Source organism: Pantoea sp. X-Soil-TKNS-1211, assembly GCF_059730495.1.
The window spans coordinates 57,672-115,342 of record NZ_AP035954.1 but is presented as its reverse complement, the minus strand read 5'-3'; the positions used below and the strand labels follow the sequence as shown (position 1 = coordinate 115,342).

The following is a 57,671-nucleotide window of genomic DNA, read 5'->3' as shown; positions in this document are numbered from 1 at the left end:
CGCCAGATGGCGTAGCCATCCATGACATGCGCTTTGACATTGCGCGGTGGACGGCGCATGGCATTGGCTTCTGCCGGTTCAAACGCCAGCCCAAATGACAGGGTGGCGGAGGTTGCCATGTTCATCCACAGAATCTGCACCGGGGTGAGCGGCAGCAGGTTACCCATCAGGATGGCAATGATGATCAACAAGCCCTGCGCCAGGTTAGTCGGCATAATAAACAGGATGGTTTTCTTCAGGTTATCGTAAACCCGCCGCCCCTCTTTCACCGCCGCCGCAATGGTGGCGAAGTTGTCATCGGCCAGAATCATATCCGCCGACTCCTTCGTCACTTCAGTCCCTTTGATACCCATGGCAATGCCGACGTTGGCCTGTTTCAGTGCCGGGGCATCATTCACTCCATCACCGGTCATCCCGACGATTTCACCGCTGGATTCCAGCGCTTTTACCAGCCGTAATTTATGTTCGGGGCTGGTACGCGCAAAGATGTCATAGGTTTTTGCCGCCTGTGCCAACTCGGCGTCATTCATATGCTCCAGTTCATAGCCGGTCACCGCTGAATTGCTGTTGCCAATACCCAGCATCTGCCCAATCGCCATGGCGGTTTCCTGATGGTCGCCGGTGATCATCTTGACGCGAATTCCAGCCTGCTGACATTCGTGGATCGCCGAGATGGCTTCAGGGCGCGGTGGGTCCATCATGCAGCCCAATCCCAACAGCACCATGCCATTTTTCAGTTCATCGTGGTCGAGGGTAGTCACAGGCGCAGGCATGGGCTTCCACGCCGCAGCCACAGTGCGTAATCCTTCGCTGGCATAGGTGGTGATTGCCGCTTCCCAGTACGCCAGGTCGAGGGGTTCGACTCCCTGCGGCGTTTGCTGCTGCTGGCAAAGTTTCAACAACACGTCAGGTGCACCGGTCAGCAAAATAAACGACTGACCATCAGCCACGCAGCTGACCGACATGTATTTATACAAAGAATCAAAAGGTAATTTGCTGACCACCTCGACCGATTGCTTCTGCGTAATACCTTTCGCCGCCAGCACTTTCATCGCACCTTCGGTCGGGCCACCCACTATCACCCAATGACCATTGGCATCCTGCTGGAGCTGGCTTTCGTTACAGGTATCCACCGCGCGTAAAAATTGCTGAAACAACGGATCGGTCGCCGAATTTAATCCATTGGCATCGCCTTCCGCCACAATTTCGCCTTTCGGTTCATAGCTGTTGCCGCTGACGCGCCATCTGCTTTTCGCCAGCACCACCGCTTTGACCGTCATTTCATTCATGGTCAGGGTGCCGGTTTTATCCGAGCAAATTACGGACATCGCTCCGAGGGTTTCAACGGTAGGCAATTTACGAATGATGGCCTGGACGCGTGCCATGGACTGCACGCCGAGCGAGAGAATAATGGAGATAATCGCCGGTAAACCTTCCGGCACCGCGGCCACCGCCAAACTGATCACTGACAACGCCAGTTCCGGGAACGGGATGTCACGCAGCAGCCAGGCAAAAATAAACAGCGCCACCATCATCAATACGATAATGAAGAAAATGGCTTTGCCAAGTTTGTCGATCTGCACCAGCAGCGGCGTTTTTACTTCTTTCACCGAGCTGATCATCTCATTGATGTGTCCCAGCTCAGTGTCACCTCCGCTGGCAACCACCACACCCGATGCCGTACCTGAGCTAACCGTCGTACCTGAAAAAGCGAGGTTGAGACGGTCGCCGAGGGATTTTTCCCCCTCCAGCGTCGCGACGTTCTTGGACACCACCGTCGATTCACCGGTAAGAATCGCCTCTTCCACCCGTAGGTTATGCACATCAAATAAGCGTAAATCCGCCGGAATTTTATCGCCGGGACGCAGCATCACCACATCCCCTGGCACGATATCCTGGGTGGCGACGGTGGTCTGTTTACCATCCCGCACCAGAATCGCTTCACTGGCTAACATATTTTGAATACTTTTCAGGGATTTCTCGGCATTACTCTCCTGAACAAAACCGATTAATGCATTAATCACCGCAACGCCAATGATGACAAACGTATCCACCCAATGCGCCATCACAGCGGTAATAAGCGCAGCGGCAAAGAGGATATAAATTAACACGTCTTTAAAATGTGCAATAAATTTCAGTAACGCTGACTTCTCAGCTTTTTGCGGCAATGCATTGGGACCGTGTTTCTTCAAACGTTCGCTGGCGTCGCTGGATGACAAACCAGACGGGGAGCTTGCTAAGTGCTGGAAAGTTTCCTCTGTGGAGTACTGATACCAGGGCTGTACACCCTTATCCTGAGCTTGACCATTTTCCATATTGACCCCTAGCTACTAAGCTATTGTTAAAATGAGTTTTTCAAAAAAACACACATAATTTGAGGTAATTAGATTTGTCTGACACCTGCCGGCATCATTATCCGAAAAAGCGATCTGACTAATGATTTGAATGAGATAAATTAAATCTAATCTATATTATCAGAATGGCAATGTTACTTTGCTCGCTCGGTCAGCCTCAGGCTGCATGCGTCTCTTGCCGATCTCAGTACATAAAAAAATAAAGGTAAACAGTAATGGAAATACAAACAGTTAAGTTAGTTTGTGGCTTCGTTATCATGGCCGTTGTTGCCACAACGCTGGTAGGGTTACTGACTTATGTGGTGGTGTCGCATATTTCATAGTTCAGCCACCGGATTAACACTTTGTTGAATCTTAGCTGATTATATTATGGCGGGTTATTTTCAGGATGAGGGAAAAATAATGATAAAATACAAGGCCATACTTTTACTTTCCTGTGCGCTGTTAATTGTGGGGTGCGATGAAAAAAAAGAATTGCCCCCACCCCAACCGCGCGTCGTTAAAGCGTTTACCATCACCTCCGGCAGTGCCAGCAATGTGCGTGTCTTTCCGGCACGTATTCAGGCAGGGGATAATACCGAACTGGCCTTTAAACGTGCCGGCCGCATCGAACAGCTCGATTTACGCGATGGCATGGTGGTGAAAGCGAATCAAACCCTGGCCCGCCTCAACGACACCGATGCACGTTTACGGGTGAAAGATCGGCAAAATAGTTTCCAACTGGCCGATCGGCAATATCAGCGTTTCCGCACGCTATCCAATCGCAGTGCGGTGTCGCAAGCGGATATGGATGTACAAAAGTCTAATCGTGATGCGGCAGCTACCGCGCTGAAGGTCGCCCAGGAAGAGTTGCAGTTTCTCACCCTCAGTGCCCCATTTGATGGCGTGATTGCGCGCGTCGATGTGCGTAATCATCAGGTGGTCGCTGCCGGGCAGCCTGTTGCCTTGTTGACACGCGCTGATGTGCTGGATGTGATTTTCACCGTACCAGAAAGTTTATTTACCAGCCTTGATATCCAGAACGTCAGTTATCAGCCGGAAGTCCAATTCAACGCCCTGCCCAACCGCACCTTCACCGCCAGCTATAAAGAACACACGACCCAAACCGATGCTGCGACGCTCACCTGGCAGGTGGTGCTGACCATGCCACGTCCCACCGATTTGCCCAATGTGGCCGGACTGAGTGGCTCGGTGCGTATTCAACTGCACAACCTGCCGAATGCGCCGCAACAATCGCAGGTGGTGATACCCGGAGCGGCGGTATTCAATCCGGACCGCAGCCCTACCAATCAACCGCATGTCTGGCTGATTGTCGGTGAAGGCGACAATTTACATGTCAAGGATCAGCAAGTTACCGTCGGCAACGTCAGTGCCGAAGGCATTGAAATCACCAGCGGATTAAAATCCGGTGACCGTGTGGTGTCAGCCGGTACTGGCGAGTTGCGTGACGGTGAAGCGATCCGCATCTGGACCCGTGAGCGGGGGTTATGATGCGGATTTTTGATAACTTTATTAATAAACCGGTCCGCATCTGGATGGTCATCCTGCTGCTGGGCGTTGGCGGGATTTATGCCCTGCTTAACATTGGCCGACTCGAAGATCCGTTATTCACCATCAAGGCGGCGGTCATCGTTACGCAATATCCCGGCGCATCGGCACAGCAGGTGGAGGAAGAGGTGACGTTGCCGCTGGAAAATGCGTTGCAGCGCTTACCTTCACTCGACAACGTCAGCTCGATTTCCAGCAATGGCCTGTCACAGATCACCGTCTCAATTCATACCAGTTATCTCGCCAATCAGCTGCCGCAAATCTGGGATGAGTTGCGGCGACGCGTCGGCGATGCCGCACTCCAGTTCCCACCCGGCGTCAATGCTCCCTTCGTTAACGACGACTTTGGCGATGTGTATGGCTATTTCTTTGTTATTTATGGCAAGGATTTCAGCAACGATGAACTGCGTAATTATGCCGACCAGCTGAGGCGCGATCTGGTGTTGGTGCCAGGTGTCGCGAAGGTGGCCGTGGCCGGGGTGCAGCAGGAAGAGATTCGGATCGCCCTCTCCAGCACCAAAATGAGCAGCTACGGTATCACCCCGGCGCGGGTAGCCGACCTGCTCAGCCGCAGCAATGTGGTGTCCAATGCCGGGAGTATCCGCCTCGAAGGTGAGTCGATCCGTTTCAACCCGACCGGCGAGTTTCAGTCGTTGGATGACTTAGCCAATCTGCCAATATCGCGCCCCGGCACCACGCAAACCATCCATCTGCATGACATCGCGACCCTGTCACACGGCGTCACCGACACCCCGAACAATCTCTACCATGCCGATGGGCATGACGCACTGGCAATTGGTGTCTCCTTCGCACCCGGCGTTAACGTGATTAACGTCGGTGATGCGTTGAGCCAAAAACTACAGGATTATCAGCAAGACAAACCTGCCGGGATTTCACTGAAAGTCTTTTATAACCAAGCCCATGAGGTGAAGCAGTCGGTGGACGGCTTTATCCTTAACTTCCTGATGGCGTTAGCGATTGTTGTCGGTACGTTGCTGATATTTATGGGGATACGCAGCGGTATCGTTATCGCCGCTTCACTCGCTTTTAACGTGCTCGGAACGTTACTGGTAATGTACCTGTTTGGGCTGGAACTCCAGCGCATCTCACTGGGGGCGTTGATCATCTCCCTGAGTATGCTGGTGGATAACGCCATTGTGGTGGTCGAAGGTATCAAGATCGACCAACAACGCGGCAAACCGTTACAACAGGCCACCACGCAGATGATCAAGCGCACGGCGCTGCCGTTGCTGGGTGCCACCGTGATTGCCATCATTGCGTTTGCGCCAATTGGCCTGTCGCAAGATTCCACCGGGGAATATTGTAAATCGCTATTCCAGGTGCTGTTGATTTCTCTGCTGCTCAGTTGGATCACTGCACTGACGCTGACGCCAGTGTTTATTAAATGGAGTGAAGCGCGCCGCAAAGAACTCCATCTACCCCCTCAGGACGATCAATCCCCTTACCAGGGCGTGGTATTCCGCGTCTATCGCAGCACGTTGGCCGGATTGATTCGTATGCGCTGGCTGACCATCACCGTGATGGTGGCCTGTCTCGCGGCCTCGCTGTACGGATTCACCTTTGTAAAACAGAATTTTTTCCCCTCCTCCAACACGCCGATTTTCTTTACCGATCTCTGGTTACCCTATGGTACGGATATCAATTTTACCGCCGCGACGGCGGCAGAAATCGAGCGATTTATTAATCAGGAGCCGGGCGTTGACGCCACGGTCACCACCATTGGTCAGGGTGCGATGCGCTTTACCCTGACCTACGACGCGACGCGCCAATACACCAATTACGCGCAAATCATGGTGCGGGTGAAAGATGGCCGCCAGTTGGAACGCATTGCGCTGGCCACCGAACATTATATTCAGCAGCAATATCCGCAAGTGAATGAGCGAATTAAACGTATCCAGTTTGGCAGCGCCAGTGACAGCGCCATCGCACTGCGCGTCATCGGTCCCGACCCGGATGTGCTTCGCCATATCGCCAGCCAGATTGACGGCATTTTCCAGGCAGACGGCACCACTTTCCCGGTGCGCAATGACTGGCAGGAACGCAGCAAAGTCATCCGGCCACAATACTCGGCATTGCGCGGCCAGGAACTGGGTGTCGATAAACGCGACATTGACCAGGCGCTACGCATGAACTTCAGTGGTGATGCGGTGGGTATTTTCCGTGACGGCTCGCGGCTGATCCCGATCATGCTGTTCCCGGCACGCGAGGAACGACAAAATATTGATCATATCGCCAACATCCAGCTGTGGAGCGCCTCGCTGCAACATTTTGTTCCGCTGAGTAATGTGATTTCTGATTTCCGCCTCGAGTGGGAAAATCCGCTAATTATGCGACGCGATCGGATGCGCGTGTTGACGGTACAAACCGATCCTGACCCGGCGCAAGGGTTAACCGCAGCCCAGGTGGTGGCGCGCGTTCAGCCGCAAATTGAACAATTGCAACTGCCCGCGGGTTATCGTCTGGAATGGGGTGGCGAGCTGGAAAGCTCACGTGAAGCACAAAGCGGCCTGTTAAGTTCGTTGCCCATGGGTTTCCTGGTGATGTTTGTGATCACCATACTGATGTTCAATTCCCTGCGCGATGCTGTTGCGATTTGGATCACCGTTCCACTGGCCTTAATTGGCGTGACCTGCGGCTTTTTGCTTACCGGGATTCCGTTCGGCTTTATGGCGTTGATTGGCTTGTTGAGCCTGTCCGGCATGCTGATCCGTAACGGGATCGTATTACTGGAAGAGACCCGTCAGCTCCGGCAACAAAAACCGTTTCAGGAAGCGATTCTGGATGCTGCGACATCACGTTTGCGGCCCATTTTACTGACCGCTTTCACTACAGTGCTGGGCCTGCTGCCGCTGCTTCGCGATGTGTTTTTCCAGAGCATGGCGGTGGTGATCATTTTCGGGCTGGGTTTTGCCACCGTACTGACGCTTCTGGTGCTACCGGTGTTGTATCGTTGCTTCCATGCCAGGGACGCTGCCGATGAATAATATCGGGCTGAATCTGCTGAAAACCCTGGCATGTATGACGGCGGTCTCCTTTTTCACCCTGTATCAGAGCTACGACCGCTACAACTACAATTACAGCCTCGCGCTGAATATCCTGAGTTTTATCTCCACCATCGCCACGCCGCTCTACTTTTTGTTGAGCGGCTATCTGGATGCCGGGCAGAAGCACAGTCCAAACTGGCAACTGGACAAGATCCGCCGCATTATGCTGATCTTCCTCTTCTGGTTTAGCTTTTTCTGGTTCGCGGGAGTGCAAAATAAAGGTTATCTGATTCAGCCGTGGTTTGTGATTTCACTGATTTTGATTTATGTCTCACAACCGCTGATTGACCGCCTGCTCCTTTTCCCTGGCAAAATGGCGGCGATTATTTTTGTGCTGCTGCTGGCGGCTTTCCTCTATGACATTCTGGCGGTGCTGTACCCGAACAATCGCGCTTTCTCACTACTGCCGCAATATCGTATCTGGACCTGGGTGCTGTACTACCTTTCAGGTCGTCTGATGGCATTGCCCAGCGTGATTCAAATGCTGCAATCGGTACGGGTAGTGAAACTCAGTCTGCTGTTGCTGCCAGCGGTGTATTTGTTTACCTGGCTTTATGAACGCTATTACTTTATCGCGCGCTTTATCACCACCGGCAATGACTTCGTACTGACCGGATCGCAGGTTTATTTTCTGGTGATCCTGATGGCGATTAGTGTCAACGCAATAAGAGTACCCGCACACTGGAAAAAGCTGCCCGCCCTGTTCGCCACCCTCGGTAAGACCATGACGGGCGTCTACATCCTGCATTACCTGGTGTTTAACATCCTCGCCTGGTCGATTACCATCCGTTCACTGGTCGATAAGATCATGGTGATTGGCTTGACCGTGATGTTATCGATGATGATTTCACTGCTGCTGTTGCAGATCCCAGGGGTGAAGAAGCTGATTAGCCTGTGATGAGATGGCTGGCGGCACGCCGCACAGCCAGCGAGGGCAAGTCACTCATCAAGAATGGGCGAAAAACCTCCGTAAATCATTCGCTTGCCATCAAACGGCATGTTTTCGCCCATCTCTTTCATTCGCGGGTCGGCCATCAGTTTTTGATTGGCCGCGTCGCGCACTTCTTTGGAAGGGTACTCAATCCAGCTAAACACCACCGTTTCATCCTCTTCCGCTTTGACTGCCATGCGGAAGTCGGTGAGTTTGCCGTCTGGCACGTCATCCGCCCAGCACTCGACAATCCGCGTCGCACCAAACTCCTTAAATAACGGCGCGGCCTGAGTCGCCATTGCCAGATACGCGTCTTTTTTGTCCAGTGGGACCGCCACAACAAATCCATCAACATAGGACATGGGAATTCCTCCGTCGTTAACCAGGAGTCATCAGTGTACGAGAGATATGCAGGCAGGATTTGCGTGACAGGCGGCAAAATGACAGTCCAACAGCAATCCAGGCTTGCGGCACTGATTTACGGTAGACTTACCTTTATCATCATTAGTCCAAACGGAATTTTATGCGCATTACCATTGATCAGACTGACCAGCCCTTTATCCACAGCTTCTTTGGCGAAAAAATTGATAGCATCGAAGCGGACTCCCCCCAGGCGAACCAACTGCACCAGGCACTTCAGGTGGCTCGCCAGCAGGTAAATATTGAGTCAGAACTGGACTGGAAACGTAGCGCGTTATTCCTCGCGCTGTTTGTGTTTCTTTACGCCGGATTGGGGGCGTCTCTCACATTAGACCTCACCGCCAAAAGCTCCAGCCATAAAAGCATTACTTACGCGCTGGAAGCGGTGCCGGTATTGATCGCCTTCTCCGGCTTTTTCCTTTCCTTACTATTTCTATTTTTTACCCGTAGCAGCGCACGCCGGACACGCAACTGGGAGCGCAGCATTCTGTTGCTGGAAAAATACACCGCCAGCAATCTGAGCCATCAAATCAATATAATGGGCGCGCGCACCACGCACTATTCGCAGCCCACCATCACCATTTCTCTGGCGTTATTTATCAGCGTGACATGGGTGGTGATGTATAACTTTTTCACCTTCACCACCAGTGGTGTGATTGGCAGCGTTATCTCATTATTTATCAGCACCATGACCTATGTGATCCTCGACCTCCAGTTATTGAAGTCCGGTCAACAGAGTGACATTGATGAGCCGTTGATCCCTGCTGAAGACGAAAAAGAGAAACAATAAATCCCCCGCACATATCGTAGCGGCGCTATTTATCGCGCTATTTCAAGCATTTTCATCGCGGCTTAGGTCCGCGCGATAAATCGCGCCGCTACGATTCAGGGCAGTTTTTATACAGGCTGAGTTATCACTTCCACCAGAATCAACGGACATTTCCTCACCCGACACGCCTGTGAGTAAGCCAGCGAGCACACCGCGCAAAGATCGCGTTCGTCTGACTGATATTCATATTCATTGAAATAACGAAACTGGCCACGTTCAGGCTCGGTACGCCAGAAACGTTGTGGTTCGAGAATTTCATCAAGTTGTCTGAAGGTCAGGGCAGAAGGGTTATGAAACCCCACTCTTACGCGATAAATAGTCATGCTTCGATTATTCACACCTGGCCTCACGTCTGCCAGACGTTATTGGTTTTCAATGCGATAGACCTCGCTTATCACACCGGTTAAAGTACCTCTTTTGTCTGATTTCACGAGGGAAAATGAAACGCTTATTTGTCTACGGCACACTGTGCCCCGGCCGCTCTAATGCGCATATCCTGGAAGAGATTGGCGGAGAATGGCTGGCCGGGCATGTAACAGGCACCTTTTATGAACGCGGCTGGGGAGCAGCAGCAGATTTCCCCGGCATCGTGCTGGACAAAAGCGCGCCTCGCGTCGACGGCTACCTGTTTTTATCCGACAACCTGGAAGCCCACTGGCCGATGCTGGATGAGTTTGAAGAAGGTTATGATCGAGTCAAGGTGGATGTGACAACTGTTGAGGGCCAGTTGGTTACGGCATGGGTATACCAGTTGCAACCGCAGAATCTGTGATTAAATCTGCACCGTAACAAAATCGGGTTGACGGCAACCTTGCCCTTATTGATAATAAAAAACGGCGGCACGGTGGGTAGTGACCGTGACCGCCGGAAAAACTACTTACGATGTGGTTTATCTTGAGGGGATCGACGTTGGCGCGTCGCTCCCCTTAGTTTTTTCCACAACCGCCGAACTAAAATCCCAACCAGAATAACCACCGCAATAACGGCATATTTTCCTGCCTGAGTCGCCGCCCCTGACCAGCATTGTTGCGTCAGCTGATGAGCATCCCCATCAAAACCAGCCAGCATCAGCAGTTTTAATACTAAATTGCACATCATTGTGCCCTCTTAAAGCCGGGAAATCCCCGACAACGTGAGGCTGTACAATTTCAGCGCCAGTATCATATGTTGAATGGTAACGTCACACAACTATCGACAACGTCATGATGTGTAAGTTATTTGTTGCGTGATAAATCGCGCCGCTACAGATTGTAGCCTTCACTGCGAGATGGCACGCCGCATGATGCAATTGAAAGGTGTATGATTACCATCGCATTCATTTTTAATGACTTTATTCATGAAACTTAATTTCGACAATGATTTGACGGTGCGCAAACTTTTCATTTTCTGCACCTATATGGAAAGCGAGAATCTGGCGCGCACGGCGGAAACCCTCAACATCAGCACCGTCAGCGTGCACCGCGCGCTGCATACGCTGGAGGAGAGTCTGCGTTGCCCGTTATTTACCCACAAGGGACGCAATCTGGTGGCGCTGCCCGCCGCGTGGACACTGCTGGAATATAGTCGCGAAGCGTTGCAGACCCTCAGCCAGGGGCTGGAAGAGACACGCCGCACAGCGGGTATCGGGTTGGGGCATCTGCGCATCGGCACATTGTATTCGTTGTCGCTGGAAACCGTGCCGCGTCTGATCATGAATATGAAACTGCGTCGTCCGGAACTGGAGCTGAACCTGACGATGGGATCCAATCAGGTACTGACGGGGATGCTGCAAAATAATCAGTTAGACGCAATCATCATTTCGGTGACGGAAACGGAAATTGACCAGAAGGTGTTTGAGCAGGTGGGTCTGTTTCAGGATGATATTTATCTGGCGGTGCCCACCGCCGAACCCCGCGATGCAGCGGAAGATATCGATCTGCGCGACTACAGCGACAAACCCTTTGTCTCGCTCGATGAAGGGTTCGCCACCTTTACAGGTTTTCAGGAAGCGTGTCACGTGGCAGGTTTTGAACCCAATATCGTTACGCGCGTCAATGATATCTTTTCGATGCTCAGCCTGGTGCAGGCGGGGATGGGATATTCGCTGGTGCCGGGACGCATGCGCAAACAATACGAACACGATTTACAGTTTCGCAAGCTGGCCGAGCCGTATCAGATGCGCCAGCAGATCGCCATCGTCTTCGCCCGCAACCGCGAGCATGACCCTAATCTGTTGGCGCTGGTGGCGGAGGGCCGGATGTATGCCCTGAGCTTACAGGATAAGGCTCAGCCACGGGCGTAGAGATGTTGCACCAGTTCCGTGCTGCTGCGTTCCAGCGCCAGGCACTCCCCTTGCGGCTGGGTGCTGCGCGTCAGGCCGGTCAGTACTCCGCCCGGTGGCATTTCAATCACCAGCCGCACCTCACGTTCTTCAGCCGCCACCATCGCCTCATGCCAGCGTACCTGACGCGCCATATTCATTGCCAGATCGTCAGCAATACGTTCCGGCTGCCACAGCACCCTGGCGCTGTTGCCGCTGAGGTACGCACAGCGTGGTGGGTTTAGCCGCACCTGCTGCATATGTTCCGCCAGCTTGCTCGCCGGTTTATTCAGCAACGCGCAGTGGGATGGCACGCTGATCGCCAGACGGCGTACGCAGTTTGCGCCTTGCGCCCGCGCCGCATCTCCGACGGCTTTCATCGCCGTCTCGCTACCCGCGATCACAATCTGCGATTCTGAGTTAATGTTGGCGATAAAACTGTGCCGATTATCCACCAGCGGCTCCACCTGTCGCAGCGGCAGGCCGTTGATGGCGGTGAGACCATAACCCTGTGGATACGCCCCTTCCATCAGATCGCCGCGCAGCGCCACCAGCCGCAGCGCATCTGCATAGTCCAGCGCACCGGCTATCACCGCCGCCGGATACGCACCAATCGACAAGCCGCACACCATATCCGGTTGCACACCCTGCGCCATCAACCTGCGGGCGGCGGATACCCCGGCAATCAGCAGCGCCAACTGCACCGCACGAGTATGCTGTAATGCGTCATGGCTATCGAGGCTGATCAGTTCATCACCCAATACGGCTTGCGCCTGCTGCCAACTGTCATCGCGTGGCAGGTCGTTGAGCATACCAGGCCGTTGTGCGCCCTGACCGGGAAAGGTAAACAAGGTTTTCATGGCATCTCCTCTGCCCAGGGGTTGTCCGTCAAACGCGGTCCGCGTGCGGTTTTCAGCAACACACGTCCGTTGCGTAACCACTCATTCAAGGCAAAGCCACCTTGCGGCGTCTCCATTTGCGTGTCGGCGCGGCAAGGCAGCGTCGACAAGGCCCGTTGCCAACGGGCAAAGTCAGTAGGCGGCAATGGCGTTGGCACACGGATCAGCAGATCCAAATCGCTATCGTGATGCAGCACCGGTAAGCCGGTTGCCAGCGCAAAACCGGTGCTGCCGGTGACGCCCCACTCCCACGGCCAGTGATGCTGACGCAGCATCACCAGCGCCTGCACTGTCGGGTGGTGATTTAACTGGGCAGGCACCACCAGCATTTCCGGCGAGATCACCCGCACGACGTCAGCAGGTGCTACCCAACCCGCCGCCCGTTGCTGGCGTGCCTGGCCGCGCACGCCAACTGGAATCAGCCCCTGTTGCATCACATCACGTCGCACCACCACCGGTTGCTGGCAATGCCACAGTTCAGCCACCCAGGATTCGGCGATCCCGAGCAGTGCCGTGTCATGGCGTAGCCAGAGCAGGTCATGGGGACGTGCGGTGATGTTCATCATCAGATTCCTGCGGTTAATGAAATAAACAGTGGCAGCGAGAGGATCGACAGCAGCGAACTCAACAGCAGCACCGCTTCCGCATCCGGCGACTGCACGCCAAAACGGTTACCAAATACCACACCAAAGAAACCGGCGGACAGCGCAATCATCAGAATCGCGGTGATCGCGACGGTGCCGTGTAACCCAAACACCAGTACGATACCCCAGGCCAGCGCCGGTTGAATCAACAACTTGGTGACGGTGGAACTGATCACCATGCTATTGATTTTCAGTTTGCGTGCCGAGAGGATCACCCCGGTCAGGAACAGCGCTGCCGCAGTGGCCGCCAGTCCGAGCGGTTTAATCGAGGCCAGCAGCAGATCCGGCATCTTCACGCCAAACGCCGACAGCACTACCCCGAGCAACGGTCCCCAGACGATGGGTTTTTTCACCGAACGCCACATCAGTACCGGCAACATTGCCAGGGTGGAACGTTGAGTCTCACCAGCGGCTCGCGCTTTTTCCCGTTCGAGGATCAGCAGGCAAAACGGCGTCATCAGCACCGAACCACAGGCGATGGACACCGCCACCGACAGTGACGTCGCGGAACCTTCACCCACCACACTGCCCAGAATCGGCAGCCCCAGCGCGGCATAGTTCGGCAGTGCCACCGTCAGCGTCAGCACTGCTGCATCCTGTGGCGACTTTTTGAAAATTCCGGTGGCGATAAAGTACAGCGCCGCATAGGCAATCCACATCGCCAGCGTCAGTACCGCGATCAGTGGCATCTGCGCCACGATACCGCTCCACGGGGTCTGTACCGTGGCACTGAACAGCGCCGCCGGTAAGGCAAAATCCATTACAAAAATATTCAGCAGCGAGACGTTCTTGTTATCGACCATCCCGGCCTTGCCCGCCCAGAAACCCAGCAGCATGATGACAAAAATGGGCGCGAGGGCATGAAGAATCACGTAAGTCATAAATCACCTGTTATTAGAAGAGTGAATACTGACGCGATGGTGTTTATTTAACAGATGCTCCAGTCAGCCGGGCGTCTTAACACACCCGGCCCTGTCGCTATCCGGCAGGTTTATATTTTTTTGTTTTAACTACCAACTGGCACGCATACGCGCGCGAACTTCAGCAGACGCCTGACGATTGACGGCGACTTCACCGGAACCACGGCGCGGATCCTTGCGGGCATCCTCAATCGCTGCCGCCAGGGTGTCGCGCACCCGCTGAAGATCGCTGGCGCTCGGTGCATCAGGGTCGGCAATGTTCAGCAGCGACGACAGCAAACCCAGCGTGGCGTAATTGCTGATGTCATAAGCCATCGGCGGGACGGTGGCTGCCAGTTTCTCCAGTGCTTCCACGGTACGCAGCGTGATTCGTGCGGCAGATTCTTTACCCATGGCGTGTACCAGCACGCCTGCATCGTTGAAGGCGATCAGGCGATTGGCCTGATAACCGTGCGCCAGAAAGGCTCCGGACATCGCCTTACCAACAATCAGCCCAATCACCGGGTGACCTGCCAGACGCGCCTGGGCATACGCCCCGGCCGCACCGGCCAACGCCTGGTGGATACCGAACGCCTCTTCACGGCGACCGTAGGCCTGGCTTGGCACATCAATCACCGCCACAATCGGGCGTTTGATTGGGTTGCTGGCATCGGCGGCGATGGTTTCCTGCACCACTTTCGCCAGCGTCCAACCTTCCAGTAAGCCCACCTCACCTTTGGCGGCACGCGGATAGCGGTTGTGCGCATCCGGAACCACCGCGATGTAACGCACCCCAGCGGCGTCAGCGGCCAGCACCGAAGGACACAAACCCTGAATCCGCTCCGCTCCGCCGGTCAGTTGGTTAAACCACAGTTCACCACGGCTGTTATTTGCGCTCATTTTTTCACCTCCGGGGCAAAGACCTGATGAATCACAGCCGTACTGGCCTGTTGTTGGGTATCAAAACGGGTTAAGCGATCAAGGTAGAAGGCGTAGTTTTCGCTACGATGCTGCGCCGGGACGCCCTGATCGCTAGCGGCATCGACTGCGGCTTGTACCGCATTCACGCCATCACCGACCAGCGCTTCCACCAACCCGCTCTGATAACGGATTTCGCCGCCGGTCATGCTCCAGATAAAGGGACGGTCACGCGAGTCGTACTCTTCAATGCCGGCTTCCTGTTCGATCACCTGCGGGCCATTCAGCCCCAGGCGCGCTTCGCGGGTGACGATCAGGTAGCTGCACAACGCCGCTGCAATCGACATCCCACCGAAACAACCGACCGTACCGGCGACAATGCCGATAACCGGGGTATAACGGCGCAGATCCACAATCGCCGCATGAATATCGGCAATCGCCGCCAGACCAAGGTTCGCTTCCTGTAGCCGCACCCCTCCGGTTTCCAGACAGAGAATCGCCTGGGTCGGGATACCGTTACGGTTGTCTTCTGCTGCCAGCTCCAGCGCCGCCGCCATTTTGGCCCCGGACACTTCACCCATGCTGCCGCCCTGGAAGGTGCCTTCAATCGCCACCACTACTGTGGGTTTACCGTGACGGCTACCTTTCATCACCACCATGCCGTCATCGGCCTGCGGCACGATGCCCTGTTTGGGCAGCCATGGCGACATCACACCAGCGAAAGGATCCAGCAGTTCACGTGCGCTGCCGGTATCCAGTAGCGCCAGCGCCCGCTGCCGCGCCCGTAACTCAATAAAACTGCTGTCGTTACGCATGAGCGACCTCCTCAAACACCTGTTCAATGCGGATACGCGCAACACCCGGTGTTGCACCGAAGTCATGAATCACCAGTTGGCCCGCAGGCAATTCGGTGAGTTGCGCCAGGCGATTGAATAGCGCTTCCCAGCGTGCATGGCTGTTATTGACTGAGGTGGTGATAGCAATGTTCAGAACGTGGCTATCATCCGCCGTGAACAGCACCTCCATATCACCCGATCCCACCACGCCCGCCAACGCCTTGCCGCTTAGCGTACGGCTGGACGGGTATGACAACGTTATGTGTTCCATAGCTACCTCTTAATCATTAAATGTTGATGCCTGAGCGCCGGTAATGCGGTCCAGAAACAGCGTGGCGGCCAGTAAATCGGCGGCACCACCCGGCGAGGCATTGAATCCCAACATCGCGTTATCCAGTTTTGCCAGCGCCCGGCGCCCTGCCGCTTCGGCATAACCTCCGGCCGCCAGTACCTGGCGCGCACCGTCCTGCATGGCACGCAGCGCCGGTAAGCCTGCCCGGTGCAATACGCAGGTGTCGGTCAGTGAGGTCAGAATCGCCATCAGCGCATCAAGGCGTGCCGCCGTTTCATCGGCACCGGCGCGGCGACTGGCATGGAGCTGCGGTAGCGCCAGCCGGGTAATGTGTGGAAAGCCCTGCTGTGCCTCTTCGCGCGCTCCGGGTACACGAAAGCGATGCACCACCCGCAACCCTTTGCTGAAGGTCCGGGGGGCGGCGCAATCCGGCAAAGTTGCCAGCTGCGCAGCAACATCACAGACGCGCTGACTGTCGCCTGCCCCGGCCAGCATGGCACCGGCACTGACCAGCAAGCCGAGCGCCCAGATGGCACCACGATGGGTATTGACCCCGGCAGTGGCGGCCATCATCTGCCTCTCACCTTCACGTCCCAGTTGTCCGATGGTTTCCCGCAACGCGACATCCGCCGGACGCCGCCAGCTTTGCTGCGCTAACGCATAGAAGGTTGGCGTCAGGCTGCGGGCTGACCGCTCCATCAGCGCCAGCGTGAGGTCGTGATGCGCCCCACTGCCGCGCCGATCCACCAGCCCAGGTTTGGGCGTGAGGTTCACTTCTTCAATCAGGCAATCGGTCGCTATCTGCGCCAGACAGTGCAGATGCGCTTCAACCGGTGTGGGTGAGAGTCGTTTCATTACCAGCTCCGGAATTTAGCGGGCGGGTTGTAGAGGCCGTCTGACCATTCGACCAGATCAGCGACACTACCGGCAGCCAACAGTGAGCGGGTGGCATCTGAACGACGAATACCAATATCTTCCGGGAACACCACTTTGCCGCTGCGGCGCAGTTCGGCTACGCGTTTGGCATCCACGCCCAAACCGATATCGGTGATACCCGCTACGGCAGCCACCATCGCCCGACGTTCTTCCAGACTGGTCGCGCGATAGAGATAGGCGATACCTTCTTCCGTCAGCACGTGGGTAACGTCATCGCCGTAAATCATCACCGGTGCCAGCGGCATACCGGCACTTTTCGCCACATCAACGGCATCGAGTTTTTCCACAAAGGTCGGTTTGACGCCTGCCTGGAAGGTTTCCACCATCTGTACCACCAGCTTGCGGCCACGTTGCATTGGATCTGGCTCGTTGATCATCGCCAGCCATGCAGGGGTGGCATGACGACGTCCGTGTGGGTCATGGCCCATATTCGGTGCACCGCCAAAACCGGCCAAACGACCACGGGTGACGGTAGATGAGTTGCCGAGGCCGTCAACCTGTAAGGTCGAACCGATGAACATGTCCACCGCGTATTGACCGGCGAGCTGACACATGGCGCGGTTGGAACGCATCGAACCGTCGGCACCGGTAAAGAAGATATCGGGACGAGCGCGGATGTACTCTTCCATCCCCAGCTCACCACCGAAGCAGTGCACGCTCTCCACCCAACCACTTTCGATGGCCGGGATCAGCGTCGGATGCGGGTTAAGCGTCCAGTGTTTACAGATTTTGCCTTTCAGGCCCAGTTGCTGGCCGTAAGTCGGCAGCAGCAGCTCAATCGCGGCGGTGTTAAAACCGATACCGTGATTGAGTGACTGCACCTGATGTTCGGCGTAGATGCCCTTGATAGCCAGCATCGCCATCAGGATATGTTCCTGTTTGATCAGGCGCGGGTCACGGGTGAACAGCGGCTCAATAAAGAACGGTTTATCCGCCACCACCACGTAATCAATCCAGGAACCAGGGATGTCCACACGCGGCAGATCGCACTCGTCATCCACCAGTTCATTGACCTGGGCAATCACGATGCCATCGTGGAAAGCGGCGGCTTCCACCAGCGCTGGGGTGTCTTCGGTACTCGGTCCGGTATAGAGATTACCTTTACGATCGGCTTTGTAACCGGCGATCAGCGCCACGTTCGGTGCCAGATCGACATACAGGCGGGAATACAGTTCGATATAGGTGTGAATCGCACCAATCTCGAGGATGTTATCCTCCAGCAGCTGCGAAATACGCAGGCTCTGCGTGCCGGCAAAGGAGAAATCGAGTTTACGGGCAATGCCTTTTTCGAAGATGTCGAGGTGCTCGCTGCGTCCGACACTGGGCATGATCATATGCAGATTATTGACTTTAGCCGGGTTGACCTGCGCCAACATGCGCGAAAGAAAATCGGCCTGTTTCTGGTTGTTGCCTTCCAGCACCACCCGGTCACCCGGAGCGATCAAGCATTCGAGCATCTCTGCCATTTGATCGCTCGGTAGCACCTTACCCGCTACCTTCACTGCTGCCAGTCTCCGCTGTTTTTCGCTGCGCCGCGTATTCCAGACGCGTGGCGTATGCTGTCCTGATGACATGACTAACCTCCTGAATTCGCGAATCTCAATGATTGCTTCAACTGGATTCAGTCTGGCGTCTGGGGAGAATTCCATCAATCAAGCTGCGGGTCGAATCGTTAGCCTGAGAGTAATGATTGGATGTCAGGAAATTTGATGGGGATCAACGACACCGGCATTAAAGACAACATCTATAGTCAGAACACGTGTGCCGGTACATCACCCCTTATATCTATATTTTTTTCATATCACCTCGATATCCTGAACGTTGATATTTACATGTTAGAGTCCCACGGGTGCCAATTATCTCATTGGGTTAACGCTTTCCTCCATTTTATTTGTATCGAATAGCATTCCCTTTTCTTATACCAGGAGACTTAATGCCGCGAATGTAAAGTAAGTTACAGATGAAAACATTGTTATTGCTATAAATAGCCAACCGGGGAACTGAAACTTGAATAAAACCAGGAATGCAGTAAAAACAGGACGGCAAAAATTAAAATAACTTTTCCCAATGGGAAAACTCCCGAAACATTGTGGGTGCGAGGCATAAGTAAAATGAACACAGACATTTTATTTGAAAAAGTTCAGATTGGTCCTTTGCTGTTAAAAAATCGCTTTGTCATGGCACCGATGTCTGTCCATATGACGCATGATGGCAGCGTAACACCAGAGGAAATTGCATTCTATGAACGCCGGGCACAAGGCGGAAGTGCAATGCTCATCGTCGGCTCCGTCTGTATCAAACCTGATGGTGATTTTGGTGGGCAACTCTATATCGACCGCGACGAATGTATCACGGGCCTGAAAGCCCTCACTGACGCGGTACATAAACATGATTGTCTGATTTCCGCGCAAATCCACCACTCAGGTCGTGAAACCAGCATTAATGTCACCGGCCACCAACCGGTTGCTCCATCGTATTTCGAACCTGAGGTCTACTCAATATTTAAAGCGGAATACTCACCGCCACGAGAGCTTTCAACCGCAGAAGTTGCAGAATATGTTGAATATTATGCTCAGGCAGTGTGGCGTGCTAAACAAGCAGGGTTTGATTCTGTTGAATTGCACGGTGCGCACGGTTATTTGATTTGTGCTTTTATGTCTCCGCTGACCAATAAAAGAACCGATCGCTATGGCGGGAGTTTTCTCGGACGGATGCAGTTTATCGACGACATCATGTCACGTAGCCGTGCCCTTGTTGGAGATGAATATCCTATTACTATCCGGGTTGTCGGTGATGAGTGTCGTGAAGGAGGTATCGATCCACACCTGTCGGTACGCATTGCCCGACATCTGGAGCAACTTGGTTTTGCTGCTATCAGTGTGTCTGCGGGCATGTACCCTTATATTCGCACGGTTCCCAACACTTACCACAAGAAAGGGGTCAATCTTTACCTGGCGGAAAACATCCGTGATGCGGTTTCAATTCCAGTGATGGCGGCCGGACAACTCAGCTCGCCTGATATTCAAACGGAGGCCATTGTCAGAAAAAAAGCCGATTTGATTGCGCTGGGGCGAGCGTTAATTGCCGATCCTGATTATCCAAACAAATTAAAGCTCGGCGCACTGGATGAAATTGTTTTTTGCATCGCCTGTAATAAAGGATGCCATGACCGCACGGCAGGGGAGCGCGCAGTAAAATGTATGTTGAATGTGCAGACCGGGCGCGAAACGTTGAGCAACTATGACATCACACCAGCCGTGCAATCCCGAAAGATCATGGTCATTGGTGGTGGTCCTGCCGGGATGGAAGCCGCCCGAGTTGCCGCACTGCGTGGGCATCAGGTTTCCTTGTTTGATGCCGGAGTTGATATTGGCGGCAAGATTGTCCAGTCCGCTCTGGCTCCCGGTAAAGAGAGTTATCTGGAAGTGCTGGCATATTATCGCCGCCAACTGGAAAAACTTAATATTAAAATTCATACCGGATATAAAATCACCCACGAAGACATTGCCCGCTCTACATCAGATGCAGTGATTATTGCTACCGGCTCAATTGATAAAGTTCCGCCTATCGCTGGTCTTCAGCCTGAAAAAATGCTGTCTGCTCAACAAGCATTTTTATTTCCGCAACAGGTGGGGCAACGCGCAGTGATCATCGGTGGCGGTGCGGTCGGTGCCGAACTGGCGCATTATATTATGTCGGTCAAAAAAGTTGAGGTCTATATTATCGATCCGCAGGAATATATTGCCCATGGCATGCCACAGGATTCAAGAATCTGCCTGCTTGATGAACTCAATATGGATACACAACTCCACACCATCAGCCAGGCACGTGTCAGCCATATTGATGGCGATCGTGTTTATTATCAACAACAAGGTTCAGAGCATTGTATTGCTGAAATTGACAGTATCATTGTTTCAACAGGTTCAACGCTTAATGAAGAGTTAAAAAAATCAGAGAGTGCGGTTAGAAAAAATATAAAAATTATCGGTGATGCGGAAAAGCCGGGGGATATGGTAAAGGCAATTCGTCAGGGTTACGAAGCGGCCTTAGCAATTTGAATGAGGTAACATCATGCAAATATGGGCAATAATGATAGGTTGTGAATTTCTCCTTTTTGCCTTAGCGGCTATTATGGTGATTATCTGGATGCGACGCCCCGATGATCATTTAGATGAAATGCTAAAAAAGATTGAGATGCAGAATTCCTCAGACTCACGAAATGGCAGCTAAGCCGGGGCGAATTAAATGAGCGACCAACATTTCTATATGATATTTTTTGCCGTCTTCATTGTCATTAACCTTATTCTTGCCGTATGGGGTTGGCTGAAGATGCGCAAGGGTAAGTCGGGTGATGATGTAGAGTATTTTCTCGGCGGGAAAGTGACACCTATTGTCGTATTGGCCTTTTCCTATTGTGCAACGTCTGTAAGTGCGGGGTCATTTATTGGCGATCCTGGTTTTATTTCTACCGTCGGTTGGCCCTATTATTGGTTTACCGTCTTCACCGTGCCTGGACTGGTCATTCCAGGGTTATTTGTGATCCGCAGGCTTCGGTTGCAAAGTAGCCGTTATGGTTCTCTCTCGTTAACCGATTATCTATGCTCGCGCTACAACAGCAGCAGCATGAAGATCTACATCTCCGTGGTCATGGTGATTTGCTACCTGTTTATGCTGGTCTCGCAATACAAAGGGGCTGCGTTGCTGTTGCAAAGTTATACCGGTATTGATTTTTCAACCGGCTTGCTGGTGATGATGGTTGCTGTGGTGTTTTTTGTGAATGTCGGAGGCTTCCGCTCCGTTGCCTGGACAGATTTCTTCCAGGGTGCCTTTATGACTATCCTGGCTGCGGCGTTGGTGACGGTTGCACTGATGAAGATTGGAGGCTTTACCGGTCTGGAGTCGTCTTTACAGGAGGTCGCGCCCAATTACCTGCGCACCTGGGATACGGGTCCTGATGCGGTCTTTCCCTGGTACTCTATTCCCTGTATCGCCTTATTTGGCTTCTTCATCATGTTTAGCCAGCCCTATATCGCCTCACGCTATCTGGCGGTACCCAACATCAGTAGAAAGAAAATTGGTCAGTTTTTGCTGATTACCCTGGTGTTAGGTGCGATGTTCAATGCCATGATTTTCCTTGGCCTGATTGGTCATGTGTTATTTCCCAAAGCCAACCCAGACTATCTCACGGTGACGATGACCAGAGAGTTCTTCACGCCTGTGCTCTCCGGCATCATGATGATTGGTTTCTTTTCCGCTATGTTGTCCACCGCTTCGGGACTGTTACTGGTGATCGGACAGTCGATTGGTTCCGACCTCTATGCTCACCTCAGTAAGAAAGCCACGCCGCGTAAGACGGTGTGGGTCACTCAGGCCAGCATTATTGCGGCAGCCCTGTTTGTCCTTTATTTCAATATGGTCAAACCACCCGCGTTGTTACAGGTATTTATTTTTCTGTCGCTTTCCGGTGTGGGTTCTATGTTAGCCGTTCCGTTGTTTGCTGGCGTTTCCTGGCGCTACGCCCGGAAAGAAGGTGCCTGGTGTGCCCTCATCGCCGGTCCGGTGTCCTATTTACTGATGGATTATGTGTTCCATATCAGTTGGACCGTCTCAATGGGGCTGTGCGTGCTACCCCCTGCCATCCTGATGGTGGTGGTGTCGATGGTGTTAAATAAAGTGAAAGGTATCGACCAAAAACTGGTTGAACTTCATGGGCTTGAAGTACCAGAAAAACGGGAGATCCGCCATGAATTTGCAAAATAAAGTGATGGTTATCACCGGCGCGGGGAGTGGTATTGGCCGCGCCGCCAGTTATCGCTGTGCGGAACAGGGGGCAACGATTGCCGCGCTTGATATCAATGGCGACGCCGCGGAAATTACTGCACAACAAGTCCGCAACAAGGGCGGGAAAGCGCTGGCATTCGCCAGCGATATCACCAATCGCCAACAAGTTGCTGCCACCATTGCCCAAATAGTCGCTGAGTTTGGTCATATCGATGTGTTGTTCAATAGCGCGGGTTCCACACGTCTTGCCACTATTGACACACTGAGTGATGAGGATTTCGATTTCATTGTTGATCTTAATCTCAAAGGAACATTTATCGTTTGCAGCGAAGTCTTGCAGCAGATGATCCCCAGACGTCAGGGCCGGATTATTAACTGCGCCTCCTATTGCGGTGTCCGGGAGGAGTATGCAAATAGCGCATATTGTGCCGCGAAAGCCGCCGTAATTATGCTGACGAAGGTGATGGCGCTTGAAATGGGTCAACATAATATCAGTGCTGTTGCCCTTTCTCCCGGTAACATTGATACAGAACTTCTGCAATCCGCGTTGAAAACGCGTGCGGAGATCGAAGGCGTGGAAATAGCCAAACTTTATCAACGCATTGGTGACAAAGTTCCATTGGGTAGAGTTGGAAACCCTGAAGAAATAGCCGCTCTTGTTGCTTTTCTTAGCTCCGACATCGCGCATTATATTAATGGTGAAAACATTATGATGACCGGTGGTTTCGTGATGTCGTAATCAAAAACTCTAAACGATTCGCGCCTGCGCGTACAGGTGCGAATTGATTCAGGTCAGAATAAAATAAAGGTTTAAGATGAAACAAGCTTTTAGTCAGGCCGACAGAATGGTCAATGCACCGCTGTCTAAAATTCGTGACATTATTGAAAAATCTCTGGCTTTTGAGAAAGCAGGCCATGATGTTATCCACCTTGAAATTGGCGAGCCGGATTTCAATACACCCAAAAATATCACTCTATCCGCTATTGAAGCATTAAATAACAATGATGTTCACTACGGGCCGGTAATGGGGAAAGTGTCCTTACGGGAAAGTATTGCGCAAAAATATCAGCAGCGCTATGGTCTTGCCTATACTGCAAACGAAATCATGATCACGCAAGGTGTCGCTCACGGCATCTTCCTGGCGATGATGGCTTATCTCAATCCGGGAGATGAAATTCTGGTTCCCGATCCGGGCTATCTTTGTTATTTCACCGTTCCGGAAATCGCCGGAGCCAAAGCCATTAGCTATCCTCTGGATGCCAGTCGGGATTATCAGGTAAATGCAGAGTCACTGGAAAGGTTAATTACCGCAAAAACGCGCATGATTCTGGTAAACAGCCCGGCTAACCCAAGCGGGAGCGTGCTGGATAAGCACTCATTAATGACGATTGCTCAACTGGCCATCAAATATAATTTGTTAGTGGTGACAGATGATATCTATGCTGACATTCTTTTTGAGGGTGAATTCGCCAGTATTGCCATGCTGCCGGAAATGCGTGAGCGTACCATTGTATTGAACGGCTTCTCAAAGTATTACGCTATGACAGGATGGCGTATTGGCTATCTGTTGTGCCCACAGTCGCTGATCGATCCGTTAATGCGACTCAGCTTCTATAGCATTGCGTGTCCGGTAAGTTTTATTCAGACTGCGGCGGAAACCGCACTTAACAGCAATGATGAGGCCAGCCGGGCGATGGTCGCAGAGTATCGTCAACGCCGTGACTTTCTCTATGAGCAACTCAACAAGCTGCCCGGTTGTCGTTGCCAGAAACCGGCAGGAACCTTTTACATCATGCTCAACATCGAGGACACCGGGATGACCTCCGAGGCATTCTGCCAATACATACTTGAGACCTGTTATGTCACCCTTGTGCCGGGCACTGTCTTTGGGGCTAAGGGAGAGGGATATGTCCGGCTTTCCTATGCAACATCCATGGAAAATCTAAAGGTCGCCATCGACAGAATAAGTCAGGCGTTATTACTAATCCGTTAGCATTCATATCCATCGTAAGGAGTTGCATGTATCATCTTCCTCACATTTACCTGTCAGGCAATGAGCGTCAACCGATGGAGATTCCAAAATTCTATTTCTCGCACGTCTTTGACGACCTGAAGCCACTGCTTTCACAGCATGCCACCGGGCGCAAGATATTTAAAAAAGGTGAATTGATTTTTTCATCGGATTCACCGTTGGATTTTTGTCTGTTGATTGAGAAAGGCCTCAGTAGTTATTCTGTCATCCATGAATCAGGCGCAGTTAAAACGTTATTTTATCATGCGGAAGGTAGCCTGTTTCCAACTTATTCATCGATGCGGACCTACCGATTATTGGAATATAATATGGCGGTAACAGATGTAGAAGGCATCATCTTACCGCAAAGGAAATTGAGTGAGTTAATGCAGCAGCATCCTGAACTTATGCAGCGCGTGCTTTCGTCTTATCTGGACATGTTCAACTTCCTGATATTTGACTCAATCAACCAGAGTTACAATAGTGCCTTCGTACGAGTATGTAATTTCCTTTATCTCTACTCGGAATACATGCAAGATTCAGGCATGCAATTTTATGACATAAACCTGACGCACGAGGAAATATCCAACGTGGTGGCGGTATCACGCGTTCAGGTTTCTTACATTATCAGTAAATTAAAGAAAGAGTCCGTCATCTCATCTTCACGCGGGCGCATTCGCGTAGAAAACAAAGCCATGCTGGGGAAATACTGCTCTGGCGAGACGTTAGGGTGAAAAATGTCTGGGGAACGTATAATTTGAGGGTTTACCATGTTATCAAGCAAGACCGGTACATTCTGTCAATTAATGAGTCCAGTGGCTGCCGAAAGTCTGTGTCTGGCGGGTTTTGACTTTCTTATTGCCGATGCCGAGCATAGCGCATTATCCGATGAGACTTTATTAAACTTTGTACATGCCACCAGTCAGTGGCCGGAAAAACTGTTTATTCGTGTGCGTGATTCACTGCGTTCAACTCTGCTCCACAGTATGGATATGGCCCCTGCCGGGATTATTATCCCTGATGTGCACACCATGGAAGAGATTGAGCAGATTGTCCTCAGCACCAAATATTATCCACTTGGTCATCGTGGTGTGGCATTTGGTCGCAATGCGGCTTATGGTATGGATCCAACGCTAAAAACCGGTATGGAAAACTTTTTTACCAGCGTGAACCAACGCTGTTTGGTCATTCCGCAATGCGAGACGCTCGGTGCCCTGGAAAATATTGAACAGATCTGCGCCCTTGACGGTGTAGACGGTATATTTGTTGGCCCCTACGATCTGAGCGTCGCCTACAAGTTGCCCGGAGAACTCCGGCATCCGGTGATTCAGGAAGCTATTGCACGTATTTTACAGGCATGCAAGTCACAGCAGAAAATAGCCATGATTTTCGCGGCCGATAAAATAACCGCGACGGCGTATGCGCAACAGGGGTTTGATTATATCGCTGTCGGCACCGATGCACAGTTTATGTTGCAGGGTGCGGCAACGCTTCTATCCTGAGCAATACCTGAGGGGCGGCCCCATGCCGACCCTCTTAAGTTACCTCGCTTGCCAGAATGATTGTTGCAGCGCGAAGGTCTCCTGATCCAGCGCATCAACCGGTCCAACTAACTGGATGGCTTTCTGCCCGTGCGCAAACACCGCTGCTGCCGACAGGCTCATAGTTGGATTCTCCTCATGGCTGCCGGTACACTCCAGCAAACGCGCCTCACTCATTCCAAACACCACCCGACCAATATTGGCCCAGTAAATGGTTCCGGCACACATGCAGCAGGGTTCAACCGCGGTATACAACGTGCATTGCCACAAATATTCCGGTGAGAAGTTGGTGGCGGCAATACGTGCTAAGGTCGATTCCGCATGATTTACCGTGTCGATATTGCACTGCGTCAGTAATACGGTTTTGTTGTCCGGCGCGACCAGTACCGCACCAAACGGGTGTTTACCCAGCGCGATAGCGCGTCTGCCGACCTCATTCGATAAACGCAGGAAGTGAATATCATCATCATTGATCATTTGCGTGCTCCGTAACCATTCAGGATGGCGTTCAGTACCACGGCGGTAAAGCCACCCAGGAAAATACCGCTGTCGAAAATCAGTTTCAGGGACGGCGGCAGCGCGTGGAAAATCGCCGGAAAGGCCATCGGAACAATGCCTACCGCAATCGAGACAGAGATAATCAGGATGTTCTTTTCATTATTGAAATCGGTGTTTTTCAGCTCCTGTATACCGGCGCTGATGGTCATACCAAACATCAGGATACCTACCCCACCCAATACCGGGCTGGGAATGGCGGCGATGATCGCACCCAATTTCGGGAACACCCCCAACCCGACCAAAATTGCCCCCGCCGCAATCAGCACCACCCGGCTGGTCACTTTCGTCAGCATGATCAAACCGGCATTCTGCGAAAACGCATTGTAAGGAAAGCTGTTCAGGCAACCGCCGAGCAGCGTGGACAACCCATCGGCGCGGATGGCATCTGCCAGACGGCGTGAGGTAGTCGGCTGACCAATCAGTTTGTCGATCAACAGGACGTTACCGGTGGTTTCGGTCATCACAATCAGCATCGAAAGGCACATCACCACAATCGGTGCGACATGAAACTCTGGCATGCCAAAAGCGAACGGCAGACTAAAACCCACCCAACCGGCACTGGCAACCGCAGAAAAATCTGTCATACCCGCCAGGTAAGCCAATGCTGAACCACAAATCAACCCCACCAAAATGCTGAAGTTACGCATCACATCACGGGTCACGCAGTAGAAAATCAGGGTGATGATTAAGGTTCCGGCCCCCAGCAACAGCTTGTCGACGCTGGCAAAATCAGGCGCATCGGGATTTCCGCCTCCCAACCAGATCGCGGCAGCAGGCATCAACGATATACCGATCAATGTAATCACACAGCCAATCACCACCGGCGGAAAGAACCGCACCAACTGACTGAAAATCGGCGCCACCAGTAAGGTAAATAACCCACAGGCCATCGCCGCCCCGAACACCGAGTTGATACCAAATTCATGGCCGACCATCAGCATCGGCCCCAACACCACGAAAGAACAGCCTTGTATCAACGGCAGACGCGCACCAAAACGCCCGATTCCCCATGATTGCAAGATGGTGGCTAATCCCGAGGTCAGTAAACAGGCATTAATCAGCACGATGGTTTCACTCGCTGAAAGTTTCAGCGCCGATGCCAGAATCAACGGAACCGTTACCGTGCCTGCATACATGACCAACACATGCTGGAACCCCAATGACAAAATACGTCTGACGGTGAGCGGGTTATCCGCCTGCCCGCTGTTTACCACGTTTTCCATACCACCCCCGGAAAAATGAAATATCGAATGATTGACTGCCTGACTATATGTAATTAAAAATGGCAGACGATAATCAGCTGCTTTCAATAAAACTGAAAGATAAGGTGCCAGATGAAGTATTCATTGGATCAACTTATGACCTTCGAGCAGGTTGCCAGGTCAGGTTCATTTTCAGCTGCCGCACGGGTGATGAAACGTTCCCAGTCATCAGTGAACATGGCGATGAGTAATCTTGAGGATGAATTTAACGTCAGTCTGTTTGTACGTTCACCGCGCCAGATCAGTCTTACTCCGGAAGGCAGCACCTTGCGGGAATATGTGAAAACGATTCTGGAGCAATGCAATGCGCTGGAGCAGCGTGTCAGTGCTTTCAACATAGAAACCGAGGCCCACGTCAGCCTGGCGATTGAAGTGCCCTATACCACAGTTGCCGCCGTACTATACGAATTTGCTATGCATTTTCCTGAAGTGGACATCCATGTCCGCGAGCCATTCCAGGGCGATGTGGAAGCCATGGTGCGAAAAAATGAGGTGGATGTCGGTATCTCGATGTCGCGCCCGGTGGACAGTGACACCATTGAGTTTGCCCAGTTGGGCAAGCTGATCATGGTGCATGTAGTCAGTTCACAGCATCCGCTAGCCCAACATCTGCCAGTATCCTTTGCCGATCTCCACCGCTGGCGACATATCACTTTCGGTGAACAGCAGAAGACCATTTCCACCACCGAATATCTCGGCAGCCCGATGACCTGGCGCGTGGAGAGTTATAACGCGATGATTGATGCTGCAATTGCCGGGTTGGGCTGGGCCTCTCTGCCCCGCATATTTGTGCAACGCGAGCTGGAACAAGGAGTACTGACCGAATTGCGGCAGCAGGAATATCCACATACCGACTGGATTGTTGGCGTAGACCTGCTGTGGTCACGGAAAAAGAAACCCGGAAGGGCGCTAAGCTGGCTAATCGATCGTTTAATTAAAAATAAAATATTTGAACGCGATGCAGCGGGAAATAGCACAACACTTTAAACAACCGGGACAGCAGGTGGTGGGAGCGTCTGTTATCGATTTCCAAAAAAACATTATTTTATAATACCATACGCCACTTTCTATTTTCTTCACTCCGGGATTTCATTCACGGAGATTATCATCACAAATGAAAATGATAATTAACCGGATGATGGCGCCGGGTTAATTCATCGGCGTTATTTATGTCTTTATTATTTCACATCGGTCAAAGAATCACCTGGGATTAAAAATCTAATCATCACGGTGAATTTAATTCGCCGATCATTATCTGTACACCGGCGATCTCGTTGCTATTATAGTGACGCAAAGCACACACACAGCAACGTGCTGCGTACGAGATTTTTCCTTAATTAAATGTGCAGCATTTCAACCCGCTTCGTGCGGGTTTTTCTTTTCCCAGCCGGATAAGCGCCAGGTTACAGAGGTAAAGAATACGTTAAGACAAATAAGAATGACAAAATCTGGCGACAAGCCTATGATAATCAACTTAAAAAGTTTGGCTGCCGATGGCCAGAATAACCAACTCACCAGATTTCAATGATTCGTCTTCATTTTAATTTTCGCATCTGAATCAGGGTCAGGGCGGAGGGATGATGTACATAAACAACAGTAGCGATGCTGGATCCCAGCAACTCGTGTTGCAAGTGCTGCGAGATCCAGATGAAAGCCGGGATGATGTACTGAGAAAATTTACCAGTCTGGTCAGTAAAACACTGGGTATTCCCAGCAGTTTTATTTCGGTAATGGATGACGATCATCAATACATAAAAGCCGCACATAACTTTGTGGTGGGAAAGACCGCTCGGGTTGATTCAATGTGCCAACACGTGGTGGAGGGTGATGGTGCCATGGTGGTGCCTGATACCTCGCTGGATTCCCGCTTTGCCAACAATCCCTTTGTCACCGGGGAACCCTTTGTCCGGTTTTACGCCGGAGTGCCATTAAAGAACCGGGAAGGTCTGGTCCTTGGCAGCTTATGCGTGGTTGACCGTGAATCGCACTCGTTCAGCTCGGACCAGTTGCTTACACTTAAGTTACTCGCTGATCTGGTGATGTCATTCCTCGAAGCCTGGCATGCCGTGGGTTATACCGACCCGGTGACTGGCCTGCCTAACCGTCAGCGACTAATTCGTGATCTTCAATCCCTCTCTTCCTCTGGGGATACCGCGCCCCGCAGGTTAGTGCTGGTCGACTGTATTGATATGCCCAGAGCCTATGAGCTGACTCGCTCTCTCGGGATGGCACCGGTTGAGGGCTTGCTGAAAGATGTCGCCACCTTGCTACCATTACGGCTGCGCCCCGGCAACGAAGCGCTGCTCTATACCATCGCAACCGGCCGCTTTGCGGTACTGACCAAGCAAGACAGTCGATTAAGTGCCGCCTGGGTGGCTGCAAGGCTGGAGGGGATCAGTGCGGATATGGGAGAGGGACTGTCCGTCGACCTGACCACACACACCGGGGAAACTGACTTTATCCCTGGTCGACTTTCAGCGCATGAAATTCTGCGGCGCGCGGTCAGTGCAGTACATGAAGCGATCTGTCGCAACGTGCCCTCCATGAGCTTCAGCCTGACGTCGGATGAACGTCGGACCGAAGATTTCACCCTGGTAAATGATTTGGCATCAGCCCTGAAACATGACCGGGAACTCTATCTGGTTTACCAACCTAAAATTTGTTTGCAAAGCGGAGAGCCACTCGGTCTCGAAGCTCTGATCCGCTGGGCACATCCGGTCAGAGGGGAATTGCCGCCAGCAGAGTTCATTCCCCTGGCAGAGCCAACGACGTTAATGGAAGAACTGACGGTATGGGTGGTAACCCACGCCATAGATCGTCTGAAGCGCCTGAAAAATAGCGCAATTCAGTTGCCCATCACCGTGAATGTCAGTGTCAGAGATTTCAGCAAAAAAGGTTTTGCCGACTGGCTCGAGAAACTGATGATTGACGCCCGCTTGCCGACATCGCTATTGGGCATTGAGTGCCTGGAAACCGAACGGATCATTGAAAGCCCCGCCGCCATTGATGGGCTGGAGATGCTTAAATTACGCGGGTTCGGCATTTCGCTTGATGACTTCGGTACCGGTTACAGCAACATCAGCTATCTTCGTCGCATGCCGCTGGATGTCATCAAGCTGGATCGCTCTATCATTAATGGCCTGTCCACTGACACCGCTTCACGCATTATCACCAAAAGCATCATCGCCATGCTAAAGGAACTGGATTATATGGTGCTGGCTGAAGGGGTGGAGAATCTGGAAACCCTTGAGGCATTGAAAGAGTTTGGCTGTGACCAGGCACAGGGCTATTTCTACTCTCACCCACTACGGGAGGAGGAGCTGGATAACTGGCTGGCCTGGAAAATGCGCAACGTCACTTATCAGCGTTAGCCCTGATCAGGCACCGAAGGCGCCATCAATGGTATGCATGGCGCCGGTAACGAAACCAGCTTCCGGGCCAGCCAGCCATGCGACCATCCCGGCCACTTCTTCCGCTCGCCCATGACGCTTGATCGCCATAAAACCGTGCATTAAGTCTTTTAATGGTCCCTCTGCCGGGTTGGCATCGGTATCAATCGGGCCTGGCTGAACCACATTGATGGTGATGCCGCGCGGACCGAAGTCACGTGCCAGCCCACGCGCCATGCCCTGCAGGGCTGATTTGCTCAGGGCGTAGGATGCCATACCGGGTATCGGCATGCGGTCGCCGTTGACCGAACCCATGATGATGATGCGTCCCCCTTCCGGCATCTGGCGTGCCGCCTCAACAGAGGCAAAGTAAGGTGCATTGATATTGATACGGAACAGGCGTTCAACCTCGTCGGGATCCTGTTCTAACGCATCACCAAAGGCGATAACCCCGGCATTGACCACTAAGATATCCAGTGGACCACTGTCGCGTACCCTGGCAATCACCGCATCGCGGTCGGCGCTGTCGGTCTGGAAAGCCTGACTGCCCGTCTCTTCCGCCAGCAGTCTCGCGGCCTCTGGCGAACCGGCATAGGTGAACAAGACCTTAGCGCCTTCCTCAGCAAAACGCCGCACAATCGCGGCACCAATTCCGCGACTCCCGCCCAGCACCAGCACTGACTTACCGTTAAAATAAGACATCAGGCACTCCTTCATAACTTGAGGTAGCCGCCATTGGCTACGATGCAGTCAGTTTAGTCGACGTTCGTGACACGTTATCGACAAATTGACTGGCCGCATCATTTGCGGACCCGCTAAAATTTTACCTTTCAAAATCAACACACCCGGCGTAACCTATATATAAACCATATACGTTTCATATAGGCCTTATTATGGGAATCGTGAAAATCTCCGACCTGATGCATGAGAACCTGCGCGTAGCGAGCACCGCACTCAGCCGTTCCATCAATGCACAGGCGGAACACTGGATGAAAATCGGCATGCTGGCCGAACTCTATCCCCAGCTCAGTCACCAGGAGCTGACGCGCCTGTTGATGCGCGTGGAAATCGATGGCGGCGCCGATCTGGCGAAGCTGCTGAATGCTTCTTTACCCACTACGCAGGGAATCGCGCAATGAACAACATCAAACTGCACTCCGCGCAGGAAATCGAACTGGCACGGGCAGCAGGCCATGACGCCGCCAAAGTGCTGGCGATGATCACACCTTACGTCAAACCGGGTGTCACGACCGACGAACTGGATCGCATCTGTCATGATTTCATCGTCAACGAGCTGAAAGTCATTCCTGCCAATATTGGTTATCACGGCTACACCCGCACCGTCTGTACCTCGATCAACCATGTGGTGTGCCACGGCATTCCCGGCGAGAAAAAGCTGAAGGAAGGCGATATTGTCAATATCGACGTGGCGATTATCAAAGATGGCTGGTACGGCGACACCAGCCGCATGTATTTTGTCGGCGCGCCGTCGGTACGTGCCAAACGTCTGGTGGAGATCACTTATCAGTCGATGGTGGCAGGCATTCGCGTGGTGAAACCGGGTGCCACTCTCGGGGATATTGGTGCCGCGATCCAGCAGGTCGCGGAAAAAGCCGGTTTCTCGGTGGTGCGAGAATATTGTGGGCACGGCGTGGGCGAAATCTATCATGGCGAACCGCAAATTCTGCATTACGGTACGCCGGGCACCGGTCTGGCACTGGAAGCCGGGATGATTTTTACCATCGAACCGATGATCAATGCCGGTAAAGCGGGCACCAGCGTGTTGTCCGATGGCTGGACGGTGGTCACTAAGGATCGTTCGCTGTCGGCTCAGTGGGAACACACCGTGGCGGTGACGGAAAGCGGGTTTGATCTGCTGACGCCGTGGCCGGATGGTACCGGCGAATACGAAGCCATTTGATTAGATACATGCCGTAGCGGCGCGATTTATCATTTATCTCAGGAAAGAGGGGGTAGGAAAACGCCTTCTGTATGATGAATATCCCGGCCAAGCTGCAAAAGCTGCGTGAAAAGTTCCCGCAGCAAGCTAAAGAGATTTGATATTTAAAATCAGGGCGTTATTTTTAACCCTGATTTTAATGAGTGTAATTGTTGTTGAGTGAAAGACTAAAGTTGCTTACGCCCTGTCATTTTCGAACCGAAGAAAAGAAATTTACTTTTGTCAATTTCTTTTCTTCTAAAAACTTGTCGCCCATTTTCTTCTTCATTTCTCACATACTCAGTTACCATAAATGGAAACTCCCCCGCATTCAGTTTATTATTTGCTTCTTTCAGTAGCCCTGTGGAATCTTTTTCCCTGAAAGAATATATTCCTGAATACATAACGATGTCTTTATTCATTTTATCACATAGGGCTTGCCCATATTTTTTCGCTCCCTCTGGAGTGTTACAAATATGGAGCATTAACAGATCGTAACTTGAATCGAATTTCGAGTGATGACAATTCATACAGCTATGGAACTCTTCAACCGATAATGGTTTACCATTGATGATAGGTTCCCCCCCCCTTGCAACATTACCATGCGCCTCAAAAACCAGCTTCCTGTCTTGTCCCTTCATGGTGTAAGTAATAGCCGGACGATTTTTATCTGCTGTGCCTATCACGGTAATGTTTCTAAGTCTGTATTTTTCGTCTGTTATTGGGTCAACATCAGGAAGAATATTGTGTGCTAATTCTCCGAAAGCTCGAAACTCTCTGTCATTTTCATGCTGCTGCTGGATATATTTAGATAAGCTTCCTATCAGGAAACCTGCTATGGGCAAAACTGCACCCAAAATTGTATGATTCCGTTCCAGGTTCCCATCCTGTCTGCCTAACAGCATTGCCCGCTCAAACCATCTATGCGTCGCCAGAACCATCCTCTGCATATCGTCCTTATTCACTGGAATTCTCCCTTCATTATCGACGAATGTAGCAGGGTTATTCCTCACCATTCTGAACAAATTAAGTCCATCCACCACTCCAGCCGGATCCGTGTTTATCCAGCACATCATCCACGGCGCATAATAACGGTAGCCGTAGTAGAGCAATCCACTAATATCGCGTTCTTTAGAACAATAGCGCATGGTTTTATAATGGGACGTTATCTGGCTGGTCGTTACCCAAATAGCGGTGCCGCCAAAGGGAAAATAGACTTCCCGGCTGATAACGTCCCCGCCACTATCCAGTTCAAATTGGATGCTTTCGCTACGATCGGCAAGAGAAAAGCGTGATTGATATATACCGGCGTCTGCAGATTTTCCTTGTTGCCAGTGCAGAATTCGCACACCCTTTGCCGTAATAACCCGCAGGGATACGTTCACCCGAGAAGAAGTTCGGGTTGTGCGTAACTCCAACCCCGCAAGATAACGCACCTGTTGTTGACGCATATCTGTTTTTGTCGGCTGGCAGGATGATTTTATTACGCGCTCACCTGCACGGACATAGCGGTAAAGCTCATGACTACTGTTTAGCGCTGCGGTCTCTTTCATCGCACAATTCCTCACTGAAGTAATCACACCACGTTAAATGCCCTTTTGTCCGTTTAAAGATGCCGCTGCGGCGTCATCTCCTCAATCACCTCGGTGATGCGCTGAATCACCTGCTGCGCCGCCCGCGACAACTGCCGGGAGGGCGCGGTACACAGCGCCAGCGTCAGCGGGCGTAATACGCTATTTTTCAGTGGCACAAAACACAGTTGCTGCTCTTCTACCTCGCTCATCACATCCAACAGACTGAGCACGCAAATGCCGGTCCCCTGAGTTACCAGACTGCGGATCAGCCGGATATCATTGCAGGCGATAATGTTATCTGGTGCCATTCCCTGTTTGCGATACAGCGCCGCGACACGTTCATGTACCACCAGCGATTCGCCAGGGATGATATGTCGCTCGCCACTCAACTCGCTCAGCGATAACGCGTTACGGCCACTCAGCGCGTGTTGCGGCGGCAGCACCACCCCCATCTCCAGCTCGGCAAAGGCCAGCACATCCAGGCCACTCTGCCCGGCTGGGTCGAGAATCAAGCCAAAATCAATGTCTGACTGACGGATCAGCTGGCTGATGGCATGGCTGTTGTCGACAGTTAGCTCCAGCCGCAACCATTGATGCTGCCGGGCAATATCCGCTAACGCATCGGCCACAGCACCTTTGGTTAGCGACTGAACCAGCCCGGCGCTGACATTGCCGCGTTTCAGGCCCTGAATATCATCAAAACGCTGGCGAGTAACGCGGAACTCGCGCTGCCAGCGCATCACATCGTCATACAACAGTTCACCGGCCGTCGTCATACGCAACCCGTCGGGCAGACGTTCAAACAATGCCGTACCGAAACTCTCCTCGGCCTGCAAAATTTGCCGGTTAATAGCGGATGCCGAGACATGCAGCTTCTCCGCCGCCTTACGCAAACTACCGCTACGCGCCACTTCAGCAAAATAAACGGCAAATCGGGAAAATGGACTCATGGCTCACCTGTACTGATTTTTGCAACACAGAAATGAATTAATGCTGATGGATTTGTACAGGCCTGATTATTCACAATGACCGGACAAAAATGAAGACTTTATTGTGAGCCACTGACAGGACATCGCTATGAATACCCTCACCCCACCCGCCCACTGTACTTTTGAACCTGATGACTGGCTGAAACTGGCACGCCAGTGGCATCCCGTGGCACGCTCCTGCGACGTTGACGGCGCACCCACTAAAGCGGTGCTGCTGGATGAGCAACTGGTGGTGTATCGCATCAAAGGTCAGGCGGTGGTAGCGCGCGATGTGTGCCCACACCGTGGCGTCCCCCTAACCCTCGGTTTTCATGACGACGAGGGCGTGGTTTGCCCTTATCACGGCCTGCGGTTTGGTGCAGGCGGCAAATGTAACCGTATCCCTTCCAGTCCCGGTCAGCCGATCCCCGCCAAACTGAATCTGATCAACTATCAGGTGGAGGAACGTTATGGTCTGGTTTGGGTGTGCATGGCACCGGACGCTGACAACCCAGCTCCCTTACCAGTGATGCCACACTGGGAGGATGCCGGATTCCAGCAAATCAACTGTCCCGGTTTTGATGTGAACGGTTTCGCCGGTCGTCAGGTGGAAGGATTTCTCGACGTCGCCCATTTCGCCTGGGTCCATACCGAGACCTTTGCTGATGCCACGAATCAGGTGGTACCGACCTACAATCCGGTTGAAACCCCTTACGGTTTCGCGGTGGATTACTGGAGTTCGGTCAGCAATTTCGCCGCCGACAGCGGGCAGCAGGCACCGGAAGGATTTGCATGGCTGCGTCATTTTGAAATGCACCTGCCCTTCACCGCCACGCTGACCATTCATTTTCCTGGCGAATCCCGGCTGGTGATCATGAACGCCGCCTCACCGGTATCAGCACGTAAAACCCGCATGTTCGCCCCGATCGCCCGCAACTTTGATCTGCACATCCCGGTGGAAGATGTCCATGCCTTTAATCAGCGAGTGTTTGAGGAAGATCGGCTGATGGTGGAAACCCAGATGCCGGAACGCCTGCCGCTCGACCTGACGCTGGAGGCCCATATCCCGGCCGATCGCAGTTCCATTGCCTATCGTCGCGGCCTGAAACGTATGGGCTTCGGTGAATTTTTCCTGGTGTAGCGGAGGCGACGATGAGCACAACCTTGCAAGTGGTGGTAGACGGGATGTATCGCCAGGGAAGACACAACCTCGCGATCAATCTGGTGGCGGAAAATGGTCAGCCGTTACCGGGCTGGCAAGCCGGTGCGCATATTGATGTCCATCTGCGTGATGGGCTGGTGCGGCAATACTCCCTCACCGGACAAAATGGCAACACGCACCATTATCAGATTTGTATTGCGCGAGATCAGCAGTCACGCGGCGGGTCGCGCTATGTCCATGATATGTTGCGCCCCGGTCAGGTGATCAGCATCTCGCCACCGCGCAATCTGTTTCCGCTGCTCCCCGCCGGGAAAGTGATCCTGATGGCGGCCGGTATCGGTATCACGCCGTTGTATGCCATGGCGGAAGCACTGGAGGCGGCGAGCGTGCCTTTCGTATTGCATTACTACGTGAAACAGCGGGGCGATGAAGCATTTCTGCCCGAGCTATCTAAACCCTTTCAGCATGGTTTCTGCGAGATCTGGCACAGCAGCGAAGGCCGCAGCCCGCGTAGCCATGCTCCGGTAGAGTTGCTCGACCCGGCTGAAGATACTCACCTTTATCTGTGTGGCCCGGAGGGTTTTATGAGCCACATCCACGCCACAGCGACCACTCATGGCTGGCGTGAGGAGAATATTCACACCGAAGCGTTTAAACCTCAGGCCGCCGTGGCACAACCGGACGAGGGAGGCTTTACGGTCACCCTCGCCTCCAGCGGGCAGCAATGGCCGGTCGCACCGGGGCAGACCATTGCCACGGTGCTGCTGGAGAATGGCGTCGATGTGCCGCTTTCCTGCGAGATGGGCATGTGTGGTGCCTGCCTGACGCGTGTCACCGCCGGGGAGGTAGATCATCGCGATACGGTACAATCCGAGGCAGAAAAATGCGCCCCCGAGCAATATATCGCCCTGTGTTGCTCTCGCAGTTTGTCTCCCAATCTGGTGATCGAACTTTAAAAAAGTTCACGCAGATTGTAGCCCATCCCCGCCAGCGCCATCAGTAGCAGAATGCATTGGGAAACCATTTCCAACCAACGCTGCTATATCCCACCCTGGCGCGTTGGAGAGACATGCTGTGCCGGTGCAGCTCGCAAGCGACGCCCCATTGGTGCCAATCACCGTATGAACCGCGCGGCGACTACCGTGGCGGGCTGCGGCATCATCTTCCCACCATCCCCTCAGCCGAAATCGAGGGACTAATACTGACGGAATAACTGGACCAGGTCTGGGATATAGCAACAAACCATTCTTTCTCGCAATGAAAATAGATAGCAACCTAACGAATATAAATAATTTGTCGACAGCGCATTGATTATTTATTGCTTGCATGAACAGAACGGCAAAATTGACAACTTAGGATTATTCTTAGTTTGCCTTAATTCAAATCACCGCTACAGTTATTATTGCTTCTGGATGTGAGAAGAAGCACACCCTGTTAATCGGGAATACATCTCAGAGGAATAAAAAATGACGCAACGTCGTGGTGGTTCGGGCAACTTCGCAGAAGATAAACAACGAGCGGCTGAAGCGGGCCGCAAAGGTGGTCAGATGAGTGGCGGGAATTTCCGCAATGACCCGGAGCGTGCCATCGAAGCCGGTCGAAAAGGAGGAAAAATTAGCCGCCGCAAGTAACGAAAACGCTCAGATATTCCATATTCATTCTCTCTTTCGCGGGAACGTTCAACCTGACAATTTCTATTTATCATGTCAGGGAAGGTTATATTATCCGCGGGCACCAGGCTATTTCCCCACCATCTTATACAAACCATCGATTTAATTTGTACAGGGTTATATTTCTTGTACAAATTAAATCAGCGCAATATTTACTTATTCCTGCGCAAAGGAATAAACGCCGGACACTCTAACTTAATAATAAATCATAATTTATTGCATCTCCGATACCACTTCCCGCGAGTGTGGATGTCAGCTCTGTCAGGTCTGAGCACGGAAGATCGATACAATAATTGTCAGCAATACGCAATGAATTGCGCCGCTACGGTCAGACACTCGCGGGTAGCGGCGCGATTTATCGCACGGGTTTACTGCTTAATGCGCAGCCATTTGAGCCGGGAGCTTCAACGCAGCGCGCGCTTTCGCCACCTCGTCCGTCGTCACCGCCGGTGCTGCATTGCCCCAGCTGTTTCGCAGGTAAGTTGCCACTGCGGCAACCTGCTCATCTGATAACTTCCAGGCAAAGGAAGGCATCGCCCCGCTGGTCGGATTCCCTTGGGTCACTGCACCGCGCCCACCCTGCAACACGGTGGTGATGATCGAGGAACTGTCATCCGCCATCAGACCAGGATTACCGGCCAGACTCGCCGCCAGGTTAGGGATACCCTTACCATCGCTGTTATGGCAAGCGGTACAGTTGGCTGAATAAACATTTCCACCCATCTTCATCTGCGCATTATCCGTCGCCAGCGGCTGTGGACGCTGTGCCGTCGAAGCCGGTACTGACTTCAGATACACCGCAATGGCCTGTAAATCCGCATCCGTCAGGTGTTGCGTCGAGTTGGTCACCGCTTCCGCCATCGGGCCCGAGGCCACGGCAACGTGGTTGCTTCCCAGCTTCAGGTACTGCACGATTTGGTCATTACTCCAGCTACCGATGCCGGTGTATTGATTTGGCGTAATATCCGGCGCGTGCCACTCCGCCAGATTGCTGCCCTGCAAATACGCACTGCTGTCACCGCCAATCAGGTTCTTCGCCGTATGACAGGCAGCACAGTGCTCCGGGCCTTCGACCAGATATGCGCCCCGGTTCCACGCTGCTGACTGGTTGGGATCGGCCTGGAATCCGGCATTTTTAAAGAACAGCAGATTCCAGCCCATCATCGCCAGGCGAATATTGTAGGGAAAGCCGAGGTTAGTTTCTGGCACGTCGTAATGCACCGGTTGCACCGAACGCATATACATCCACAGATCGTGCATATCCTGATCGGTCAGCTTAACGTAGGCGTTGTAAGGCATAGCCGGATAGAGATTCTCACCCTCTTTCCCTTTGCCATGACGCACCGCGCGGAAGAAATCCCGTTCGGTCCAGTTGCCAATGCCGGTCATCACATCGGGCGTGATGTTGCTGGCATAGATTCCGCCAAACGGCGTACTGATTCTGTAACCTCCAGCCATATGCAATTTGCTATCCGGCATGGTGTGGCAAGCAGTACAGTCACTGGCGATCGCCACATAACGACCGCGTGCTACAGCGGCAGCATCGGCTGCCGCTGGCGGCTGGCTGGTCAGTACATTTTCACTGGCGACATCATCGGCAGACGTGTTCCCGTTTTGCCACAGCAAGGCCGCAGCGACGGCGGCGGCCACAATGACCACGCCACCTGCAATTGTTGTTTTTTTCATGTCACACCTTCACCAGCGGGCCAGGGTTTTTCAGGTACTGCTCGATAATGGCTTTCGCCGTCCACAGACTGAGCGCACCAATGGTGCCAGTTGGGTTGTAACCCGCGTTATTCGGGAAGGAGGATGCCCCCAACACGAACACGTTGTGAGCATCCCAGCACTGCTGGTAACGGTTCAACACCGAGGTTTTCGGATCGGTACCCATCACGGCACCACCAATGGTGTGGTCGCTGGCGAAGTTGTAAGGCGAGTACGCGCCGGAGGCCGAGTTGGTCCCAATGACCAATTCAGCACCCATTGCTTTACCAATCTCGACGCTTTTCTCTTCGATAAATTTGGCTGAGCGACGATCGTTGTCGTTGTAGTCAAAAGTGACACGCAGCAACGGATTGCCGTTGTCGTCTTTGTACTCCGGGTCAAGATCGAGGTAGTAATCTTCGTGTGAGTAGCTGGTGCCCTGACCGAAAATAAAAGTGGTGTTCTGGAAAGCGTGGGTATAAGCCTTTTTCCAGTCCTTACCCCAACGTGGAGAGCCTGGTGGCAGTGCATCTGCATTGCCGATCGGGCGTGCACCGCGCGCAACCACCAGAATCCCCGCCCCCCCAATAAAGCCGAGACCGGTATGGTCAAAGTTATCGCCATTCCAGTCGTCGACCTGTGATGAGAGGGCACCGGCTCCGATATACTGGTTCAGGTTCTCATCTTTGAAGTGAATCGCCGCACCCGAGACGGTCTGGAAGCTGTAGGCTCGCCCTACTACGCCCGTTTTCGTTACCGGGTTGTAAGGCACACCGATTTTCGACAACAGCAACAGGCGTACGTTTTGCATCTGGAACGCTGACAAAATGACGATATCCGCCGGTTGTACCCACTCTTTTTTGTTCTTGTCGATATAGGTCACGCCGGTGGCAATTTTGCCATCGACAGACTTATTAACCCGTACCACCGCTGAATCCGTCAGCACCGTGAAGTTCTCACGCTGCATCAACGCCGGGATGACACAAGCATTGGGGCTGGATTTGGAGAAGTTACCGCAGCCGTAATACAGGCAATAACCGCAATAGGTACAAGGCCCCATCCGCACACCCAGCGGGTTTACGTAGGCACGTGACGCCTGTCCGGCAGGGACCATAAACGGATTCAGGCCGATTTTTTTCGCCCCTTCGGCAAAGATATCCGTCAGGCGCATGCTTTCCAGTGCGGGCAACGGATATTCGCTACTGCGGTTACCCTCGAACGGGTTGCCATCCGGGATAATTTTCCCGTTCAGCTTTCCTGCTTTACCGGAGACGCCCGCTATCTTTTCGAAACGGTCATAGAAAGGTTCCAGTTCATCATAAGTGACGCCCCAGTCTTGCAGGATCACCCCTTTGGCGATTTGCGACTTGCCGTATCGCTGCACCGTTTGGGTATAGGGTTCAAAATCAAACGGCGTAAAACGCCACGCCATCCCAGCCCAGTGCGTACCGGAACCACCGACGTTGTAGCCCAGTTCGTTCAGGTTCCATTCACGGCTCGGCAACGCCGTTTGGGTACTGTTATTACGGAAAGTGGTGGTTTCGACGGCGGGCGGCAGCAGCATGCTACGGCGGGTATCCCAGCGCAGTTCATCAGTATCAATCGATGGCGGAAAATCAGTGGCGGTTTCAAACCACGGGCCACGTTCAATGGCAACGACATTCAAACCAGCACGGGTCAGTTCTTCGGCGATCAAAGAGCCACACCAACCCAGGCCGACGATGGCGACATCAGCTTTTGGACGGACATTAGTCATGTTCAGAACTCGTTATTGCTTAACAGGTAAAGACGTTAAAGGGTGTTATCGATCAGGCTGGTTGGGATGATATTGAGCTTTTGCCCTTTCTTCGCCAGCAGATCTCGGAAGTCATAACGTGCGCCAGGGAAGCCAATCATCTTCCAGCTCGCCATATCTTTATTGCCACCGTAGATCGGATCGGAGAGGAAACCTTCACGCACGTTTTGCAGCAGCAACTCGAAGAACACCCTGGTTTCTACCTGTTCACCCAGGTCGAGCCGGTTGGCTTCCATCGCCTGCAATACCTCGTCCTGCTGTTCACCGCTCAGTTCAACAAAGGCTTTGCCGTACTGTTTTTGCATGGCGTTGTCGAGGGCAGCGATACCGAGGCGGTAACGTTGGGCTGGCGTCAGCGGTGATTGGGGTCCTTGTTCCGCCGTGCCTTTCACAAAGCGTCCAAGACGGTAAATAGCCACCGCATTGCCGTAGTCACCGGCCAGTTGGCGATCGATAAAAATGGCACAACCCGCTTCTTTGCCGCTGATGCTCAACTCATCTGCCGGGATAAAGCGCTCGGCAATCGCACCCACGGTGTCGAATTCGTGTTGCGTCAGATATTGCAGTCCACCTTTTCTCGGTGGTGCAGGCGGCGTTTGTACTTTGCCGGGTTCCCACGGCTGACCGCCGTTAACCACCTCGGCCTGCGCCAGCGTGGGGATCGAGGACGCCACTCCCAATGCGGTGATGGAAGTGAGAAATTCTCTGCGTTTCATATTTTCCCTGCCAATGAATTTGTCACATTGCAAACCGGGCTAAATAACAGACGTGTTTTAGCCTGGCGATAAACTTGCCATAAAGAAAAACGGTATGAATTAGATACAGACGTGTCCGTCAGGCTGTTAATAAATTCAGGTAAGTGTCTTTACATTCAAATCAAGGAATTAATTAAATTTTAACAACGATGCAAAGGTTAATTTCTCACCCTGCAATTTGAAAGGATTTTGTTGATGGTTTCCCATCATCGAAGATTTTTAATTAGGGAGGCGATAAGTTGTACAGTGCGGATTTGTTTCGCAACATTTCGCCACTTGTCAGCGAAGATTGCCTGCGCATAATACGGCGAAAAAAAACGCCCTGCTGTGATGTAAAACCCAAACTTTGTGCCGAATTAAACGACACAATTTCGATACTGTGTGCTTTGAGGTAAAAATGAAAAAACTCACCCTGATTAAGGTGGCCGAGTTGGCCGGGGTTGGGATTGCGACCGTCGACAGGGTGTTGAATGAACGGGGTGGCGTACGTCCAGAGACGGTGCGCAAGGTACTGCGCGCAGCGCGTGCCGCGGGTCTGCAACGTCTGTTGCCTGAGGAAACACAACAGCCGTGGCAAATTGAAGTTTTTCTAAGCAGCAACAGAACCTGGTTTTTTCAGCAACTGGCAGAAGAGTTCGCGCAAATCGCCGACCGGCTCGGTTATCGTAAAATTAAATTATTCCGCACTCTGGTCGCAGAATCACAGCCAGAGAAGCTGGCAGAAAAGATAAAAAAAAGCAGTGAATTGCGCGACGGTATTATCGTCTTTGGTCATGATTATCCGGTGATTCATGATGCCTTATTATATTGTCAGCAACGTGAGGTTCCGGTGATTTCACTCGCCAGTGACTTACCGGGTTCATATCGCTTATGCCATGTCGGCATCAATCAATATCAGGCCGGACGCACCGCAGGATTATTAATGAGTCGCAGTATGCCAATGGAAGGCGAGGTGATTATGGTCAGCGGGCGTTTTGATTTCCGCGCGCATATTCAGCGTATTTCCGGTTTCCGCGATGCTATTAGTCAACGTGCGCCCTGGTTACGCCTGCGAGAAGTGCTGGCCGGGGAAGATGAGCGCCATAAAATACGTGCGCTGCTCCACCAGACATTAGAACAATCGAACAATGTGGTTGGGTTATATAATTCCGGTGACAGCAATAACGACATTAGCGAACTCCTGCACCAGCACGGGCTGGCGGGACGCAGCTGTTACATCACCCATGAACTCTATGACGTCACGCGCCGGTTATTACAGGAAGATGTGCTGGCCTTTACCCTCGACCAGAATGCGCGCCAACATGCGGAACTGGCCACACAACTGCTGATGCGCTATCTGGAGCAAGGGTATCAGCCGGACGTCTATCAGGATGGCAATGTGGAGCTACGGATTGTGACGGCGGAGAACCTGTCGTAGCGTCGCGACGCCAGATCAGGCCGCGCCAGCCAGCTCGGGTTGCCACAACCGCACCCCGTTACGTCCGGCGCGTTTCACCTCATACAAAGCCTCATCCGCATGGCGCAGCCAGTAGCCCAACGATTCCGCGCTGGCGGCAGAGGCGATGCCGATACTGACCGAACAACTGAAATCCGCCGATGCTGGCAAACGCAGTTGCGCAATCTTCTCTTTCAAGCGCTCCGCCAGCATCACCACGGATTCATCGCAGGCATGATGCACAATCACCCCTAACTCATCGCCGCCAAAGCGGGCAGGGATATCCTGTAATCCGACATAGTTGCGCAACAAGGCGGAAATCTCCGCCAGCAGAAAGTCCCCTGCTTCATGGCCCCAGGTGTCGTTAACCGCTTTGAAGTTATCGACGTCAATCAACAGCAAATAGGCGCTGCTGTCGCCACGACGGGTGCTGAGGAATTCACTCTCCAGCCGCCGTTCAAACAGACGCCGATTCGGGATCTCCAGTCCGGGGTCCATCAGCGCAATTCGCTCCAGCTCGCGGTTCCGTTTGCGCAACTGCCAGGTAAGATTGTAGGAGGCGACGCTCAGCACCAGCATATAAACCGTCGCCAGCGGCAGTGTCAGCCAGACGGTTTGCGTGCTAAAGGTGAGCCGCAAGCCGGTGCCATCCACCAGCCAGACCATCATAAAGGTACAGAAAAACGCCTGAAGTGCCGCAATCAGTTGCGCACTGCCCCCCGCCGCATAACGATCCGACGCCAGCACCGCCATAATAATAAACGAGGGCATCGGGCTTAGCCCCATCAGCGCCACCCAGGCACCGCCAAAAGCCGCATCCAATGTCAGATTGCGCCGCTCCGAGGCGGTTGAGTCTTCCGCGTGCAGCGCCAGACGATACGCGATCCACGGCCAGATAAAGGCGTTAGTAAACAGCAGCCCGCACAGTTCGAGGCTACGGTTCATTTCCATTAATACGGAAAGAATAGGGAAGAAACACAGGATCGTGCCGAGCTGGCGCATCAGAAACATGCGGCGAACGAAGCGTACCGAACGACGCTTCAGGTGATTATCATCAGGTGAGTAGTAATTCATTCACGGGAAATATCAGACCGACAAGAAATGCAGTCTATCGGAAAAGTGCTAAACAGCGCGGTTTTTTTCAGATTTTTTCCCTTGCAGCCGCACAACAGTACGATTTTGTTGCAGGATGCGGAAAATAAGCGCAGTGCCTGTTGCTAACCGGCCTGTTTGCATTCGTAGCAGCGCGATTTATCGCGCGAGTTTGCCCCAAAAAAAACAGCGCGATAAATCGCGCTGCTACGAATTGTGCACCAGGTGATTTCGTTAGCTCGCTGCACCTTGCAGGCGGAACTGCGCTACCAGACGCTCCAGCATCAGCGCCTGTTCTTCCAGGGAGTTGGCTGAGACAGACGAAGCGCTGACCAGCGAGGCATTCTGCTGGGTGGTGGTATCCAGTTCACCCACGGCTCGGGCAATTTGCTCGATACCGCGACTCTGTTCATCCGACGCCGCTGAAATCTCTTCCATGATTTCATTCACGCGCGCAATGCTGCCGAGGATTTGATCCATGGTTTCACCGGCACGCGCCACCTGCTGATGACCGTTGCTGATACGGGTGACCGATTCACTGATCAACTGTTCGATATCTTTAGCCGCCTGTGAACTGCGCTGTGACAGGTTGCGCACTTCACTCGCCACCACCGCAAAACCACGTCCCTGCTCACCGGCACGCGCGGCTTCCACTGCGGCGTTCAGGGCGAGGATATTGGTCTGGAAGGCGATGCTGTTGATCACGGCGGTGATATCGGCAATTTTCTTCGAGCTGTCGGAAATCTCACCCATAGTACTGACCACATCGCGTACTGCGACGCCGCCCTGATTGGCGTTGCGCGTAGCTTCTGCGGCGATCTGGCTGGCCTGACGCGCATTCTCGGCATTATTTTTCACCGTGGCGGTCAGCTGCTCCATGCTGGCGGCAGTTTCGACCACCGCCGCTGCCTGCTGCTCAGTACGTGAAGACAAATCGAGATTGCCCTGATTAATCGCGCTGGCCGCCTGCGAGACACTGTTAACGCTACTCAACACGTCACCAATCATGCTGCGCAGTCGTTCATTCATTCGGCCCATCGCCGAGGTCAACTTGCCCAGCTCATCACGACGGTCAGTGGCAAACTGCGAACTGAGATCGCCACTGGCAATGCGTTCCGCCAGCTCCAGGTTATGAAATACCGGCTGGGTAATCTGACGGATGATGTACCAGGCCACCAGCACACCAAACAGGATCGCCAACCCGCCAATCAACAGCGACAGAGTGGCAGAACCGTTAGCCAGTTCATCGTTGCGTGTTTTAACAATGCTAATGACTTTCTTGATCGCCGCGCTGCTTTTATCACCCGCCACTTTCACGCTATCTTCCGCGCTGCGCAGTTGCGCATACGTCTGAGCCGCTTGCAAACTAAGGTCTTTAAAGCGTTCGGTATCCTGCCACAGCGCGGTAAAGCCACCTTGCTGTTCCGGCGGCAGTTGCGCCAGCAAAGCGTTCATCCCCTGCCCGGCGCTTCGGAAGTGGGCTTCCAGCGCATTGCGCAACGCGTCGCTAACGTTAAAACGCAGCGCCAACGCTTCTTCGCGCACATTACTAATGGCAAACAGTTGGTCGTAAATCTGGTTGGTCAATTCCGGGGTGGCCACCGGAGTGCGGATCAGTTGGGTATAGCGAGAGGTGGTGTCCTGCTGGCTGATGTTATCGAGCTGGGCGCGCAGGCTATTTAATTGTTGGGTCGCTTGCGTCATCGCGCCAATGCGTTGCTGAAAGTCGGTGAGATGGCTGCCGATTTCATCGATAATTGGCGCGGCATCTGCTGACCAGTTGAGTTTTTTCGCTTCCCCGGTCAGTTGCTGTGCATGGGTGACATACTTCGCCATCACCGCGCCCGACTGATCATCGCCGTAAAGATATTTCAGACGGTTAATTTTCGCCTGGAACACCTCAATGTTGATGTCATAAATCAGGTTAGTTTTCTGATAGATATTATGAATTTCGTTGAAACGCTGTACGCTTAGCCCGGTAGCGAACGCCACCAGTAACAGCACAATACCGAATCCTGCCGACAGTTTTCGGGTAATGCGCACGTTTCGCAATCGCGATACCAATCCCATGTTTCCCACTCCTGCGTTTATCATTTTTGTAAGGGTTACTGAGAGGGTTATCGGATCAGATGAGGAATTGTTTATTGTACAGTTCACAAAAACGCGTGATAAATCGCGCCGGGGCGACGCGATTTATCACACGGGGTTATTGATTACCGGGCCAACGGCGGAAAATCAGACTGGCATTGACGCCGCCAAAGCCAAACCCATTCGATAGCACATATTCCATCGGCATCGAACGCGCCGTTAACGCCACCAGATCCAGCCCCTCTGCTGCCGCATCAGGTTGATGCAGGTTCAGCGTCGGCGGGGCCAGTTGGTCACGCAACGCCAGGATACTGAAGATCGCTTCCACTCCGCCCGCCGCACCTAATAAATGGCCGGTCGCCGATTTGGTTGAGGTAATGGCGACCGGGCTATCGGCAAACAGCGTGCGGATCGCCGCCAACTCCCCTTTATCCCCAACCTGAGTCGAGGTGGCGTGCGCATTGATGTGCTGGATCTCTGCGGGTGTAATCCCGGCCTGACGGATGGCGGTTGCCATCGCCCGACGCGCGCCGCTGCCATCTTCCGGCCCGGCGGTGAGATGGTAAGCATCGGCGCTGGTGCCATAACCTACCACTTCCGCCAGCGGTGTCGCGCCACGCGCCTGGGCATGTTCCAGCGATTCAATCACCAGCAGCCCGGCCCCCTCGCCCATCACAAAGCCGTCGCGTTGTTGATCAAAAGGCCGTGAGGCGCTGGTGGGTTGCTCGTTAAACCCGCTGGAGAGCGCTTTTGCGGCGGCAAATCCACCCAAACTGACGCGATGAATCGCCGCTTCGCTGCCACCACACAGGGCAATATCCGCCTCACCGCTGCGGATCAGACGCACCGCATCACCAATCGCCTGCGCCCCGGCCGCGCAGGCCGTCACCGGTGCGCCAATCGGCCCACGAAAGCCGTGCGCGATTGAGACATGACCGGCTGCCAGATTGGCGAGAAACGATGGCACGGTAAAAGGCGACAAACGACGCGGGCCTCGGCTGTGGGTGGTTTCCACTGCCGCCGCGATTTCGTTAAAGCCGCCGATACCGGTCGCGATAATGGTCGCGGTACGCTCACGCAAGGCCTCCAACTGGGGAAACCATTTCGCCTGAGTGAGCGCCTCATGAGCGGCGACCAGCGCGAACTCGATAAAGCGGTCCATTTTCTTGCGCTCTTTGGCCGGGATAACCGCCAGCGGATCAAAACCATGCTGCGGGTCCTGCTCTACGGAGGGCACCTGGCCAGCGATTTTACAGGGAATATCCTGCACGATGTCTTCCGGTAACGGACTAATCCCGGATTGACCTTGTACCAGGGCGCGCCAGACGTGTTCTACGCCGCACCCCAATGGGCTGACAATCCCCATCCCGGTGACGACGATGCGCTTTAATGAGATATCCATATGATCTCCAGATGTGATGATTAAGTTTTTGGCACTTTCATAAACGGCACCAGCAATGCGGCAATAAAAAATCCGATCATGATCAGCCAGAAAGCATCCGCAAAAGCCTGGGTTTTGGCTTCACGGAGCGTCAGTGCCGCAAGGTTCTTCAGCGCGGCAGTCTGTGCAGCATCGGGGCTGAAACCCTGTTGGGTCAGTGCTGCGGTGGATGAATGCATAAATTCGCCCAGCGTCAGGCTGGCGCTATTGAGATGGTCGGCGAGACGGCTGTAATGCAGGTTGGTGCGATCATTAAGTATAGTGCCACACAAGGCGATACCGATGGCCCCACCGAGATTGCGCATCAGGTTAAACAGCCCGGATGCCAGTTTAAGCCGCGTCGGTGGCAGGCTACCCAACGTCAGTGTCACCGTAGGGGCCACGGCAAATTGCTGTGCCATCCCGCGAAACGCCTGCGGCAACAGCAGTTGATCCGCGCCCCAGTCATGGGTAATGGGTACAAAGCTGTACATCGACACGCCAAACGCAATCAGCCCAGCCGCCAACAGCCAGCGTAAATCCACCCGATTCGCCAGCCACGCGTAGAGCGGAATCGACAGCACCTGAAACAGGCCGGTGGAGAAGATCGCCAGACCAATTTCCAGCGCGCTAAAGCCACGTACCTGACCGAGAAACAGTGGCGTCAGGTAGATGGTGGCAAAGATGCCGACACCCGCCATAAACGAAAAGTAGCAACCAAGGGTAAAGGTACGATCTTTCAGGGCGCGCAGATCCATCACCGGTTGCGCATGGCGCAGCGTGCGGATAATAAACATCACGCCACACACCAGCGCCAGCCAGCCGGTGAGTGTCAGGGTGCTGTCGTCAAACCACCCCCAGCGTGGTCCCTCTTCCAGCGTGTATTCGAGACATCCCAGCGACACCGCCAGCAACAGGATGCTGAGATAATCGGCCCCACGCAGCAGCGAGGTATCCGGCGTATCAATTTTCACCAGCACAGGCACCGCCAGCGTGATATAAATCCCCGGCACGATATTGATGAAAAACAACCAGTGCCAGTTGAAGTTCTCGGTGATCCAGCCGCCAACGGTGGGGCCAAGCGTGGGAGCCAGCGACGCCAGCCCGCCAATGGTGGCGGCGGCGATCACCCGCTGCTTGCCCTGAAAAAAAGCAAAGGCGGTGGTAAACACCAGTGGGATCATCGATCCCCCCGCCAGACCCTGCAAGGCGCGGAAGGCGATCATGCTCTGGATATTCCACGCCCAGCCGCATAACACACTCATCAAGGTAAAACCGGCTGCCGACGCCGCAAACAGCCAACGCGTTGACATCACCCGTGCCAGCCAGCCGGAGAGGGGGATAATGATGATCTCGGCAATCAGATAGCTGGTCTGCACCCAGACGGTTTCATCGTCCCCCGCCGAAAGCCCACCGCCGATGTCGCGCAGTGAGGCGGAGACAATCTGGATATCCAGCAGCGCGATAAACATACCGAGGCACATGGTGGCAAAGGCAATGACCTTTTTGCTGACCGGCATTGCTAATGTCGGTACGGCAGGTAAGGCGCTCTGGCTGCTCATGGCGCAGGTTTCTCATCAACCGTGACCGTAACGGACAGGCCCGGACGTAGCAGACCCAGTTTTGCCGCATCGCCATCCAGCGCAATCCGCACCGGGACACGCTGAACGATTTTGGTGAAGTTACCGGTGGCGTTTTCCGCTGGCAGGATGCTGAAGCGCGAACCGGTAGCGGGTGACAGACTGACCACATGGCCGCTAAAGGTGCGGCCTGGCAACACATCGGCGACGATCTGTGCCTGTTGCCCGGCCTGTAAATGCGCCAGTTGGTTCTCTTTAAAATTGGCATCAATCCACAATCCCTGCGCAGGCACCAGTGACAGCAGTTGCGTACCGCTGCTGACATAAGCCCCGGACCAGGCGCGTCGGTTACCGATGACCCCATCAAAAGGCGCGCGAATTTCGGTATAGCCGAGATTGAGTTTCGCCATCTCCAGACCGGCCTGAGCCTGTATCAGCGCCGCCTGCGTCTGTTTCTCACGCGCATCCAAAACCCGTAGCTGGCGTTCCGCCACGCTTTTATCGGCGCGGGCCTTGCTCTCCTGCGCCACCGCCTGACGGTAGTCCGCCTGCGCATAGTCGCGGGTCTGTGCCGAGACCGTCTGCACCAGCGCGCCATAGCGCCGGTTATCACCTGCGGTTTTCTCGGTCAGCGCCTGTGCGGCATTCACCGCCGCCACCGAACCAGCGATGGTCGCGAGTTGTAATTCACGCGTGGCGGCGATATCGGTCAACGCGGCCAACTGAGCATCCACTTCGCCGCTGGCTTTCATCAGCGCCGCCTGATAATCCCGCGCATCAAGACGCACCAGCAGGTCACCTTTCTTCACCTGCATATTGTCCTGTACGGCAATTTCCTGCACGTAGCCTGCCACTTTGGCGGAGATAGCGCTGATATCGCCACCCACATACGCGTCGTCGGTTGATTCAATAAAACGTCCGGACTGCCACCACCACAGACCGTAACCAGCAGCCAGAACCACAGCGGCAACCGCCACCGATGGGATCACTTTGCGCCTGTTCATTTGCTTTCCGCCTCTTTCGCTGGCGGTACAAATTTCAGTGCTGGCTCACCGGCCCGTTTTTTCTGAATATATTCATGGCGATAACGAATGACGGGTGCCGCAGCCGGGCCGGGTACTATCGAATATTTCTCGGCGGTCAGCGGCTCTCGTGTCTCGCTGTCCACCATAATCGCCTGCACCGGGCGTTGCGTGGCGGTTTCCACCAATTGCACCTGCCGACCTTCCGGCGAGAAGTGACGGCTGCCCCACTCGACCAACGCCAAAATCACCGGGCGGAAATCACGGCCCATAGCGGTGAGATGATATTCGTAGCGTGGGGGGTTGCTGCTGTAACACACTTTCTCCAGCAAACCATCCTCCACCAACTCTTTCAGGCGACGGGACAGGATGTTCGGGGCCATGTCGGCATTCTTTTGAAACTCATCAAAGCGGGTAAACCCCGCCAGCGCATCGCGCAGGATAATCATGCTCCAGCTATCACCGATACGCCCGAGGCTGCGGGCAATGGGACAAGGAGCGTGGTAAAGCGGTTCGTTTTTCATCTTTCTGGCTCGGGTAGGAACTCAACGCGCTCAGATTTTCATAGTCACTATCAAAATGCAAGTAACTCTGATTAGCAGAAAGCATCGCGCGCGATAAATCGCGCCGCTACGGGTGAAGGTTTTAAAATTTAGCGATACGGCCCTGGCCCGATAGACTCCCGCATCACCAGGCGCGCCGTGAAATTGTTGCCCTGTTCCATAGTGCCACCGTCCAGCATCGACACCAGTTGTGCAATGGTCTGCTGGACCATCTCAGTGACCGGAATCTTCATACTCGATAGCGCAGGAATGGTAAACGGGGCCAGCGGGATATCATCAAACCCCACTACCGAAACCTGTTCTGGCACGGCCAGCCCGGCTGCGGCAAGTTGTTTCATGGCACCAATCGCCATGTCATCGTTACTGGCGACAATGGCGCTGAATGGGCAACCACGGGCCAGCAAGGTTTCCACCGCTGCCATGCCACTTTGTGCATGCCACTTTCCTTCGACAATCAGCGCATCCTGCACCGCTATCTGATGCTCAGCCAGCGCCGCTTTATAGCCGGAGAGACGCTCCAGGCCAGTGGGGGAATCCAGTGAACCGGTGATAAAAGCGATATCACGATGTCCCAGCGCAATCAGCTGATTGACCGCCAACGCGCTGTTGGCTTTTTGATCGGAATAGATACAGAAACTTTGGTGCTGCCGCAGCCGGCGGTTAATCACCAGGATCGGTTGCTTGTGCTGAGAGATGATCTCATCCATCTCATCAATGGAGAGAAAACGTGGATAAATGATGATGCCATCGCAACGCAAATCCAGCAGAAACTGAATCGCCGCCCGCTCTTCGGCGGCACTGTGTTTGCCGTCAGCCAGAATCAGCTGCCGCCCCTGCTGCTCCATCAGGCGCGCCGAATGGGACATCAGTTCGCTAAAGTAGCTGCCGCTGTACAGCGTGTTGGTAATCACCAACCCGATAGTTTGCGTGGACTTGACCGCCAGATTACGGGCTAGCAGGTTTGGTCGGTAATCGGTTTCGGCGATCGCGCGCAGTACCCGTTCGCGTTTTTCCTCTCCAACGTAGCCATTCCCCGATAACACGCGGGATACCGTTGCCTTTGATACACCCGCTTTTTTCGCGACTTCGAGGATGGTTGTCATCGTTTTCTCAGTTAAATCAAGACGAATCGTAGTTTACCTAACCTGCTCATAGATTAGGAAATTTTTCTCCTGACCGCTGCCCCGGCACCATCACTATAAAGTGATTCGCGTCACAATGTTTTAAATCAAATTTCAAATCTCTTGTCAGGTTATAAATACAACTTCATTATTTTGTGAAACCGGTTTCTCATGATGAGAAATTGAACATCTGGTGGCCTCTGCTCTACAGCTGCAGCACGACCCGCCAGATAAGCGCCCTATTTTGATAAGAGACGAAAAATCCATGTCGAAGAATTATGCCGAGATCTCCCGCGCCATCGTCCTGGCGCTGGGAGGTGCTGAAAACATCGAAGCCGTCACGCACTGCATGACCCGCCTGAGATTTGTGGTGAAGAATCCTGAGCAGGTGAATAACGCCGTACTGAAAACCATCCCCGGCGTGATGGGCGTGGTGCACGCGGATACCCAGTGCCAGGTGATCATCGGCAATAATGTCGGGAAGGCCTTTCAGGAAGTGCTGAAGTTGGCGACACCAGGATCGGCGGCAGACGCGTCACCCGCACCACGCAAAATCACCCTGAAACGCATCGGTGCCGGGATTCTCGATGCGCTGGTGGGCACCATGTCACCGCTGATCCCCGCCATTATTGGCGGTTCAATGGTGAAATTACTCGCAATGATCCTCAATATGACCGGCGTGTTTGCGGAAGGGTCTTCAACGTTGGTGATCCTCAATGTGATTGGCGATGGCGCATTTTTCTTCCTGCCGATCATGGTTGCCGCCTCAGCCGCACTGAAGTTTAAAACCAACATGTCATTGGCTATCGCCATCGCTGGCGTGCTGGTGCATCCCAATTTTATCGACCTGATGGCCAAAGCCGCACAAGGCCAGGCGGTGGAATTTGCTTATATCCCGGTAACGGCGGTCAAATATACCTACACCGTGATCCCCGCCCTGGTGATGACCTGGATCCTGTCGCACATTGAACACATCATCGATCGTATCACCCCGGCAGTGACCAAGAACTTCCTCAAACCGATGTTGATCGTGTTGGTTGCCGCGCCGATCGCCATCGTGCTAATTGGCCCATTGGGCATCTGGATCGGTAGTGGAATTTCCTCGCTGGTTTACACCATTCACGGTTACCTGGGCTGGCTGTCAGTGGCAATTATGGGAGCGCTCTGGCCCCTGCTGGTGATGACCGGAATGCATCGTGTGTTCACCCCAACCATCATCCAGACTATCGCGGAGACCGGGAAAGAAGGGATGGTGATGCCATCAGAAATTGGTGCCAACCTCTCGCTCGGCGGTTCCTCCCTCGCGGTCGCCTTTAAGACCAAAAACCCGGAACTGCGTCAGACGGCCCTGGCCGCTGCGGCTTCGGCGATTGTTGCCGGGATTTCGGAACCGGCGTTGTACGGTGTGGCGGTGCGGCTGAAACGCCCACTGATCGCCAGTCTGATCAGTGGCTTTATCTGTGGCGCGGTGGCCGGTATTGGTGGCCTCGCCAGCCATTCAATGGCCTCTCCTGGCCTGTTCACCAGCGTGCAGTTTTTTGATCCCAACAACCCAATGAGCATCGTTTGGGTGGGTGCGGTGATGGCGCTGTCGGTGGTGCTCTCGTTTGTTTTGACCCTGGTGCTGGGCTTTGAGGATATCCCGGTTGCGGAATCCAGCCCGAAAACGCCAGCTGCGGCGGTTGACGCCGCAAAACCTGTAAACGCCAATTAATTGAGGATTTTCATGTCTGAACTGACATTTCCTGCGGGATTTTTATGGGGCGGTGCCTTAGCCGCTAACCAATCGGAAGGGGGTTATCTGGCAGGCGGCAAGGGACTGACCACCGTGGATATGATCCCACATGGCCCGCACCGTATGCCGGTTAAGTTGGGGCTGGAGAAGCGTTTTACCCTGCGTGAAGACGAATATTATCCCAGCCATCAGGCCATCGATTTCTACCATCGGTACAAAGAAGATATCGCGTTGATGGCAGAGATGGGTTTTAGCGTGTTCCGCACTTCGATAGCCTGGAGCCGTCTTTTTCCCAACGGTGATGAGCTGCAACCCAATCCGGAGGGCATCGCTTTTTATCGCGATGTGTTCAGCGAGTGTAAGAAGCACGGGATTGAACCGCTGGTGACGCTGTGCCACTTCGATGTACCAATGCATCTGGTGACGGAATACGGCTCGTGGCGCAATCGTAAAATGATTGAGTTTTTCTCCCGTTATGCACGCACCTGTTTTGAAGCGTTTGATGGCCTGGTGAAATATTGGCTGACCTTTAATGAGATCAACATCCTGCTGCACAGCCCGTTCTCGGGTGCAGGTCTGGTGTTTGAAGCCGACGAAAATCCTGAGCAGGTTAAATATCAAGCCGCGCACCATGAACTGGTTGCCAGCGCGCTGGTGACGCGGATCGCCCATGAAGTCAATCCGCAAAACCAGGTGGGTTGCATGCTGGCAGGCGGTAACTTCTATCCGTGGTCAAGCAAACCGGAAGATGTGTGGGCGGCCCTCGAAAAAGATCGCGAAAACCTGTTCTTTATCGATGTGCAGGCGCGCGGTGCTTATCCTTCCTACTCGGCTCGTGTATTCCGTGAGAAAGGGGTGAAGATTGAGATGGCACCTGAGGATAGCGAGATCCTGAAAAACACCGTGGATTTTGTTTCCTTCAGTTATTACGCCTCGCGCTGTGCTTCGGCCGAGATGAACGAGCAAAACAGCAGCGCCGCCAACGTGGTGAAATCCCTGACTAATCCGCATATCAAACGCAGTGAATGGGGCTGGGGCATTGATCCACTGGGACTGCGCATCACCATGAACATGATGTACGACCGTTACCAGAAGCCGCTGTTCCTGGTGGAAAATGGCCTTGGCGCGCGTGATGAGATTAATGCTGAGGGTGAAATTCATGATGATTACCGCATCAGTTATTTGCGGGAGCATATCCACGCCATGGCGCAGGCGATTGACGATGGCATCCCGGTGATCGGTTATACCACCTGGGGTTGTATCGACCTGGTTGCCGCCTCAACCGGAGAGATGAGTAAGCGCTATGGTTTTGTCTATGTGGATCGCGACGACCACGGGCAGGGTACGTTGGATCGTATGCGTAAGAAATCGTTCTGGTGGTACAAGAAAGTCATTGCCAGTAATGGACAGGATTTAGCGTAAAACCTGAACCGTAGCGGCGCGATTCATCGCGCCATTCCGCGCGCGATGCCGGAAACCCCGCGCGATAAATCGCGCCGCTACGGCCAATCAGTCCCCTTCTACCAGCGCGTAGCCTGCATATCAATCACAAAACGATACTTCACATCGCCCCGTAACATGCGCGCAAATGCCTCTTCAATCTTTTCACCAGCAATCAGCTCAATATCCGCCGTGATGTTGTGCTGGCCGCAGAAATCCAGCATCTCCTGAGTTTCTTTGATACTGCCGATGGACGAACCGCTGATGCTGAGACGGCGGTTGACTATCGGGGTTACGTCGGGAGACGCATGTGGCTGCTCGGGAATCCCCACCAACACCAGCTTGCCGTTGGTTTTTAACGTCGCGAGATAAGGATCGAGATCGTGCGGGGCAGAGACACAGTCGATGATCAGGTCCAGTGATGTCTGGCAGGCTGCCATCTGCGCAGCATCACGCGAGACCACCACGCGTTTCGCACCTAAACGCAGTGCATCTTCGCCTTTCTGCGGCGAAGTGGTAAATAGCGTCACATCCGCACCCAGTGCGCTCGCCAGTTTTACCGCCATATGACCTAAACCGCCAAGTCCCACCACCCCGACGCGATCCCCGGTTTTCACGTTAGCGTAGCGCAGTGGCGACCAGACCGTGACGCCCGCACACAACAGTGGAGCGACACCGGCCAGCGGCAGGTTGGTCGGAATCGCCACTACAAAGTGTTGGTCGACCACCACATGCTGCGCATAGCCACCCCAGGTGCTGCCACCGGTATATTTATCCGTGCCGTTATAGGTCGCGGTCCATCCGGCTTCACAATATTGTTCTTCCTGCTGCTGGCAGAAATGACAGGTTCGGCAGGAATCGACCATCACGCCCACACCGACCACATCCCCAACCTGAAAATCGCTCACCGCCTCACCGGTGGCAATCACACGTCCGACAATTTCATGGCCCGGCACTAAGGGGTAGTGACTAACGCCCCATTCATTGCGCGCCATATGTAAATCTGAGTGGCAAACGCCGCAGTAAAGGATTTCGATTTTGACATCCTGCGCCTGCACGCTGCGCAGCGCGATCTGACCGGATAAGAGAGGTTGTGTGGCATGGGTTGCGACTAACGCGTTGATTTTCATTGCGCCTCCGAAAGCTTGTGGCAATGGCTGTGTGAAGGCGGCAGACTATAAAGAACAAGGTTCAT

General features: G+C 53.3%; 50 protein-coding genes (1 of these 50 only partly in view). 22 read left to right on the top strand and 28 right to left on the bottom strand.

The window, feature by feature from the left end; all coding sequences use genetic code 11:
- Positions 1–2,315: the 5' portion of a cation-transporting P-type ATPase gene (locus AC6I8W_RS21035; protein ID WP_497838602.1), read on the bottom strand. The gene continues 403 nt to the left of window position 1, outside the view; the window shows 2,315 of its 2,718 coding nt (coding positions 1–2,315); it begins with the start codon at positions 2,313–2,315; its stop codon lies off the left edge, out of view.
- 441 nt (positions 2,316–2,756) lie between these two features.
- On the opposite strand from AC6I8W_RS21035, the gene AC6I8W_RS21030 reads away from it, so the two are divergent.
- Genes AC6I8W_RS21030 through AC6I8W_RS21020 form a run of 3 tightly spaced genes read left to right on the top strand, consistent with a single transcriptional unit; the run spans position 2,757 to position 7,865 of the window.
- Positions 2,757–3,845 carry an efflux RND transporter periplasmic adaptor subunit gene (locus tag AC6I8W_RS21030; protein WP_497838601.1) on the top strand — a complete coding sequence of 363 codons (1,089 nt, stop codon included), beginning with the start codon at positions 2,757–2,759 and terminating at the stop codon, positions 3,843–3,845.
- Positions 3,845–6,907 carry an efflux RND transporter permease subunit gene (locus AC6I8W_RS21025; protein WP_497838781.1) on the top strand — a complete coding sequence of 1,021 codons (3,063 nt, stop codon included), beginning with the start codon at positions 3,845–3,847 and terminating at the stop codon, positions 6,905–6,907. Before AC6I8W_RS21030 ends, AC6I8W_RS21025 begins: the two co-directional genes overlap by 1 nt.
- Entirely contained in the window at positions 6,900–7,865 is a 966-nt protein-coding gene (locus AC6I8W_RS21020; protein ID WP_497838600.1) for an acyltransferase family protein, read from the top strand. The genes AC6I8W_RS21025 and AC6I8W_RS21020 overlap by 8 nt, the downstream gene beginning before the upstream one ends.
- Before the next feature lie 41 nt (positions 7,866–7,906).
- Here the strand turns inward: AC6I8W_RS21020 and AC6I8W_RS21015 are convergent, their stop codons facing one another.
- Complete coding sequence (locus AC6I8W_RS21015) at positions 7,907–8,260, bottom strand: DUF1428 domain-containing protein (protein ID WP_497838599.1); 354 nt, start codon at positions 8,258–8,260, stop codon at positions 7,907–7,909.
- Positions 8,261–8,421: 161 nt separating this feature from the next.
- Between AC6I8W_RS21015 and AC6I8W_RS21010 the strand changes: the two genes are divergently transcribed.
- Positions 8,422–9,108 (top strand): RipA family octameric membrane protein, encoded by a 687-nt coding sequence (locus AC6I8W_RS21010; RefSeq protein WP_497838598.1) that lies wholly within the window; start codon positions 8,422–8,424, stop codon positions 9,106–9,108.
- Positions 9,109–9,215: 107 nt separating this feature from the next.
- Here the strand turns inward: AC6I8W_RS21010 and AC6I8W_RS21005 are convergent, their stop codons facing one another.
- On the bottom strand, positions 9,216–9,470 hold the full coding sequence (locus AC6I8W_RS21005) for a hypothetical protein (RefSeq protein ID WP_497838597.1): 255 nt from the start codon (positions 9,468–9,470) through the stop codon (positions 9,216–9,218).
- 116 nt (positions 9,471–9,586) lie between these two features.
- Here AC6I8W_RS21005 and AC6I8W_RS21000 point away from each other — a divergent pair, with 116 nt between their 5' ends.
- Positions 9,587–9,919: a gamma-glutamylcyclotransferase family protein gene (locus AC6I8W_RS21000; RefSeq protein WP_497838596.1), complete on the top strand. Its 333-nt coding sequence runs from the start codon at positions 9,587–9,589 to the stop codon at positions 9,917–9,919.
- Between the two features lie 101 nt (positions 9,920–10,020).
- On the opposite strand, the gene AC6I8W_RS20995 is transcribed toward AC6I8W_RS21000, so the two are convergent.
- A complete protein-coding gene (locus tag AC6I8W_RS20995) occupies positions 10,021–10,245 on the bottom strand; it encodes a hypothetical protein (RefSeq protein ID WP_497838595.1) in 225 nt (74 codons plus the stop codon).
- Between the two features lie 238 nt (positions 10,246–10,483).
- On the opposite strand from AC6I8W_RS20995, the gene AC6I8W_RS20990 reads away from it, so the two are divergent.
- On the top strand, positions 10,484–11,428 hold the full coding sequence (locus AC6I8W_RS20990; RefSeq protein WP_497838594.1) for a LysR family transcriptional regulator: 945 nt from the start codon (positions 10,484–10,486) through the stop codon (positions 11,426–11,428).
- On the opposite strand, the gene mdcH is transcribed toward AC6I8W_RS20990, so the two are convergent.
- The 8 genes from mdcH to mdcA form a co-directional block, all read right to left on the bottom strand.
- Positions 11,413–12,306 (bottom strand): malonate decarboxylase subunit epsilon, encoded by an 894-nt coding sequence (gene mdcH, locus AC6I8W_RS20985; protein ID WP_497838593.1) that lies wholly within the window; start codon positions 12,304–12,306, stop codon positions 11,413–11,415. The two genes, AC6I8W_RS20990 and mdcH, sit on opposite strands and share 16 nt — an antisense overlap.
- The gene (locus AC6I8W_RS20980) at positions 12,303–12,908 is read right to left on the bottom strand and encodes a malonate decarboxylase holo-ACP synthase (RefSeq protein ID WP_497838780.1); all 606 of its coding nucleotides are present in this window, start codon (positions 12,906–12,908) and stop codon (positions 12,303–12,305) included. Before AC6I8W_RS20980 ends, mdcH begins: the two co-directional genes overlap by 4 nt.
- Positions 12,909–12,910: 2 nt before the next feature.
- A complete protein-coding gene (locus tag AC6I8W_RS20975) occupies positions 12,911–13,870 on the bottom strand; it encodes an AEC family transporter (protein ID WP_013511828.1) in 960 nt (319 codons plus the stop codon).
- A 129-nt stretch (positions 13,871–13,999) separates the two neighbouring features.
- Positions 14,000–14,788, bottom strand: coding sequence for a biotin-independent malonate decarboxylase subunit gamma (mdcE, locus tag AC6I8W_RS20970; protein WP_497838592.1), 789 nt, complete (start codon positions 14,786–14,788; stop codon positions 14,000–14,002).
- Positions 14,785–15,621, bottom strand: coding sequence for a biotin-independent malonate decarboxylase subunit beta (locus tag AC6I8W_RS20965; protein ID WP_497838591.1), 837 nt, complete (start codon positions 15,619–15,621; stop codon positions 14,785–14,787). The genes mdcE and AC6I8W_RS20965 overlap by 4 nt, the downstream gene beginning before the upstream one ends.
- Positions 15,614–15,913 (bottom strand): malonate decarboxylase acyl carrier protein, encoded by a 300-nt coding sequence (mdcC, locus tag AC6I8W_RS20960; protein ID WP_497838590.1) that lies wholly within the window; start codon positions 15,911–15,913, stop codon positions 15,614–15,616. Before mdcC ends, AC6I8W_RS20965 begins: the two co-directional genes overlap by 8 nt.
- Positions 15,914–15,922: 9 nt before the next feature.
- Positions 15,923–16,789: a triphosphoribosyl-dephospho-CoA synthase gene (locus AC6I8W_RS20955; RefSeq protein WP_497838589.1), complete on the bottom strand. Its 867-nt coding sequence runs from the start codon at positions 16,787–16,789 to the stop codon at positions 15,923–15,925.
- Positions 16,789–18,444, bottom strand: coding sequence for a malonate decarboxylase subunit alpha (gene mdcA / locus AC6I8W_RS20950; RefSeq protein ID WP_497838588.1), 1,656 nt, complete (start codon positions 18,442–18,444; stop codon positions 16,789–16,791). Before mdcA ends, AC6I8W_RS20955 begins: the two co-directional genes overlap by 1 nt.
- A gap of 537 nt (positions 18,445–18,981) precedes the next feature.
- On the opposite strand from mdcA, the gene AC6I8W_RS20945 reads away from it, so the two are divergent.
- The 6 genes from AC6I8W_RS20945 (at position 18,982) to AC6I8W_RS20920 (ending at position 26,165) form a co-directional block, all read left to right on the top strand.
- Positions 18,982–20,928 (top strand): oxidoreductase, encoded by a 1,947-nt coding sequence (locus tag AC6I8W_RS20945; RefSeq protein ID WP_497838587.1) that lies wholly within the window; start codon positions 18,982–18,984, stop codon positions 20,926–20,928.
- A gap of 187 nt (positions 20,929–21,115) precedes the next feature.
- A complete protein-coding gene (locus AC6I8W_RS20940) occupies positions 21,116–22,630 on the top strand; it encodes a sodium:solute symporter family protein (RefSeq protein ID WP_497838586.1) in 1,515 nt (504 codons plus the stop codon).
- Positions 22,614–23,390 (top strand): SDR family NAD(P)-dependent oxidoreductase, encoded by a 777-nt coding sequence (locus tag AC6I8W_RS20935; protein ID WP_497838585.1) that lies wholly within the window; start codon positions 22,614–22,616, stop codon positions 23,388–23,390. Before AC6I8W_RS20940 ends, AC6I8W_RS20935 begins: the two co-directional genes overlap by 17 nt.
- A gap of 76 nt (positions 23,391–23,466) precedes the next feature.
- Positions 23,467–24,645: a pyridoxal phosphate-dependent aminotransferase gene (locus AC6I8W_RS20930; protein WP_497838584.1), complete on the top strand. Its 1,179-nt coding sequence runs from the start codon at positions 23,467–23,469 to the stop codon at positions 24,643–24,645.
- Between the two features lie 26 nt (positions 24,646–24,671).
- Positions 24,672–25,397, top strand: coding sequence for a Crp/Fnr family transcriptional regulator (locus tag AC6I8W_RS20925; RefSeq protein WP_497838583.1), 726 nt, complete (start codon positions 24,672–24,674; stop codon positions 25,395–25,397).
- A 36-nt stretch (positions 25,398–25,433) separates the two neighbouring features.
- On the top strand, positions 25,434–26,165 hold the full coding sequence (locus AC6I8W_RS20920) for an HpcH/HpaI aldolase family protein (protein ID WP_497838582.1): 732 nt from the start codon (positions 25,434–25,436) through the stop codon (positions 26,163–26,165).
- Between the two features lie 39 nt (positions 26,166–26,204).
- Here AC6I8W_RS20920 and AC6I8W_RS20915 read toward each other — a convergent pair whose 3' ends face one another.
- Both AC6I8W_RS20915 and AC6I8W_RS20910 read right to left on the bottom strand, forming a co-directional pair.
- Positions 26,205–26,681, bottom strand: a complete 477-nt coding sequence (locus tag AC6I8W_RS20915; protein WP_497838581.1) for a nucleoside deaminase — start codon at positions 26,679–26,681, stop codon at positions 26,205–26,207.
- Positions 26,678–27,985, bottom strand: a complete 1,308-nt coding sequence (locus AC6I8W_RS20910) for a nucleobase:cation symporter-2 family protein (protein ID WP_497838580.1) — start codon at positions 27,983–27,985, stop codon at positions 26,678–26,680. Before AC6I8W_RS20910 ends, AC6I8W_RS20915 begins: the two co-directional genes overlap by 4 nt.
- A gap of 111 nt (positions 27,986–28,096) precedes the next feature.
- Between AC6I8W_RS20910 and AC6I8W_RS20905 the strand changes: the two genes are divergently transcribed.
- Both AC6I8W_RS20905 and AC6I8W_RS20900 read left to right on the top strand, forming a co-directional pair.
- Positions 28,097–29,011 carry a LysR family transcriptional regulator gene (locus tag AC6I8W_RS20905; protein WP_497838579.1) on the top strand — a complete coding sequence of 305 codons (915 nt, stop codon included), beginning with the start codon at positions 28,097–28,099 and terminating at the stop codon, positions 29,009–29,011.
- A gap of 593 nt (positions 29,012–29,604) precedes the next feature.
- Entirely contained in the window at positions 29,605–31,395 is a 1,791-nt protein-coding gene (locus AC6I8W_RS20900; RefSeq protein WP_497838779.1) for a sensor domain-containing phosphodiesterase, read from the top strand.
- Positions 31,396–31,401: 6 nt separating this feature from the next.
- Here the strand turns inward: AC6I8W_RS20900 and bdcA are convergent, their stop codons facing one another.
- Positions 31,402–32,115 carry an SDR family oxidoreductase gene (gene bdcA, locus AC6I8W_RS20895; protein WP_497838578.1) on the bottom strand — a complete coding sequence of 238 codons (714 nt, stop codon included), beginning with the start codon at positions 32,113–32,115 and terminating at the stop codon, positions 31,402–31,404.
- A 191-nt stretch (positions 32,116–32,306) separates the two neighbouring features.
- On the opposite strand from bdcA, the gene AC6I8W_RS20890 reads away from it, so the two are divergent.
- The gene (locus AC6I8W_RS20890) at positions 32,307–32,552 is read left to right on the top strand and encodes a ParD-like family protein (protein WP_497838577.1); all 246 of its coding nucleotides are present in this window, start codon (positions 32,307–32,309) and stop codon (positions 32,550–32,552) included.
- Positions 32,549–33,334 carry a type I methionyl aminopeptidase gene (gene map / locus AC6I8W_RS20885; RefSeq protein ID WP_497838576.1) on the top strand — a complete coding sequence of 262 codons (786 nt, stop codon included), beginning with the start codon at positions 32,549–32,551 and terminating at the stop codon, positions 33,332–33,334. Before AC6I8W_RS20890 ends, map begins: the two co-directional genes overlap by 4 nt.
- 206 nt (positions 33,335–33,540) lie before the next feature.
- Here the strand turns inward: map and AC6I8W_RS20880 are convergent, their stop codons facing one another.
- Entirely contained in the window at positions 33,541–34,905 is a 1,365-nt protein-coding gene (locus AC6I8W_RS20880) for an RHS repeat domain-containing protein (protein ID WP_497838575.1), read from the bottom strand.
- A gap of 53 nt (positions 34,906–34,958) precedes the next feature.
- Positions 34,959–35,876 (bottom strand): LysR family transcriptional regulator, encoded by a 918-nt coding sequence (locus AC6I8W_RS20875; protein ID WP_497838574.1) that lies wholly within the window; start codon positions 35,874–35,876, stop codon positions 34,959–34,961.
- Positions 35,877–36,003: 127 nt separating this feature from the next.
- Between AC6I8W_RS20875 and hpxD the strand changes: the two genes are divergently transcribed.
- From hpxD to AC6I8W_RS20860, 3 genes are all read left to right on the top strand, one after another.
- Positions 36,004–37,035, top strand: a complete 1,032-nt coding sequence (gene hpxD, locus AC6I8W_RS20870; RefSeq protein WP_497838573.1) for a molybdenum cofactor-independent xanthine hydroxylase subunit HpxD — start codon at positions 36,004–36,006, stop codon at positions 37,033–37,035.
- An 11-nt stretch (positions 37,036–37,046) separates the two neighbouring features.
- Complete coding sequence (locus AC6I8W_RS20865; RefSeq protein WP_497838572.1) at positions 37,047–38,012, top strand: PDR/VanB family oxidoreductase; 966 nt, start codon at positions 37,047–37,049, stop codon at positions 38,010–38,012.
- A 510-nt stretch (positions 38,013–38,522) separates the two neighbouring features.
- Positions 38,523–38,687 (top strand): con-10 family general stress protein, encoded by a 165-nt coding sequence (locus tag AC6I8W_RS20860; RefSeq protein ID WP_013511857.1) that lies wholly within the window; start codon positions 38,523–38,525, stop codon positions 38,685–38,687.
- A 414-nt stretch (positions 38,688–39,101) separates the two neighbouring features.
- Here the strand turns inward: AC6I8W_RS20860 and AC6I8W_RS20855 are convergent, their stop codons facing one another.
- From AC6I8W_RS20855 to AC6I8W_RS20845, 3 genes are read right to left on the bottom strand one after another with little or no spacing between them, the layout of a single operon-like run.
- Positions 39,102–40,412, bottom strand: a complete 1,311-nt coding sequence (locus tag AC6I8W_RS20855; protein ID WP_497838571.1) for a c-type cytochrome — start codon at positions 40,410–40,412, stop codon at positions 39,102–39,104.
- 1 nt (position 40,413) lies between these two features.
- On the bottom strand, positions 40,414–42,186 hold the full coding sequence (locus AC6I8W_RS20850) for a GMC family oxidoreductase (protein ID WP_497838570.1): 1,773 nt from the start codon (positions 42,184–42,186) through the stop codon (positions 40,414–40,416).
- Positions 42,187–42,221: 35 nt separating this feature from the next.
- Positions 42,222–42,941, bottom strand: a complete 720-nt coding sequence (locus tag AC6I8W_RS20845; RefSeq protein ID WP_497838569.1) for a gluconate 2-dehydrogenase subunit 3 family protein — start codon at positions 42,939–42,941, stop codon at positions 42,222–42,224.
- Positions 42,942–43,377: 436 nt separating this feature from the next.
- Here AC6I8W_RS20845 and AC6I8W_RS20840 point away from each other — a divergent pair, with 436 nt between their 5' ends.
- Positions 43,378–44,397 (top strand): LacI family DNA-binding transcriptional regulator, encoded by a 1,020-nt coding sequence (locus AC6I8W_RS20840; RefSeq protein ID WP_497838568.1) that lies wholly within the window; start codon positions 43,378–43,380, stop codon positions 44,395–44,397.
- Between the two features lie 15 nt (positions 44,398–44,412).
- Here AC6I8W_RS20840 and AC6I8W_RS20835 read toward each other — a convergent pair whose 3' ends face one another.
- The 7 genes from AC6I8W_RS20835 to AC6I8W_RS20805 form a co-directional block, all read right to left on the bottom strand.
- The gene (locus AC6I8W_RS20835) at positions 44,413–45,489 is read right to left on the bottom strand and encodes a diguanylate cyclase (RefSeq protein WP_497838567.1); all 1,077 of its coding nucleotides are present in this window, start codon (positions 45,487–45,489) and stop codon (positions 44,413–44,415) included.
- A 252-nt stretch (positions 45,490–45,741) separates the two neighbouring features.
- Positions 45,742–47,577 (bottom strand): methyl-accepting chemotaxis protein, encoded by a 1,836-nt coding sequence (locus AC6I8W_RS20830; protein ID WP_497838566.1) that lies wholly within the window; start codon positions 47,575–47,577, stop codon positions 45,742–45,744.
- A gap of 136 nt (positions 47,578–47,713) precedes the next feature.
- Entirely contained in the window at positions 47,714–48,997 is a 1,284-nt protein-coding gene (gene fabF / locus AC6I8W_RS20825) for a beta-ketoacyl-ACP synthase II (protein ID WP_497838565.1), read from the bottom strand.
- A 20-nt stretch (positions 48,998–49,017) separates the two neighbouring features.
- A complete protein-coding gene (locus AC6I8W_RS20820) occupies positions 49,018–50,577 on the bottom strand; it encodes a DHA2 family efflux MFS transporter permease subunit (RefSeq protein WP_497838564.1) in 1,560 nt (519 codons plus the stop codon).
- Positions 50,574–51,599: an HlyD family secretion protein gene (locus AC6I8W_RS20815; protein ID WP_497838563.1), complete on the bottom strand. Its 1,026-nt coding sequence runs from the start codon at positions 51,597–51,599 to the stop codon at positions 50,574–50,576. The genes AC6I8W_RS20820 and AC6I8W_RS20815 overlap by 4 nt, the downstream gene beginning before the upstream one ends.
- A complete protein-coding gene (locus AC6I8W_RS20810) occupies positions 51,596–52,141 on the bottom strand; it encodes a winged helix-turn-helix transcriptional regulator (protein ID WP_497838562.1) in 546 nt (181 codons plus the stop codon). The genes AC6I8W_RS20815 and AC6I8W_RS20810 overlap by 4 nt, the downstream gene beginning before the upstream one ends.
- A 128-nt stretch (positions 52,142–52,269) precedes the next feature.
- Positions 52,270–53,283: a LacI family DNA-binding transcriptional regulator gene (locus tag AC6I8W_RS20805; protein WP_497838561.1), complete on the bottom strand. Its 1,014-nt coding sequence runs from the start codon at positions 53,281–53,283 to the stop codon at positions 52,270–52,272.
- Positions 53,284–53,566: 283 nt separating this feature from the next.
- Here AC6I8W_RS20805 and ascF point away from each other — a divergent pair, with 283 nt between their 5' ends.
- Together ascF and AC6I8W_RS20795 are read left to right on the top strand one after the other, a co-directional pair.
- Positions 53,567–55,015 carry a PTS cellobiose/arbutin/salicin transporter subunit IIBC gene (gene ascF, locus AC6I8W_RS20800; protein ID WP_497838560.1) on the top strand — a complete coding sequence of 483 codons (1,449 nt, stop codon included), beginning with the start codon at positions 53,567–53,569 and terminating at the stop codon, positions 55,013–55,015.
- A 12-nt stretch (positions 55,016–55,027) separates the two neighbouring features.
- On the top strand, positions 55,028–56,458 hold the full coding sequence (locus tag AC6I8W_RS20795) for a 6-phospho-beta-glucosidase (RefSeq protein ID WP_497838559.1): 1,431 nt from the start codon (positions 55,028–55,030) through the stop codon (positions 56,456–56,458).
- 98 nt (positions 56,459–56,556) lie between these two features.
- Here the strand turns inward: AC6I8W_RS20795 and AC6I8W_RS20790 are convergent, their stop codons facing one another.
- Positions 56,557–57,606, bottom strand: coding sequence for an NAD(P)-dependent alcohol dehydrogenase (locus AC6I8W_RS20790; protein ID WP_497838558.1), 1,050 nt, complete (start codon positions 57,604–57,606; stop codon positions 56,557–56,559).
- Between the last annotated feature and the right edge of the window lie 65 nt (positions 57,607–57,671).

Coding starts and splice junctions, on each gene's coding strand:
- AC6I8W_RS21030 (WP_497838601.1), top strand. CDS start 2,757: ATGATAAAATACAAGGCCATACTTTTACTTTCCTGTGCGCTGTTAATT.
- AC6I8W_RS21025 (WP_497838781.1), top strand. CDS start 3,845: ATGCGGATTTTTGATAACTTTATTAATAAACCGGTCCGCATCTGGATG.
- AC6I8W_RS21020 (WP_497838600.1), top strand. CDS start 6,900: ATGAATAATATCGGGCTGAATCTGCTGAAAACCCTGGCATGTATGACG.
- AC6I8W_RS21015 (WP_497838599.1), bottom strand. CDS start 8,260: ATGTCCTATGTTGATGGATTTGTTGTGGCGGTCCCACTGGACAAAAAA.
- AC6I8W_RS21010 (WP_497838598.1), top strand. CDS start 8,422: ATGCGCATTACCATTGATCAGACTGACCAGCCCTTTATCCACAGCTTC.
- AC6I8W_RS21005 (WP_497838597.1), bottom strand. CDS start 9,470: ATGACTATTTATCGCGTAAGAGTGGGGTTTCATAACCCTTCTGCCCTG.
- AC6I8W_RS21000 (WP_497838596.1), top strand. CDS start 9,587: ATGAAACGCTTATTTGTCTACGGCACACTGTGCCCCGGCCGCTCTAAT.
- AC6I8W_RS20995 (WP_497838595.1), bottom strand. CDS start 10,245: ATGATGTGCAATTTAGTATTAAAACTGCTGATGCTGGCTGGTTTTGAT.
- AC6I8W_RS20990 (WP_497838594.1), top strand. CDS start 10,484: ATGAAACTTAATTTCGACAATGATTTGACGGTGCGCAAACTTTTCATT.
- mdcH (WP_497838593.1), bottom strand. CDS start 12,306: ATGAAAACCTTGTTTACCTTTCCCGGTCAGGGCGCACAACGGCCTGGT.
- AC6I8W_RS20980 (WP_497838780.1), bottom strand. CDS start 12,908: ATGAACATCACCGCACGTCCCCATGACCTGCTCTGGCTACGCCATGAC.
- AC6I8W_RS20975 (WP_013511828.1), bottom strand. CDS start 13,870: ATGACTTACGTGATTCTTCATGCCCTCGCGCCCATTTTTGTCATCATG.
- mdcE (WP_497838592.1), bottom strand. CDS start 14,788: ATGAGCGCAAATAACAGCCGTGGTGAACTGTGGTTTAACCAACTGACC.
- AC6I8W_RS20965 (WP_497838591.1), bottom strand. CDS start 15,621: ATGCGTAACGACAGCAGTTTTATTGAGTTACGGGCGCGGCAGCGGGCG.
- mdcC (WP_497838590.1), bottom strand. CDS start 15,913: ATGGAACACATAACGTTGTCATACCCGTCCAGCCGTACGCTAAGCGGC.
- AC6I8W_RS20955 (WP_497838589.1), bottom strand. CDS start 16,789: ATGAAACGACTCTCACCCACACCGGTTGAAGCGCATCTGCACTGTCTG.
- mdcA (WP_497838588.1), bottom strand. CDS start 18,444: ATGTCATCAGGACAGCATACGCCACGCGTCTGGAATACGCGGCGCAGC.
- AC6I8W_RS20945 (WP_497838587.1), top strand. CDS start 18,982: ATGAACACAGACATTTTATTTGAAAAAGTTCAGATTGGTCCTTTGCTG.
- AC6I8W_RS20940 (WP_497838586.1), top strand. CDS start 21,116: ATGAGCGACCAACATTTCTATATGATATTTTTTGCCGTCTTCATTGTC.
- AC6I8W_RS20935 (WP_497838585.1), top strand. CDS start 22,614: ATGAATTTGCAAAATAAAGTGATGGTTATCACCGGCGCGGGGAGTGGT.
- AC6I8W_RS20930 (WP_497838584.1), top strand. CDS start 23,467: ATGAAACAAGCTTTTAGTCAGGCCGACAGAATGGTCAATGCACCGCTG.
- AC6I8W_RS20925 (WP_497838583.1), top strand. CDS start 24,672: ATGTATCATCTTCCTCACATTTACCTGTCAGGCAATGAGCGTCAACCG.
- AC6I8W_RS20920 (WP_497838582.1), top strand. CDS start 25,434: ATGTTATCAAGCAAGACCGGTACATTCTGTCAATTAATGAGTCCAGTG.
- AC6I8W_RS20915 (WP_497838581.1), bottom strand. CDS start 26,681: ATGATCAATGATGATGATATTCACTTCCTGCGTTTATCGAATGAGGTC.
- AC6I8W_RS20910 (WP_497838580.1), bottom strand. CDS start 27,985: ATGGAAAACGTGGTAAACAGCGGGCAGGCGGATAACCCGCTCACCGTC.
- AC6I8W_RS20905 (WP_497838579.1), top strand. CDS start 28,097: ATGAAGTATTCATTGGATCAACTTATGACCTTCGAGCAGGTTGCCAGG.
- AC6I8W_RS20900 (WP_497838779.1), top strand. CDS start 29,605: ATGTACATAAACAACAGTAGCGATGCTGGATCCCAGCAACTCGTGTTG.
- bdcA (WP_497838578.1), bottom strand. CDS start 32,115: ATGTCTTATTTTAACGGTAAGTCAGTGCTGGTGCTGGGCGGGAGTCGC.
- AC6I8W_RS20890 (WP_497838577.1), top strand. CDS start 32,307: ATGGGAATCGTGAAAATCTCCGACCTGATGCATGAGAACCTGCGCGTA.
- map (WP_497838576.1), top strand. CDS start 32,549: ATGAACAACATCAAACTGCACTCCGCGCAGGAAATCGAACTGGCACGG.
- AC6I8W_RS20880 (WP_497838575.1), bottom strand. CDS start 34,905: ATGAAAGAGACCGCAGCGCTAAACAGTAGTCATGAGCTTTACCGCTAT.
- AC6I8W_RS20875 (WP_497838574.1), bottom strand. CDS start 35,876: ATGAGTCCATTTTCCCGATTTGCCGTTTATTTTGCTGAAGTGGCGCGT.
- hpxD (WP_497838573.1), top strand. CDS start 36,004: ATGAATACCCTCACCCCACCCGCCCACTGTACTTTTGAACCTGATGAC.
- AC6I8W_RS20865 (WP_497838572.1), top strand. CDS start 37,047: ATGAGCACAACCTTGCAAGTGGTGGTAGACGGGATGTATCGCCAGGGA.
- AC6I8W_RS20860 (WP_013511857.1), top strand. CDS start 38,523: ATGACGCAACGTCGTGGTGGTTCGGGCAACTTCGCAGAAGATAAACAA.
- AC6I8W_RS20855 (WP_497838571.1), bottom strand. CDS start 40,412: ATGAAAAAAACAACAATTGCAGGTGGCGTGGTCATTGTGGCCGCCGCC.
- AC6I8W_RS20850 (WP_497838570.1), bottom strand. CDS start 42,186: ATGACTAATGTCCGTCCAAAAGCTGATGTCGCCATCGTCGGCCTGGGT.
- AC6I8W_RS20845 (WP_497838569.1), bottom strand. CDS start 42,941: ATGAAACGCAGAGAATTTCTCACTTCCATCACCGCATTGGGAGTGGCG.
- AC6I8W_RS20840 (WP_497838568.1), top strand. CDS start 43,378: ATGAAAAAACTCACCCTGATTAAGGTGGCCGAGTTGGCCGGGGTTGGG.
- AC6I8W_RS20835 (WP_497838567.1), bottom strand. CDS start 45,489: ATGAATTACTACTCACCTGATGATAATCACCTGAAGCGTCGTTCGGTA.
- AC6I8W_RS20830 (WP_497838566.1), bottom strand. CDS start 47,577: ATGGGATTGGTATCGCGATTGCGAAACGTGCGCATTACCCGAAAACTG.
- fabF (WP_497838565.1), bottom strand. CDS start 48,997: ATGGATATCTCATTAAAGCGCATCGTCGTCACCGGGATGGGGATTGTC.
- AC6I8W_RS20820 (WP_497838564.1), bottom strand. CDS start 50,577: ATGAGCAGCCAGAGCGCCTTACCTGCCGTACCGACATTAGCAATGCCG.
- AC6I8W_RS20815 (WP_497838563.1), bottom strand. CDS start 51,599: ATGAACAGGCGCAAAGTGATCCCATCGGTGGCGGTTGCCGCTGTGGTT.
- AC6I8W_RS20810 (WP_497838562.1), bottom strand. CDS start 52,141: ATGAAAAACGAACCGCTTTACCACGCTCCTTGTCCCATTGCCCGCAGC.
- AC6I8W_RS20805 (WP_497838561.1), bottom strand. CDS start 53,283: ATGACAACCATCCTCGAAGTCGCGAAAAAAGCGGGTGTATCAAAGGCA.
- ascF (WP_497838560.1), top strand. CDS start 53,567: ATGTCGAAGAATTATGCCGAGATCTCCCGCGCCATCGTCCTGGCGCTG.
- AC6I8W_RS20795 (WP_497838559.1), top strand. CDS start 55,028: ATGTCTGAACTGACATTTCCTGCGGGATTTTTATGGGGCGGTGCCTTA.
- AC6I8W_RS20790 (WP_497838558.1), bottom strand. CDS start 57,606: ATGAAAATCAACGCGTTAGTCGCAACCCATGCCACACAACCTCTCTTA.